We start from the raw sequence: 57671 nt of genomic DNA, 5'->3' as shown, positions 1-57671 counted from the left end.
GGCTGCTGCTGGAGAGGAAAATTCCTCACAATTTGCTTAATGCTAAACCGGAAAATGTGGAGCGGGAATCAGAAATTATCGCTCAAGCCGGACGCAAAGGCGCTGTGACGATCGCCACAAACATGGCGGGACGCGGTACAGATATTATTTTGGGCGGTAATTCTGAGTACATGGCGCGCCTCAAGTTGCGGGAGTATTTTATGCCCCGCATCGTGCAACCCGAGGATGATGACGGGTTTTCGGTGGTGCAAGTGCCGGGTATTGGTGGCCGCCCCGCACCTCAAGGTTTTGATCCGACTAAGAAAAAGGTAAAGTCTTGGAAAGCTTCGGCGCAGATTTTCCCGACGCAGCTATCGAAAAATGCCGAACAAATGCTCGTGGCGGCGGTGGAATTGGCGGTGAAGGAGTACGGCGCGCGATCGCTCACGGAATTGCAAGCCGATGATATCGTGGCTATAGCTTCGGAAAAAGCGCCGACAAAAGACCCGGTAATTCAAAAATTGCGGGAAGCTTACAATTTAACTCGCAAGGAGTACGATGCTTTTACCAGCACCGAACACGATGAAGTCGTGCAGTTGGGAGGCTTGCACGTCATCGGTACCGAACGCCACGAATCGCGCCGGATCGACAATCAGTTGCGCGGCCGGGCGGGACGCCAAGGAGACCCCGGTTCAACGCGGTTTTTCTTGAGTTTGGAAGACAATTTGCTCAGGATTTTCGGCGGCGAACGGGTGGCCGGTTTGATGAAGGCTTTCGGTGTTGAGGAAGATATGCCGATCGAATCTGGAATGCTGACTCGTTCCCTCGAAGGCGCTCAGAAAAAAGTCGAAACCTACTATTACGATATCCGCAAGCAGGTATTTGAATACGACGAAGTGATGAACAATCAGCGTCGAGCAATCTATGCGGAACGTCGCCGAGTATTGGAAGGTTTGGACTCCAAAGAACAGGTAATTAGGTATGCCGAACAGACGATGGATGACATCGTGGGAGCATACATCAATCCCGATTTACCTTCGGAAGAATGGGAACTCGACAAACTTGTGAGCAAGGTGAAGGAATTTGTTTATCTGCTCGCTGACATGACACCGGATCAGCTAGAAGATTTGTCCGTTGAGGAAATTAAAACATTCTTGCACGAACAAGTCCGCAATGCTTACGACATTAAAGAAGCGGAAGTTAATGCAATCCGAGCTGAATTGATGCGAGATGCGGAACGATTCTTTATTTTGCAGCAAATTGATACTTTGTGGCGGGAACACTTGCAACAAATGGATGCTTTGCGCGAGTCTGTAGGGCTGCGTGGTTACGGGCAGAAAGACCCGTTAATCGAGTACAAAACTGAAGGTTACGAGCTGTTCTTGGACATGATGACGGATATCCGCCGCAATGTGGTTTATTCGCTGTTCCAGTTCCAGCCGCAGCCGGCAATGCAAGTTTCGCCAGAGATGGTTTGAAAATAGTTAACTGTTGACTGTTGACTGTTGACAGTTGACAGTTGACTGTTAACAGTTGACTGTTGACTGTTGCTTCCAGGCTCTTCCGGGAAGTTGATTTTACACCACCCGTGTCATGGAAGAAGAATATAAGAAGACCAAATACAGATAGTTGCATTGAAATATTGTATAACCTGGAATTATGCCAACAATTGTCAGGAACAGGCAAGATGCCTGTTCCACAAAAGATAAATTTTCTTGTGGAACAGGCATCTTGCCTGTTCCTAAAAAGCTAATTGAGAATGGTGCAATATCTCAGTATCTCAGTTTTTACCGACTTTACTTTTACAGCCATGAACCAAATGAACCACCTCATGTTCATATTGACAGAGACAAATCATCGGTTAAATTTTGGTTGGAGCCAGTCAATCGATTTTAGATTTTAGATTTTAGATTTTAGATTGAAGCCTTGACCCCACGGATAAATACGTTCGGCAAGTTTCATCGGATACACGTTTTTTATTTCTGGATGGATGAATCACGTGGCGGGTATCCTGGATGCTTTCGGTCAGTTTAGGAAACAACCTTGGTTTTAGTGCTAAAGAACTTCATAAAATACAGTCGGTAGTACAAGAAAATAAACAAACGCTATTGCAGGCTTGGTATGGGTATTTTGGCGATTCGAGCGGACGAGAGAGTTAAGCACATTCATTTTACAGAAGAAACCATTAGTGTTGATTTGATGGATGGACGAATCATTACCGTGCCTTTAATTTGGTATCCAAGATTGTTTCATGCAACGCCCGATCAAAGGGAAAAATGGGAAGTATGTGGAGGAGGCTATGGCATTCACTGGGAAGAAATTGATGAAGACCTCAGTACAGAAGGAATGCTGCGAGGTGCACCGGCTCCGAGGCCTAAAATTACTCATTAATTTCCATCGCTAGTTCACTTCTAAGCTTTCGTAATATAGCCTTTCTCACGTAAGAGATAAAGGAGGGATTTAAGGTAGATTTGAGATTAAAGCCAATCTTCTTGATCGCTTTTTTGTCGCCTGTAAACCTCACCTGTAGCGTGAATTTTACGGGTTTTTTCGTAAAGACTTTCTTCGGTATGATTCCATTTTTGCAGGACTTTTTTTAAGTCTGATTGGATATCTCTAGCGCCGGGAAAGCCTCGGTAGCGAATTATTAATCTTGCTAATTCCGATAAATTGTATTCGGTTGCTTCTCCTGCTAATAAAGTATTGACACTGGCTCGATCGCGCTTGTATTGCGGATGCTGCTGATCTTGAGTTTTTTCTACTGAATCCATACTCTTTTATATTTTTCAATCATCTGAAAATGTTGCTACAAGCAACTGCTACCCAAAAGCGCGGACATAAATAACTATCATGAATAGAGTCTTAAATCCGCGCTTCATAAACGGTTTGATTCGGGTTTCATAACAGTCAACAGTCAACTGTCAACTGTCAACTGTCAACTGTTCAGTCATCCCCAGAAATTTTTGTGTTTGTTCAGTAATACCAAATAGTCGATCGCCGTGACAAAAAATTTCCCAGGCGCGAATTCCCATAAAACCAATACCTGCAACCGCCAAGGGCATCGCTGCGGCACCTAAAAGCGCGGCAATGGGGGGAAATATCATGCACAGTGTTAACAGAATGCCAGTAATAACACCGCCAGCAATGCCAGCTTTGGCGGTGGCGGTGGCGACTTGTTCGACTAACTCTGACTGGGTAATTTTGCCTTCCACGCACAATAGCGAGTTTTCTAAGATAGAAAATATTAACTCAATTACTGCAGCGGCGATCGCCCCTTTCATTGCAGCCCCAACGATTTCCGCAACTGCTGCTTTAAACGCTGCATCCGCTAAAACTTGCTTAGCGACTGCTAATTCTGCGGCAGTCATGTCTACACCACCGCGAGCACGATTCACCCAAAAATATTCAAAAATCCCGTTAGTAGCTTCGCTTCCGCCTCCATTGACGTGCGCTTGGATGTGACTCCAATCTTTATCTTGACAGAAGTTGCGAATTGCTTCTGGGCCTTGGGCACGAATTTGGGCGGGTATGGATTCAAATACTTTTGCTGCTTCTTGAATATCTCGCATTCCGTCACGCACCCCAGCCCTAGCAAATTTGGATTGCAGATTTCTTGGCAGGTTCTCAAAACGGATGTTATGTGCTATTTTAAAAGCTTCTTGAGTGGTGATCGCCCCGGCACTAACCATTGAACTTGGCGCTGATTGTACCCACGCCGTTAATACAGTTGCACTTTCCTCAACTTTAGCAGCGATTTCGTTGGCTAAGTTTTGGGTATCGGCAACAGTTTCTCGTACTTTAGCCGTTAGCAATTCCAGCGGATTCGGGTTAATTTCCATGTCGATCCAGCTTGCATCGTGAATGATTGAATTATTCCGACTATAACATTCCTCTTCAGTAAGTGTTATTTTTTACTGAATTGCTTCTTGCTTCTAACTCCGGCTGTAAATTTAGAGCTTTTTTTTGATAAAATAAACCTTCATTGATTCGACCTTGCTCTTCCAAACTTTTGCCTAAATTCCAATAAGCGACGGCTAAATCTGGTTGAAGAGCAATAGATTTTTGATAATAAGTTATGGCGTCATCGAGCTGACCTTGTTTGTAAAACATACTGCCCAAATTAACATATGCTTCGACAAATTTAGGGTCGAATTCTATCGCCTTGGAGTAGGCGCGAATCGCCGCGTCTATTTTGCCTTGGGCTTGCAGGATATTCCCTATAGTTTTGTAGGCGGCGGCGAAATTGGGTTGCTGGCGAAGTGCTTGGTAACAGGAGGCGATCGCCTCTACATATTTCTGTTGCGTATAATAAATTTCTGCTATCTTGTTGAGTGCGATCGGACTATCCGGTTGAATGGCTAGTAATTTTTGATATTGAGCGATCGCCTCCTCAAGCTTTCCTGATTTCTGAAGGCTATCACCCGCTGACAAATACTGCTGTGCTAACTCCGAATTTGCGGTCATAGATTTTATTTTAACAGCCGAAACTACTTTACCACAAGTGTTAGTTAGCAACCGCCTTTTCTAGGGATATTCTGACTATTTGAGATTTTAAATTTGTTTTTGTACCAACATAGGACTTACGCAATCATTCCAGGTATGGGGGCAACCACGGGGGGTTTGCCCCTACAAAACACTATATCGGGCAACCACGGGGGGTTTGCCTACAAAACACTATATATTGAGGCTGTGCGTAAGTCCTGCAACTGTTCGGACAGTTTTTGATTACAAACCGTAGAATAGAGGTTTCAGGGAACCCCGATTAAAGCAAGTTGACACTCCCCAGCCTAAAGGCGTGGGGATTCTTAATTCATCGACTGACCTTTAAGCACCATGTCCTTGCGGCAGTCCTTAAACCTTTCAACAGTACAATAGTACAAATTGACGAGTCTAATTCACTGTTACCCCAGAGGGTCTATCTCCAAAAGCGTACTAGGATACAAGCAAGCGAGTTTGGGTATGCCCTACCCTACTTAACAAATCAAGAAATTGTTTGTTTTTACTGGTTTTTTGTTTTTACTGGTTTAAGGATGCGTTGATCCTTTAGCTGTTTTAAGAGTTTTCGCCGCTCTGCGTCCCCCGGTTTATACCTAAAAGTGTGTCTTAACTGTTTCACGAGGGTATTGCGAGTTTAACCTTGACTATTTTAGTATACTACAAATAGCAGCAATTCCTGATTTTTAGGAAGGGATTTAAGAAATTAAAGCCGCCCTAGAAGGACGGGGTTTTAAACCCAATTTCCTGATAAATTAGCTAAATGTTCGATCGCCCTAACTGTTCAAAAATTGATCGAACGGGCGATCGAAAAAATTAAGGAGACAGTCGCCACACCTTAATCGTGTCGTCAAAACTGCCACTGATCAGAGTTTTGTCTTGAGGATTAAAAGCCAAATCCACCCAGGTAGAATGACCCTTCAGCGTGCCCACCGTGTCGGCGGGACTCATCTGCCACCGCTCGCCAGGACTCATCCGCCACAGCTTAATAGTGCCGCTCAAATCGGCGCTGGCAAGCTTGTCTCCGTCGGGACTGAAAGCCAAGGACTTAACCTTGTCGGAATGGCCGATTAAAGTCCGTAGCAGAGAACCGTTGGGCTGCCCGGAGTGATTATTGGGGCTGATATCCCACAGCTTCACCGTCTTGTCCCAACTGCCGCTGGCGAGAGTTTGACCGTCCGGGCTGATGGCCAGAGACCAAACCGCCTCGGAATGACCCCAAAGAGTTTCTTTAAATTCCCCAGTCTGCCAGTTCCACAGGTTGATTTTACCGTCGCTGCTGCCGATCGCCAAAGTTTCTCGATCGGGACTGAAAGCCACCGACTGCACCTCGTCAAAAACCCCGTTGAGAGTTTCCAACTCGGCCCCGCCTTCGACTTGCCACAACTTCAAAGTTTTGTCCTTACCGACACTGGCCACGGCCTGGCTATCGGGACTGAAAACCACCGAGAACACGCCGTTTTGGTGTCCGTCCAAAGTCTGAATTAACCTGCCAGAATAGAAATTCCACAATTTAATCGTACCGTCAACGCCACCGCTGGCGATCGTCCTGCCGTCGGGACTGACTGCCACCGACCACACCGGCCCCAAATGCCCTGCTAAAACCTTTAGCAGCTTGCCGTGACGCTTGTGCAGCAGGTGAATTGTGCCGTCGTTATTCCCGCTGACGATCACGCGGCCCTGGGGAGCAACTGCTACCGCCCAAACCGGGTTTTTGTGTTGATCCGCCAGAGTCCGTACAGCAGGCCCTGACGGCGATGCCTCACCCCTGAAATTCTGCATCGGGGGCGGATTGAACCGAATTTCGGGAATGCTAGAAGCTGGCTCACCAGAAGTGAAAGCCTGCGGTGCAGGAGAGGGCAAGCGAACACCCAGCACTACGGAAAGCAGGGCAACCGTAGTTGCTCCCCACATGGCCAAAGTCCACTTGGGTTTGCTGAGAATCACGTCTACCGGTGCCGGGCCGTATTTCATGTCTGTGAGAATTGCCTCGGTCGATCGATAGCGTTTTGATGGTTCTCGCTGCACCATTTTATCCAGAATGCGGCCGAGTCGCGCCGAAACTGGTACTTTCAAATAATGTCTCCAAGTCCAACTTTCGGCTTTGATGTCAAACAAATCAAAGGGCGACATTCCCGTTAACAAGTGAATGCAAGTGACGCCCAAACTGTAGATATCGCTGCTCTTAATCGCTTTGCCTTTAATTTGTTCCGGGGCCGCGTATTCCGCAGAACCTGTCACCGTTTCGGTTTTGAGCGGCCCGCTGTTTGCCGGAATTGCCGCGCCGAAATCGACTAAAACTAGCCCAGAGGCACTTTCCTGAGACACGGAATGTAGATCCTCTTTCCCTGCCAAAGCTGGGGATGCTTGGGGAGTTTTCCGGTGAATAATATTCGACGGTTTGATATCTCCGTGAATCAGTTGATTTTCGTGAACAAATTGCAGGACTGGCAACAATTCGCTCAGCAGATACCAAATTTGAATTTCTTTAACAACACCTTTTTCTGAAAGCCGATCGGCTAAATTGCGGCCTTCGATGTATTCTTGCACTAAATACTGGCAGCCTTCGAGTTCAAAAGATGCCAGCAGTTTCGGTATTTGCGGATGTTTCCCCAACTCGTCGAGAACAGAGGCTGAGCCGCGAAATGTCCGGTTTAGGGGGTTTTGACCGTCCGCTGTGCCTGCGGGCGCGCAGAACTGTTGAATGACGCAACGGGGCTGCGAAGGTTGGTCTTCATCGACGGCTAAGAAGGTGCGGCAAGTGAGACTTTGACCGAGGGTGTGAAAGACTCGGTAGCGGCCTTTTAGCAGCAAGTTCGACTCGCAACTTTTGCAGACTGTCGCACGATCGAGATTTTGGGGATTCTGGCAATGGGGATTGATGCAGTAACTCATTTCTCTTTCCGCTGGAGACCCCCGTCCGACATTCTTGCTGGTGGGGGAGGAAAGCGGGGCGGTGCGTGCCGCTTCCTGTGGACAAATTAAATAATTGGAATCTTTGCTTGATCATAATTGTTTCCCAGATTTTCGCCACAATTGCTGCGGTCGATCGCGCGTAAATAATTGCTGACTTTCCTGCGAGCGAGGTTTAATAGGTCGAGCATACGGGCGGGATCTCCTGCCCAACCCCTACTCCCCACAAGAAAATCATTCTTTGTGGAACAGGCCGGAAAGCCTGTTCTTTAGAATGGTGCAATATCTCACTTGTTACCGAATTAAGCTATACTGTCATTGCGAATACTTGCATTGCGATCGCACCAAATCAATCGCGAGAGCTTGCCAAATCTCGGCGATTCTTTGTTCTAGGGAGTGAATCTAAAAGTTCAAATTTCCCAGGTAAAATCGACTAACCGATTAAAACTTAGGCACATTTTGCCCAACTAACTACTAACTTTTAACTATTACTTATGCCGTTAATTCGCGTTCCCAAACCTTGGGAAATTCTCGAACCCCAAATTACCCCAGAAACAGCCTTTCTCAACCGCCGCCGGTTCATGACAAATTTAATTGGCGCCGGCGTGACAGCTTCGCTGCTGCCGCTGACCGGCTGCCAAAGCAATCCTAGCTCAAAAACTGCTCTGGATCAAAGCTCAACCCAAGCATATTCGGAATTGAGCCGGAATCCCGACTTTGCGAAAGTCGATCGAGCGATTACCGACCAAGCCTTAGCTACAAAATACAACAATTTTTACGAATACGGCGGCACAAAATCTATTTGGCAAGCCGCTCAAGCTTTGCCAACAGAAAACTGGAAAGTAGAAGTAGGCGGTTTAGTAAAAAATCCCCGCACTTATGATATTGACGACCTCTACAAAAAATTTCCTATCGAAGAACGAGTTTATCGATTTCGCTGCGTAGAAGCCTGGGCGATGGTAGTTCCTTGGGTCGGATTTCCCATGAAATTACTGATGGCTGATGTCGAACCGCAATCGAAGGCTAAATTCGTTCGCTTCACCTCATTTTACGACTCCAAAATTACTCCCGGCCCCGGTTTGATGTCGCAATTTTATCCTTGGCCTTATACCGAAGGTCTGCGAATTGAAGAAATGGCCAACGATTTAGCATTTTTCGCCACAGGCTTGTATGGCCGGCAGCTACCAAAACAAAATGGTGCGCCGCTGCGGCAAGTGATTCCTTGGAAATACGGTTTTAAGGGCGCAAAATCAATTGTAAAAATTGAATTTGTCGAACAACAGCCCGCCACTTTTTGGAATACAATCGGCCCCAACGAATACGCTTTTGAAGCAAATGTCGAACCCGACAAGCCGCACCCCAGATGGTCGCAGGCCAGCGAACGGATAGTCGGCCCCGGTAACAGTTGGTCGTGGGAAAGTCGCCCAACTTTGCCCTATAACGGTTACGGCGAATATGTAGCTAGTTTGTACAGTTAATTAAGTACGCGAGATGTAATGTGAGGAACAAGCCGAAAAGCCTGTTCCTCACATTATTAATGTCTCTCTTTTCTCTTTCTCTGCGCCCTCTGCGTTCTCTGCGGTTAATAAAAAAAAAATCTTTTTTTTTCGATTATAAAAAATGAAATACAGGACACGGGAGTGCCGTGTCCGTACCCGATACCTGCACTATGTTTGTAAATTTTACCTTGAATTTGCAGTCTATCGACTACAATAAAAATTGATGAAGCTACCAAGGAATTGTTAAATGGTAACAACAACATCAACTCCCGTCGATCAGCAAGTTACCCCAGCAGAAAACCGAGTTGTTTTAAAAGGTGTCAGTTGGTCAACTTTTAAGGCATTGCTGGCAGATGTTGGGGACGATAGAGCTTGGAGAATTGCTTACGATGGAGGAGTATTAGAAATCAGGATGCCACATCTCGAACATGAAGTTCCGAAAGGACTGATAGAAAGCTTTATTGAAGCTACAGCAGACGAGCTAGAAATCGAAGTGATGAAAGCTGGTTCTCTGACTCTGGAACGGGAAGATTTAACTCGTGCTGTCGAACCTGATACTTGTTTCTACATTCAAAATGAAGCCAGCGTCAGAGGTAAAAGAGATATCAACCTCCCAGAGGATTTGCCGCCTGATTTAGCAATAGAGTCGGATTACACGAATTCTTCAGTTAATAAAGATTCCATATATGCGGCTCTTGGTGTTCCCGAACTGTGGAGGTATCGCCGGGAATCTCTGCAAGTTTATCAACTTGTAGAGGGAAAATATGAAATGTGCGAGATCAGTTTAGCTTTTCCGTTTTTACCCGTTGCCGAAATCCCCAGTTTCATCGAACAAAGCAGAACCATCGGACAGCGTGCGGCGGTTCGTTTGTTTCGGCAAAGAATTAGAGAGATTTTACAGAGTCAAAGTTAACGCAAAAATCAGACTTAGTTTAGTTGAAGAACTAGCAAATTAATTTAACTTACATCAGCGTTAATCAGCCTTCATCTGCAGTTTAAAAAAGCTTTAATTTTGCTCTAAAATCATTTAAGAAATTGCTGCACTCTCTGCCAAACTCTTTCTAGCAAATCTGGTGCGCTAACATCAAACCATTCAATTTCAGGATAGGCCCGAAACCACGTCCCCTGTCTCTTCGCAAATTGCCGCGTGTGCAAAATGGTTAATTCTTTGGCTTCTTCCAGCTTAATGTCGCCAGCCAAATATTGTTTCATTTCCTGATAGCCCAGCGTGTTCAACAGTGGCAAGTCGCAGCCGTATTTTTTACACAAATATTCTACTTCCGCGATCCAACCGCGTTCTAGCATTTGTTCGGTGCGCTGTTTGATACGATCGACCAAAACATCGATCGCGCAATCCAACCCAATTTGTAAAATAGGATAATTGGGAGGATTTTCGCCCTGCTGTTCGGAAATAGGGCGACCGGTCGCATAAAATACTTCCAGTGCTCTTAAAGTTCTTACTGGGTCATTGAGGTGAATTTTCTCAGCGGCAGAGCGATCGACCTGCTGCAACATCGCGTAACATTGAGATTGTCCGAGTTCTGCTAGTTGCGATCGCAATTCGGGCATCGGCCCTACCCTCGGAATTTTTAAACCGCGCACGATCGATTTAATATATAAGCCCGTCCCTCCCACCAACAACAGAGGAGAATCAACAGCAGCTATTAAATTTTGAGCTTGCTGTTGGTAATCAGCTAATGTCAGAGTTTCGGTCGGATCGCAGATGTCAATTAAGTGATGCGGTACACAAGTGCGATCGACCGCCGTCGGTTTTGCCGTTCCGATGTCAAATTCGCGGTACACTTGACGAGAGTCCGCACTCAGGATCGAAGATTGCAGTCGCCCCGCCAAAGCCAATGCCACTCCCGACTTCCCCGTCGCCGTCGCCCCACAAATCGTAATTAATTTAGACATAGCTTACTTCCTTGCGGGCGATCGCACCCAAACTCCTCTAGCTGACAACAAACACTCCTCCCCGATCCAAGCCATCCATCCCCTCAATAAATTTCCCTTCAGAATGCCCTAGCATCGCCATTAACCGTTTTGTGTTATAACTTTAGAAGTTTTATCATTTTAAAAGCTTTTGGGGCTTTAGACCTCATTATTGGAGGTATTGTTGTATGACTGGCAGCTACAGCGCCGACCAAATTCAAGTTCTCGAAGACCACGAAGCAGTTCGGAAACGACCGGGAATGTACATCGGTTCGATCGGCCCGCGAGGACTGCACCATCTAGTTTACGAGGTTGCGGACAATTCGATCGACGAAGCGCTGGCCGGTTACTGCACTCGCATCGAAGTTGACCTCAACGCTGACGGTTCTGTTACCGTGACAGATAACGGCCGGGGAATTCCCACTGAGATTCATTCCAAAACTGGCAAATCATTCTTGGAAACAGTTTTCACAGTTATCCACTTTGCCGGCCGGCGCGACAGCCACGACGGCTACAAGGTTTCAGGAGGTCTCCACGGAGTTGGGGTAGCAATTGTCAATGCTTTGTCTCAATGGTTGCAGGTAACTGTTTGGCGCGAGGGGCAAATTTACAGCCAGCGTTTTGACAAAGGCGTCGCTGTTACGCCGCTGACAGCTAAACTGAGTCCCGAAAACCGCATGGGTACGTCGATTTGTTTCAAACCAGATGTGGAGATTTTTAAGAATGGCATTGAGTTCGATCGCGCCACTCTTGCCCTTCATCTGCGGCAGCTTGCTTATCTCAATCCCGGTTTGAAAATTATTTTGACTGACAACCGCTTGGAAATGCTAGGGAGCAGTTCTCCCTGCATCGAAACTTACTGCTTCCCCGGCGGCATCCGGGAATATGTCGCCTACCTGAACTCTGATGTCGAACCGCTGGACGAAGATATTATTTACATTCAGGGCGATCGGGACGGCGTACAAGTAGAAATAGCCTGTCAGTGGCACCTTCTAAATCAAGATAATTCCTACAGCCGACTGTTTGGTTTTACTAACTGCGTTCGGAATATCGATGGTGGCACTTACATTAACACCTTTCAATTGGCAGTGAGGCGGGTGGTAAGTGCGATCGGCCGCCAACTGGGCAAGCTCAAAGACACAGACCGAATTTTAGATTGGGATCAGGTTTTAGAGTGCGGCTTCACTGGCATCATTGCCGTTAAAGTACCGAATCCCGTTTTTGAAGGCCCGTTAAAAGGTCGGTTAGGCAATCCGGAGGTAAAAGAAATCGTTAAATCTTTGGTGGAAAACGGGTTGAGGGAGTATCTGAACGCCCGCCCCGAAGTAGCTGGGGCAATCGCGCAACAGGCGATCGAGGCCCGCGACGCAGTGGCGGCCGCACGCCAAGCGCTAGCAGTTCGGAGACACCAGAAGAGGTACAAAACAATTATTGGCAAGCGCCGACAACCGGGCGATCGCACTTCTCAACCTTCCGGCTAACAGCCCCGCCACCAAATGTCAATAGCTCCCCAAGTAAAACTACTATGCCGGGTACGTCCCCCCGATAAATTTCCCTTCAGAAAGCCCTAGCATCGCCTTTAACGGTTTTGTGCTATAATTTTAGGAGTTTTCCCATTTTTGAAGCTTTCGGGGCTTTAGGCCTCATTATTGGAGCTATTTTTGTATGACCAGCAGCTACAGCGCCGACCAGATTCAAGTTCTCGAAGGTCTCGAAGCAGTCCGCAAACGACCGGGGATGTACATCGGTACCACCGGCCCGCGAGGACTCCACCATCTAGTTTACGAGGTTGTGGACAATTCCATAGATGAGGCGCTGGCTGGCCACTGCACTCACATCGAGATTGACATCAACGCCGACGGTTCCGTTACCGTGACCGACGACGGCCGGGGTATTCCCACCGGCATCGTTGCCAAGACTGGCAAATCGGGAATAGAAACAGTAATGACTGTACTCCACGCCGGCGGTAAATTTGGCGGTGGTGGTTACAAGGTTTCTGGAGGATTGCACGGTGTAGGTATTTCTGTTGTTAACGCGCTGTCCGAGTGGGTAGAAGTGACCGTTTGGCGCGACCAAAAAGAACATTTACAGCGCTACGAAAGAGGCAATCCAGTTACTGAACTTACTGCCAAGCCCAACAAAGGCACTCGCACCGGCACTTCAGTTTCTTTCTTGCCTGATACTCAAATATTTAGCACTGGCATTGAATTTGATTACACTACACTCGCGGGGCGCTTGCGAGAATTGGGTTACTTGAATGCGGGCGTGAGAATTACGTTTAGCGACCACCGTTTGGAACTGCTCAAAAGTAGCGAACCTCGCATCGAAACATACTGTTACGAGGGCGGAATCAAGGAATATATCGCCTACATGAACCGCGAAAAGCAGCCTCTGCACGAAGAAGTGATCTACGTGCAAGGCGAACGCAACAACGTGCAGATAGAAGTGGCTTTGCAGTGGTGCGTCGATGCTTTTAGCGACAACGTTCTAGGTTTTGCTAACAACATTCGGACGATCGACGGTGGCACGCACTTAGAAGGTTTGAAGGCAGTTTTGACGCGGACGATGAATTCGATCGCCCGCAAGCGCAACAAAATCAAAGAAAACGAGCCCAACCTCGCCGGCGAAAACGTTCGCGAAGGTTTGACAGCCGTCATTTCTGTGAAAGTCCCAGACCCGGAATTTGAAGGCCAAACTAAAACTAAACTGGGCAATACCGAAGTCCGGGGAATTGTGGATTCCTTGGTAGGCGAAGTATTGACAGAATATTTGGAGTTTCGCCCCCAAGTAGCCGACGCTATTTTGGAAAAAGCAATTCAGGCATTTAAGGCCGCTGAAGCCGCCCGTCGTGCCCGCGATTTAGTGCGCCGAAAATCAGTCTTAGAATCGTCTCCTTTGCCTGGAAAATTAGCGGACTGTAGCTCCAGAGACCCCGCCCTGTCTGAGATATACCTGGTCGAGGGGGATTCCGCGGGGGGCTGTTTTTTTTCATTTCAGGAAATAAAATTAGCTGACGGCACCACAAAAACTATCAAACAGATAGTTGACGAACAAGCAGAAGGTAAAGAACACTTTTGCTACACCATTCGCGAGAGTGGAAACATCGGGTTTGAGCGAATAACTAATGCTCGGATGACTAAAGCAAATGCTGAAGTTGTCAAACTGACATTAGACAATGGGGAGACAATAACTTGCACTCCCGACCATCCATTCATGTTGCGGGATGGCACTTACAAAGCAGCCGCCATGCTGACACCGGAAGATTCATTAATGCCGTTCCACAGCAAGTTGTCGGAAAAAAACAAACAGGGTCAGGGACTTAACGGTTACGAAATGGTTTGGAATCCCAACAGTGATAAGTGGATTTACACCCATCTTTTAGCGGATTTTTACAACCTAAAACACGGTGTCTATCAAGCATCTGAGGGCAATCACCGCCATCACGTTGATTTCAATAAACTCAACAACAATCCGACAAATATTCAGCGAATGTCGGCTGAGGATCACTTGGCTTTACACCGCGCGAACCTTGAGAAAACCTTGCACAGGCCCGATGTCATTGAAAAGAGCCGTCAAGCTCACATGACCGATGAATTTCGGGCGATGATGAAAGAGCGGATGCGGCAGCCGGAAACGCGACAAATTCTTTCGGAACAGGCGAAAGCTCAGTGGGAAGATGAAGAGTATAAAGCTTACATGATGAGCAAGTGGCGGGAGTTTTACGATACTGATGAAACTTATCGCCAGCAGAATAATGAACTGCTGAACCAAGCCCAGCAAGAGTATTGGAGTTCCGAAGAAAACCGTTTGGCTCAGTCGGAACGGGTTCGCAATCATTTTGCTAACAATCCTGAAGCACGGGAGACTCATTCTCAACTTGCTCAAGAACAGTGGCAAGATGAGAATTTGTTGGAGTGGCGGCGCGAAAAAACTAAGGAACAGTGGACGCCGGAGTTTCGCCAGAAACGTAAAGAAGCTTTGAACGAAACTTATTACCGCAAAACTCTTGAAGCTTTGAAGGCTGTTGAGATGAAAATGGGCTGGATTGATGTTGATTATTACAATATCTACCGCCGCACGAAAAAAGATAAGTGTTTGTTGAAGTATGAGAGTTTTTGCGATCGCTACTTTAATGGTGATGCACTATATGCTCGCCAAGCGGTTCGGAATTACAACCACCGCGTTGTCAAGATCGAAGCTGTAGAGGAACGCTACGATGTTTACGACATCGAAGTGCCCAACAGTCACAACTTTGCATTAGGGGCGGGAATTTTTGTCCATAACAGTGCAAAACAAGGGCGCGATCGCCAATTCCAAGCAATCCTGCCTTTGCGCGGTAAAATTCTCAACATTGAGAAAACCGACGACGCCAAAATCTACAAAAATAACGAAATTCAATCGTTAATTACAGCCCTGGGTTTGGGCATCAAAGGCGAAGAATTCGATCCGGGTCAATTGCGGTATCACCACATCGTAATTATGACTGACGCTGACGTAGATGGTGCTCACATCCGCACGCTGTTGCTGACTTTCTTCTACCGCTATCAGCGTGCGCTTGTAGAACAAGGTTACATCTATATTGCTTGTCCTCCTCTCTATAAAGTGGAACGGGGACGCAATCATTACTACTGTTACAGCGATCGCGAAATGAACAATCTCATCCGCAATGAATTTCCGGCGAATGCTAATTACACCATTCAGCGGTTCAAAGGTTTGGGGGAAATGATGCCGACACAGTTGTGGGATACAACGATGAACCCAGAAACTCGGACGCTGAAACGGGTGGAAATTGAAGACGCTGCTGAGGCCGATCGCATCTTTACGATCTTAATGGGCGATCGTGTCGCCCCCCGCCGCGAATTCATCGAAACCTACGGCCCCAAACTCAACCTCCTCGACTTGGACATCTAAGTTAGTTGACAGTTGACAGTTGACAGTTGTTTGCTGGCGAGGATGAGTCATTAGTCATTAGTCATTAGTTAGTGGCTGATGACTGATGACTGATGACTACTGACTACTGCCAACTGCCAACTGACTACTGACGACTGACTACTGCCAACTTTTGTTATAAAAATTAATACAATCTCTCATCAAATCGATCTAAGGTAAACACTTAGGTAAATTTTAGATTTTTGGCGACTTGATCGACCCTCACAAAAATAGAAGGTTGGACAGTATAGCGTCAACGACCCAGGTCTAAAGAGATTGGGCTTCTAGCCTAAGACTTAAACCGCAGTTGACCAGACTCAGTACCTTGGTACTACGTTAACGGTAAGAGTTAAAGACCTACCAGGGAATGCGAAGCTAGTTCCTTGCCAAGCGAAATTTAGGATTAAACAGACTTATTGGGTTAAATCAGTGTCCTAGATATAGTACCGGCCGTTAACTAAGGCGCAAGCTAACATCACCCCGAAAGGGAGGCTCGAAAGAGCAAACATTATGCGATCGCGGGTTGCCAAATTTGAGAGGGTAATTTCGATGCACGCTCCCCTAGCTGAAGTGTCCCATCGAAATTACATTACATTCATTACACTCCCATCTAGCAATCCTCGTGTAATGCAAAGATTCACGGCGGTTTCAACCGCCGAGCCGTTTCCATCTCAGGTCTAAAGACGCTGAGTTTCCCACTTACCGAATTTTTTTATGAGCATCAATTTAGCGACCAAATTGCGTGAGGGAACGAAAAAGTCCCACACAATGGCAGAAAACGTCGGTTTTGTCAAGTGTTTTTTAAAAGGCGTTGTAGAAAAAACTTCTTACCGGAAGTTAGTAGGAAACCTCTACTTTGTCTACTCGGCAATGGAAGAGGAAATGGAACGCCAAAAGCAGCATCCGGTTGTTTCAAAAATTTACTTTTCTGAGTTGAATCGCAAACACAGCTTAGAGCAAGATTTATTTTACTACTACGGTGCGAATTGGCGCGAACAAGTAGCCCCCTCAGCCGCAGCTAAAGCTTATGTGGAGCGAATTCGCGAGATTTCGGCGACCGCACCGGAACTGTTAGTAGCTCACTCTTACACTCGCTACCTTGGCGATTTATCGGGCGGACAAATCCTGAAGGGAATTGCCCAGCGCGGGATGAATCTTTCCGAGGGAGAAGGCACTGCTTTCTATGAATTCCAGGATATTCCTGATGAAAAAGAATTCAAGGGTAACTACCGTCAGGCAATGAATGAACTGCCGATTGACGAAGCAACAGCAGAGCGAATTGTTGACGAAGCTAATGCAGCTTTTGGCATGAACATGAAGATGTTTATGGAGTTAGAAGGCAATTTGATTAAAGCTGTCGGTCAGATGCTTTTCAATACCCTGACACGGAAGCGCGGTGGTGCTAGTACCGAATTGGCTACTGCTGATTGAGTTAAAGCTCACAGCAGATAATTTGAGCCTCGTTTAAGAGGAAAAACTTAAATCCTGGGGGTTTGATGGCTGCTTTTACAGTCACCAACTCTCCGGGATTTTGAATTGTGTTCCTCTGCAAAATCAGTCCGCGCGAGCGGAGCTATCCCGAAGGGAATCATCCGCCAGTAACTCCTCAAATTTTTCCGCTGTATCTCCGGCTACACCCAGAATTTGACCTGTTAAGGGAAACATCGCCGGCAACAGTTCAATCAACGCCACCATTTCCACCATCCGCACAATTCCCAACGCTTTCGCCTCAGTTGGTAGCAGTGCAGGTGTGGGGTATTTCGCCTCCAGATTAACCAGAATTGCCAGCGACTCAACCAAAGTCAAATCTTCATCTATTCATACAGGAATGCGATGGAAAGGGTTGATTGCGGAGAATTCCGGCCCAAATTGGTCGCCATCTAGGTTAAGGGCGATCGGCTCAAAAGCAATCTGCTTTTCCAGCGCCACCCACAGGCGGCGATCGTTCAGAGAAATTGGAGTGTAGTACAACTTCAGCATCGGATTCACCACCCGCGACACTACCAGTTTAGCTCCCAAACATCTTGATTGATCAGGGGTTTACCGAATAGGTAATTAGTCATGTCACATACTTTTGGACAGGCTTGACTGCAAGTGCGATCGCCCCCTTGGGTTGTAGTACGCGAAGTCAAGCGCCACCCCGTCCAAACAGCAATTTGTGAGGCTGTAGCTCAATTGGGAGAGCGTCGCTCTGTCACAGCGAAGGTAGCGGGATCGAAACCCGTCAACCTCGTCTCCGTTTCCGGGAGTTACGAGTTTTAAAGTCCCATAGGCAAATTGGTTTAAGCCGTCTGCCCCTCAAGCAGAAGATTGCGAGTTCAAACCTCGTCGGGAATCCCAGGTTAGGTGGCCGATCAGAAGTATTTTTAGATTGGCAATTCTGAGATAGTTAAGTTAAACTTCTAAGTGTTAAATAAGAGTTTGTGTATTGCAGGCAATGAATAATTTTGTTCTTGAACCAACTCATGAAAATCTCGAACGCTATAAAAGAGTACAAGGTGAAGAGACTTATTGGCATACCGCAGATTTCTTTCTGTTTGACCCCAACATTAAAAATGAACTCTCGATCATTTTCGATTCTTATATGGAGGCATTTATGGAGTCTGATGAAGAGGACGAAGATGAGGCTAGTCGCAAAATTGCTTTTTCGCTTGGCAGAATGATCGTCAAAGCAGCTAGAGAGATTGGAGTCTCACCCAAAGACTTTCGAGATCAGTTTAATAACTACGCAACAGTGATTTGGACTCCCATTTGTATATGGCGGAAGGATAATTTAGGTGAAATCAGCTATTCCTTAATGAGTGGTTTACAATGCAGCTCAGAAAAAATTTTATTACCCCCTTTCTAAAACAAAAAATAGCGATCGCCTATATTACAGCACTTCCGGATGTTATGAGGTACAGTAGCAGCAATTAGTAAACCAGTTTTTGAGATGTTTCGGATTAATTAAGTCAAGAGCCACAGCAATTATCGTATCAACCATTTGAGTGGTGGTTGGCGAAAACTGTCGCAACAAAGATTTGAGTTGCGACCACCATAATTCAATTGGATTAAAATCAGGAGAGTATGGGGACAAACACAAGATAGAAGCACCCACCGCTTCAATCATGGGCTTAATTGAATCTACTTTATGCGCTGGTAAGTTATCAATTCACGTCTACTGCTCCCGACCACAATTGTGGCACTAAGCATTTGTCGATAAACACCTCAAATGCTTGGCTATCCATCGAGTTGTCTAGGGTCATTAATGCTACTACTTGCGTGAGACTAATTGCACCAATTACTGTGACTTTCTTACCTCGATAAAAAGGTTTGACCGCATAGGCTCTCGTCCCTCGTTGGGAACGCGCATGAGTTCTGGTTAAACCTAGCAATACTCCAGTTTCATCTAAAAAGACTAGATTTTTTGGGTCGATATGCTTGACTTTTTCCCAATACTCTAACCTTAATTTCATGACTCTTTCAGTGCCTGCTTGGCTACTCCTAACTGTTTTTTTTTACGATTTAATCCCAACTTGTGTAAGGCGTTACACATGGCTGTTCTACCCACCCAATTTCCCGTCTTCTGAGCAAATAACTCACACAATTCTAGTAAGGTTGCATCGGGATGTGCTGCCACTATTTCTCTCAAAGAAGCTGTGGAATTATTCAAATGACTATATCTCGGTTTTCCCCTGGGTTTCGGCTGTAAATTACCCTCTATTTTTTGTTGCTTGACCAGTTTTTGAACTAAACTTTTACTGACGGAAAATATCGCTGCTGTTTTTCTGATCGACAGCTTCTGATCTTGATGGGCTGCTACTATTTTTGTCCGCAAATCTACTGAATATGCTTTCATTGGTGTATTTTTTTAATCTATTCTTATTGTACCTCATAACACCCGGAAGTGCTGTATTAACCTTTCCAGGGCGATCGCTTTAGTTGTTATCGCTTTAGTTGTTGAGGTAATTGCCTCGTGATGACGATGGCTTAGTTTGCAAAAGCGGGAATTGAGCCTATCCCAAACCCAATTTTGATAGCTTCCATCCACTGTTGCACCAGATATTTCAAGGTTTCTTTGATGTCTGGCAGTGGTTCTCCTTCATACTCAGCTTGCTTATATATTTTCATCGCCTCGATATAGGCAAGAGCTAGAAAACCTGTGCAGAGAGCAGTAGTAACAGCAGCAATACATCTGAAAATGGGGAATCCACTTACTGGATTGAAGTTGTCCAACCCTGGTAACAAATCGATTAGTTGATCTTTGAAGGGTAGTGCATCTGTCATTCCGTTAAGCATAACACCAAATTGAGATAAAACGTCATGAACAGTTTGGATATTGTCATAATTAACTCCTGGCAAGTTGTTGAGAATTTGAGCCAGTTCAACCTCAATACCTGTTGTACCAATTACTGCACACAATTCTGAAAGAAGTTTCCCATCAAAATTGTAACCAAAGGTTTTGGAAATATCTGCAAGCATCCAAGATTGTAGAGTAGCTACTAGCGGTGTTTGCATCATTGGAACTGGCAACAATCGAGCGGTAAGTACCTTAGCGCATCCATCTATACACAAACCAAAAGATTTATCTGCCTTGGATTTCATCGCATTCAAAATTGCTTTTTTAGCAATCTCTTCTAGTAAATGTTCAGTGCCAAATAGTAAAGAGTCTAAACCGTAAGGTTTAATGTCGTAATGAGGTGTTTTTTCTCGCACTGCCATGACTGGGATCACTTTCTTAATTTCCGAAATGCCCCTGAGAAAAGGTTCTAACCAGCTTTTTTCCACTCCTGAAGCGCGAGTAATTACAGCAATAACTGGAAGTTCTTTCGCAATTGACGAAATCCAACGCCGATCGATTAGTGTTTCTCTTGTAACTTGAGAGTTTACACAGTACCAAATTGCATGGATTTGGTCTTCTGGTTCTTTGTATTTCTGTTGCTTGATGAACTTAGCAATTTGATCCTTGACCCTATCCTGCTGTTTTTTATTATTTTCAAGTCCCGGTGTATCATAGATTGCTATTGGTAGTCCTGGCTTTTGATATGGTGGGTTTGAAATGCTGTTTGTAACAGAGTCGCTAATGGGAAAATTCAACATTGAACTAATTAGTGTACTCTTCCCAGCCCCGGTACTGCCAATCACCAAAACGTTACATCTTTTAATCTGCTTGATAGCTGTTGGAAATCTATGACCAAAGCTTAAAACCATATCCAGCCACCGCTTTTTTATTTAAAGTTACGTCTATCAATGTATCAGTTTTCCCTACACTCCCGCATCCGATTTTTCTGAATAAGTATTTTTCTCTCAGCCTTCAAATGGTTGTGATTGCTTGAGACAGAGCTCATGATCGACGCCGGAAGGGTGATACCGCTGGCATTTCCCGACATTCGCGTTTCCGTTGAGAGACTTTTGGGGTGAGTCAGGGCGATCGCACTAAATTTGAAAAAGTATTGACAAAATCAATCAGCTATGTTATGAGCCTAGATGCGGGAGTATAGCTCAGTTGGTTAGAGCAGGTGACTCTTAATCTCAAGGTCGAAGGTTCAAGTTGACAGTAGGGTGCGTCGCTATCAGATTTTTTAGGTTTCTCAGTAGATGGCTGATGGCGACGCACCCTACGGCTATAATTTTTAAATCCAAAATCCAAAATTTAAAATCCAAAATTCAAAATAATTCACCTTCCCACGCCGCGATCAGGAGGCTCCTCGTCCGGGACAGGCAAAGAACTGGGTCTTACCTGCCGCTCCAAATACTTGCTCAAAGCGTAAGCGATATCCCCACGAGTCATCGGCTTCAAAGGATTAATCTTATTAGTTGCGATATCAACATTGACAAACCCTTCATAAAGTGCAGTAGCCAAAGACTTTCTAGCCCAATTAGGAATTTCGCCTGCATCTGGATACTTAGCTAAAATTTCGGAAATGCTGGGATCGGGAAACTGAAAAACCCCGTAAGCCTGAGCAAAAATCGCCAAAGCTTCAGCGCGAGTCACCCTTTGATTTGGGAAAAACATTCCGTCGCGATATCCACTCATCGTTCCCGTTTTCAAAGCAGTTTGAATCGCACTGTAAGCCCAGTAACTCTTCGGTACGTCCGGCAATTCCCTATCCGGTTTCTGAGCGGTTTTCCGGCGTTCCAAACCAAAAGTTTTCACTAAAATCACCGCCAAATCGGCGCGACTGACAAGGCCATCAGCATTAAAATTGCCACTGGCATCTTTATTCATCAATCCAGCACTCACAACCCGATCGATCGGGTCAATTATTTGTTGAGATTGAACCGCCATTGGGACTCCTTGCATTAGCGCGATCGCCAAAAAAATACTCACTAACTTTTTCACGATTTTAATCCTTTCTGTCGCTAAAACCATCATGAAAACAGCAGTAATATTTTTTCTGGTTCCATCAGTATTATTCTATGGTTTCGGCGGTGCGCTAGATTTGGGGATTATATATTAAAATCAAACATTTGCTTCTGGCAAAGCGCCCTGCATTTTACCCAACCAATCAATCAAATTATCCAATTGCTTTTGGGCCGTCAAAACCGCCATACCCCGAATAGTAACCTTCCCCTTGCTGTAGACAAAACGAGAGCGCAAATGTTCCGGCAAATTAGCCTTGAGTAAATTCCAAGCAGGCTCTTCCATAGCGGTTTCCAAAACTATGTTCTGCTTATTCTCCGGCTTAATCCGAGAAAAACCGATTTTTTTAGCAATTTGTTTGAGTTCGACCACACGGATAAGTTGCTGGGCTGGCAGAGGAATTGGCCCATAACGATCGCACCAATCAGCCTGAATCTGCTGTAACTCTTCTGAGTTATTAGCAGAAGCCACAGACCGATAAGCGCTCATCTTTTGATCCAAATCTGCGATGTAATCAGCAGGAATAAACGCCGTCAAAGTGAGGTCAATTTGCGCGTCCTCCACTTTCGGAATTTCCTGACCCTTAATTTCCCGAATAGCCTCCTCTAACATTTCAGCATACAAATCAAAACCGATCGCCTCCATTTGACCAGATTGTTCAGTACCCAAAACATCACCCGAACCGCGAATTTCCATATCTCGGACAGCCAACTGATAGCCCGAACCCAACTGCGCGAACTCTTGAATTGCCCGCAGCCTCTGCCTTGCAGCATCAGACAGTTGGTTCTGTTTGGGGTAAAACAGCCAAGCATGAGCTTGAATCCCCGCGCGTCCCACCCGTCCCCGCAACTGGTAAAGCTGACCCAAACCAAACTTCTGCGCGTCTTCAATTAAAATGGTATTGACTCGCGGAATATCCAAACCCGACTCAATAATCGTCGTGCACACCAAAATATCAAACTCCGCCGCACTGAAAGTCAGCATGATTGATTCTAGTTCCGACGCCTCCATTTGACCGTGGGCGATCGCAATTCTGGCAGACGGTACCATCTCCTGCAACTGAACGGCCAACTCATCAATCCCCTCAATCCGCGGCACCACGTAAAAAACCTGACCGCCCCTATCCAATTCTTGACGAATTGCCGATCGCACCACTTCCGGGTTATAGGGAGCCAAATGCGTCTGAATCGGGCGCCTGGAGGGAGGCGGAGTCGAAATCAAACTCATCTCGCGAATCCCCGACAGCGACATATACAAAGTCCGGGGAATCGGCGTTGCTGTCAAAGTCAGAACATCTACCTCTGTTTTGAGAGATTTAATTGCTTCCTTTTGCTTAACCCCAAACCGCTGTTCTTCATCCACCACCAACAAGCCCAAATCCCGAAATTTAATCGCTTTGCTCAAAACAGCTTGAGTACCGACAATCACATCTAATTCCCCAGTCGCCAAACGCTTGTGAATCTCCCGGCGCTCGGTTTCAGTGCGAAAGCGATTGAGCAAACCAACTTCGATCGGATAAGGGGAAAAACGCTCCGAGAGCGTGTGATAGTGCTGTTGGGTCAAAATCGTCGTCGGCGCGAGCAAAGCCACCTGCTTGCCCGCCGTAACCGCCTTAAAAATCGCTCTCAGAGCAACTTCTGTCTTGCCAAAACCGACATCGCCGCAGACCAAGCGATCCATCGGTCGATCGCCCTCCATATCGCGTTTGACATCCTGAGTTGCCTTCAACTGATCCGGGGTTGGCTGGTAAGGAAAAGAATCCTCCAATTCTTGTTGCCAAGGCATATCAGGAGGAAAAGCGTAACCTGTTTGTTTAGCTCTTTTAGCATAAAGATTCAGCAAATCCACTGCCAATTTCTTAACAGCTTTGCGAACCTTAGTTTTAGTTTTTTCCCAAGTTTGACCTGTCAGCTTGTTTAGATCCGGTACTTTATCGCCTACAGTCCGAAACCTGGACAAAGCGCCTAATTGATCTGCCGCCACCCTCAGAGTACCGTCAGCGTATTGAATCAATAAATATTCGCGAGTTTCCCGATCGATCGTCAAACGTTCCAACTTGATAAATTTGCCCACTCCGTGCTGGCGGTGAACTACATAATCACCAGGGCTTAATTTATTCGGGTCTACTTGCTTAGAAGCAGCGCGACGGCGCTTGCGGACGTAGCTAAAAGTAGCGAGAGAATGCTGACCGTAAAATTCCCGATCGGTAATTAAAACAATCCGAAAAGTCGGCAGAATAAAACCTTCCAATTCTGCCAGCCCGCTGTACTTCAAAGCAACCGGAACGTGCTGCAATTGCAACTTGTCGATCGCCAAATAATCGCGCGGATTCACCACAAACTGAGCCGGACAGTCGTGTTCCGACAGCAAAGAAACAGAACGACTCGGTTGAGCAGAAACTAGAAAAATGGTAAAACCCCGATCGCGCTCTTCCCTGAGCATTTGAGACAACTTAGCAAATTGGTGAGGCATCACCGGCACAGGTCTAGAAGCCAAATTAATCGCAGACGGTAGCTGGTCGCCCTCCGCAGAGCTTTGAAGTTTTTTAGCTGTAGAATCTTCGGCCAATTCAGAAAGTTCTAGCCTCTCGAAAGCTGCGACATCTGCCATAGATTCAGCAAAAGTGCGGTGAATTTTCGGAACTTTCAAATTAGCAATTGGCAATTTTTCTGTGGCCTCACCAGCAACAACAGATTCCCGATTGCAATTATTCCACTGTTCCTGTGCATTCTCATACCAGCGGTCGCTGTGAGCTTCGCACCCTTGGGGTTCGTCAACAACAACTAAAGTATTTTCTGGCAAATAATCCAACAAAGATGCAGGTTGCTCGAACGCTAAACCCAACAACCTGCGGACAAATTTTTCCGCTTCATTTTCGGGTTCATTTTCTGTGTCAACAGAGCCTATGTGGTTGATTTCGTCAACCTTTTTTTCAGATAAAACTGCTTTAATAATTGTGTTAAAATTAGTAGGAGTTAACACCAACCGATCGACCTTATCGAGCGATCGCTGCGAAGACGGGTCAAACTCCCGAATTTGCTCCAAATCATCCCCAAACCATTCCAGCCGCACTGGAAACTCAGCCGCCACCGGAAATACATCGACAATATCGCCCCGGCGACTCCACTGGCCCTCCATTTCTACCAGAGTCACTCGATCGTACCCCATCGACACCAGTTGGCGGTCAAGTATCTTCGAGTCTTGAACCGCACCTCGCTTCAGCGTCAGACAGTAGGGTTCAAAAGCAGCAGGTGGCGGCAAGTGAGACTGGAGAGCTCTTTCGGTAGCTACAATCGCGATCGGCTTAGAATTAGCGTTTGTTTCTCGTTTCTCGACCAAATCCGCCAGCACCTGCATTTGTCCCCAAGTCATTTCGTTCTCGTCGGAGTAAGATAGCTCGTAGGGCGAAGCCTCCGAAGTTGGGTAAAAATGCACAGTCTGCCAGCCCATAGCCTCCAGCCCTGCCACCCAGCGGCCCGCTTCTTCTAGAGTGGCCGTCACTACCAGTAAACTCCGCCCTTCTTGTTGTGCGAGGGCGGAAGCTACTAAACCTTTGGGCAACCGGGCGATGCCGTTGAGTTGCAAGCAGCGATGGCGCTTGAGCTTGTTGAGGAGTTCTGTGGCTAGGGGCGATCGCCCCAGGGTACGAATTATTGAAGAGAAAGTCATGCGCTTTTAATTTTAATCCCTGATCGGCGAAGGCTCTTTCCCTTGGCCTGTTAAGGAGATTGTACGACAAACATTCATGATTGTGCCGCTCTGCTGTTGACGCCTTGGAACTTAACTGGAGATAGATTTCTGCTTTAATATGTCGATCCTGCGATCGCGATCGAGCCAGTTCCGTTAATCTAGTGACAGGTTTAGAAAAAATTTCGATTTTGCGATCGAGATTTGCAGCTTCCAGACCTCTCCTGTCAGAAACCTCAGCCTAAAGGCGTGAGGCTTGAAAGAGAAATCTAACAGGCCATTCTGACCAGACTAAGCTTTAAATAGCTACGTTATTTAGGTCACGACACCCGCTTGATGCGAAGCTAGTCCCTTGCTCTGTCGCTAGTGGTTAAACAGTCTTAAGGTCACGCTCGACAGTGCTGCTAGCCGGCGCAAGCCTTTATAACTTTGTCGAAGCTAACTTTACCCCAGAAATGGGAGTTTGGGGCAACCATTCCCCAAAAATCGGAGAGGTTGCATAAAATTCCCTCTCCGACCCCGAAAGGGGATTTAATTCAATGTAAAGCCGTCCTATAAGGACGGGGCTTCAGACCCAGTTTTTTGGTGACTGCACCCAAAGACGGATACCCTGCCACGTACTCAAGTTGTGAAGATCGAAGAATTTTAGACATTAGGGAAATCCCCCAGATACTGGCGGCGTCGTCAATCTAAAATCTAAAATCTAAAATCTAAAATCGACTAACCGGGCACAGCGCTTCGCCGTTACTACCGAAAATTTTAGAAATGTCCCCAAGTACCGATATTCTGATTGTTCTCCTGCTAATTTTCCTCAATGGCTTGTTTGTGATGTCAGAGATGGCCATCATCTCTGTACGGAAGGTGAGACTGCAACAGATGGCCAACCAAGGTTCAGCCAATGCCCGCGTAGCCTTGGATCTGGCTAATGCCCCCAATCAGTTCTTGCCGACAGTTCAAATCGGGATTACGATGCTGGCCATTCTGTCGGGCGCTTTCGGAGAAACGACGATTTCTAGAAGAGTAGAGCCTTTGTTGCGCCTGATCCCTGCCCTCGCGCCCTATTCTCAGACGATCGCCTCAGTAGTAGCAGTTTTAACCATCACTTATCTGACCTTAATTATCGGCGAACTTGTGCCGAAGCGGCTAGCGCTCAACAACCCGGAGCCGATCGCCTCAAGCGTAGCAATTCCCATGCGAATGCTCTCAAAAATTGGCGCTCCTGCGGTTTATTTGTTAAGTCATTCCACTGACTTAGTGATGCGGCTGATGAGGATATCGCCCTCGACAGAACCGCAAGTTACAGAAGAGGAAATTAAAGTTTTAATCGAGCAAGGAACCGAAGCCGGAACCTTTGAAGAAGCCGAACAAGACATGGTAGAAAGAGTCTTTCGTTTGGGCGATCGGCGAGTCAGCGCCTTAATGACCCCGCGTCCCGATCTTACCTGGCTCGACCTCGACGACTCAGTGGAAGAAAACCGCCAAAAAATGCTCGGCAGCGGTCATTCTCGGTTTCCCGTGTGTCAGGGAGGGCTCGACAACGTTGTCGGTTTAGTACACGTTACTGATATGCTGTCTCGGACTTTAACTGGTCAACCCCTAGATTTAAGCGCTTCTTTACGACGACCGTTATTTGTACCAGAAAGCACGCGGGGTTTAAAAGTATTAGAACTTTTCAAACAATCTAGCAATCAAATTGCCTTGGTAGTAGACGAATACGGCGTCATTCAAGGATTGGTTACAGTCAACGACATTTTAGTCGAACTCGTTGGCGACTTTCCCTCGATTGAAGATGCTGACGAGCCGGAAGCCGTGCAGCGCGAAGACGGTTCTTGGCTGTTAGACGGAATGCTAGCAGTCGAAGATTTTTTTGAGATATTTGGAATCGAAGAATTGTCAGCAGAACACAAAGGAAGTTACCACACAATGGGCGGTTTTGTGATTACAAATTTGGGCAAAATTCCCACAGCAGCCGAGCATTTTGAGTGGAACGGTTTGCGCGTGGAAGTAGTCGATATGGACGGGAACCGAGTTGATAAAGTCTTGGTAATGCCGATCGACTCAGCGGGCGATCGCTCCCCCAGCCAGCCAAAAACCCAAAACTAAAAACCATGTAATTTTAATCCATCGACATAATACCCGTAGGGGCGGGTTCACCAACCCTCATCGCCGGAAACAAACAATCTCAAAAACCCGCCCCCACCCAACGATAAATCATCACCTACATTTAGGAATTAAATATAAATATCAGGTTGATGTGAATTATTGGTGAGTGGGGCGGGTTTTTATATATTGTTGGTTATCGTTATATATTGGCAGGTTTACCCGCTCCTACGAGTTCGCAAATTGTACAATAACGAATCAACCAGACATAATATCAATTCTTCTTTTTTCTTTCCTCCTTCCGCAAAGCTTCCAGAATAGAACGGCCCACATAATCACTAAAAATTACTTCCCCAGCTTTATTGTAATGACAGCAGCTATCTACATAAACAGCATCTTTAGTCCCATCAAATACATTTACACCATTCAATATATTAATATTATTTTTTTCCAAATTAGGAAACTTTTTGAAAAGAGCCGGATATCCAATTTCTACAGATTTAGCATAAGGAGTCTCCTTGTTAAAAGCAATCTTCTTTTCGGCTTCACCAAACACCCTTTTCGTCTGATAATATTGATTAGGCTGAAGAACATGAAAATAAGGCACATTACTAGCTGACAGCACTTTGTGCATAAAAATTGAACTTTTTGCCCAATTCCATGCCATTTTTTCAAAAGCTACTGAATCCGGTAAAACCGCCTTATTAGTATTGATATAAATAACGCTGCTACTGTCATCTTTTTGTTGTTTAGTCTGTTCTTCTTCAAACTTAAGAACATCTGCTTTATAGTTATTTACTAGATGTTGAACGTAAACAGAAGTCAAAGCATCGCACGCAGCTAAAGAGCAGTTTTGTAAACGTTCCAAACCCTGATTAATCCTAGTTTTATTTTCTTGAATTCTGAGAGTTGCTTCCATAGCCTTAGTAGAAAGGCTATTATTCGCGAAGTTAGCCAGTGGCAAAATATGCTGAATGCTTGGCATCGCCAAATCGACGTGATTTTTATTGTTTAAGTTAGAAAGTGCTACTTCATTAAAGCCATCTATATTGACGACCATATCTAATTCTTGACCTAAAGCCAAAAAGTAGTTTAAAATTAATAATTGCTGCGGCTGTTTGTAGCCTCCCGTTGCAAAAGACAAAATTACAAATTCTTTATCTTTTAAACCGGGCAACTGTTTGAGGTATTTAGGTAAAATTTGATTCTGAACTTGAAATATTGCATAATCAGAAGCCACAGAACCGCCAAAAACTCCTATAAAAAACTGATTATTTTTAGTTTTTTTGAGAGGGTAATCGTAAGGAGAAATAAACCCATAATTATTGACTTTAAAACCCGGTCGAAAATCGCGGCTGGGTTTTTGAATAAACCCAAAAAAAGGATGAAATCTTTCCACAATAGACTGATTCAGCCGCACTCCTTCTAAATTTATTCCTAAATCCGACTTATCTTGCACTTTTTCTCTAGTATAGAAAAATTGCTTGTGCTTGACAAAATACCATCCCAAGGAACCGAGTTCCAGGAAAACCAGTAAAAGCGCTAAGTTAATCAAAGTTATCTTGAGAACTTCTTGTCCGTTTTTGAGGAATTTTAAATCTTTCATAAACTTTTATTTCGACTCTCTTACTACTTTAATAATTGAACTAGAAACATAGTTTGCCAATACTTCGTCTCCGACTGAATTATAGTGGCAGCAGGCATCTTTGTAAACCGTCTCTTTTGTATTATCTAAAATATTCACTGCGCTAAAAACATTAACCCCAGCTTTTTGCAAATCATCGACTTTAGACAACAATACCGGATAACCTTTTTTCACCCCTTCAATGTAGGGACTCTCTGTGTTAATCGCGATTTCCTTTTCCTTGGCGGTAAACGCTCGCTTAGTAGGATAATACTGGTTGGGCTGGATAAAGTGAAAATACTTAATCTTTCTACTTGATAAAATTTGATTCATCCCGATCGACGATTGGTACCACATTGATGCCATTTTGTCAAAAGCAGCGGCATCCTGCAAAACAGAGTCAGCTTTGGGAATGTACACTATACTGCTATTTGCCGTGTCTGGGTTGGATGGTTTAACTTGCGAATCGTACTTGAGCACTGCTTGCTGGTAATTGTTGACTAATTGTTTCACCTGTAGCGAGGTGACAGCGTGACACAAAGCAAGTTGACAAGTTTGCAATTTGTCAATACCTGCTTTCAATTGTTTTTTTGTTTCGTTAATTTTCACTATGGAACTCATCACTTCTGGCGACAAGTTATTGCTCGCTAAACCTGTTAACGGCTGTATGTGCTGAACGCTGGGCATTCCTATTTCAACTTGGGCTTTGTTGTTTAAATTTGACAGTGCTACTTCGTTAAAACCGTCAATATTGATGACTATATCTAACTCTTGACCCAAAGCCAAAAAGTAATTTAAAATTAACAATTGTTGCGGCTGTTTGTAGCCTCCGTTGCCAAAATTTAAAACAATAATTTCCTTGTTGGCAAATTCTCGATAAGTCTTCAATTTGTTAGACAATCGACGATTTACGTATTCAGCAACGGCAAAATTATTCGCAACTGAACCGCCAAAAACTCCGATGATAACTTGATTTTTATTGGTTTTCACAACCGGATATTCGTAGAGGGAAAAAAAACCCTGTTTGTTGACTTTTAACTTTAATTTTTCATTAGTGAAAGCACCTTGTTTTAGCACATACCCAAAAAGGGGGTGCAGTCTTTCTACGATAGATTCATCAAGTCTAATGCCGATCCTTTCAATATCTTCTACTACTTTTTCTTTGGCTTTAGTTCGGGTATAAAAAAACTGCTTTTGGTTGATAAAATAAAAAGCTAGCGACAAAGCTTCCAGACAAATAAAGGCGATCGCCAAATTAACCGCGATTATAATTAATATGTTTTTGCTTTTTTTTAGCGCCGTTGAATCTTTCATGAAATTTGACTGATTACGGTTGTTTTTTGGGTACTTGAGACTGCTTCAAATTTTCGCACAAATTTCGGTTAATCAGGATACTAGCCAGCCGATGTCCGAGTTCATTCCAGTGACCTCCACAGGGTACAGAATTCTCAAAACCGTGGGCGCAGACTTGATATTTTTCAGTGTAACCTTGGATCTGTTCGGATAAATTCAGTACCCGAAAACCCTCGCGCGCGCCCAATTTTTCCAGCCGCCTATCGGGATAAAACAAATCCTGAATGTTGTTCTTTGTCATAAAATCTTTTCGCACCGGGGCCTCCGGTCTAACTTGCGTCGGATCGCCGATCGTCACAAGCAAGAAATCAGCATTTTTCTGCACGACTTCATTCCGCATCGTCACAATCAAACCCTCTGTCACCCTCCAAGCCTCTTGCCAAGCTGCATTCTGAGGTTCCTTGAGGTTTTGGGTACTTAAATTGGTAAAATCCTCAGATAACTCGCGCTTTTTCCTTTCTAAGTCTACTTTTTTAATAACCTGCAAAATGCGCGAATTGTTGACTAGCCAACTTGGCATCCTGTCTACGAAGGAAACTGCTCTTTCGTTGCGATCGATCGGCGGCAGATTGCGAAAAGACATATCCGGTACTAACTTGCCACTAGAATCATAAGCAAAAAATGGTCGGTAGCGATCGTATTCCAGTTTCGGAGAATTATTTATCACATCATTGCCAATAAAAAAAGCAAGAATTACAATATCAGGATTGTAATCCCACACTTTTTTTCGCAGCATAATTAATTCTTGAGCAGTACCGTAGCCCTGCACCCCGAAATTAATTACCTCAACATTTTTGCGTCCCTTAACAGCTTCGCAGTTGCCTAACTTTCGTTCCAATTTTGACCAGAAAGTTTGTTCGACAGGTACGTGAATTGCTTCGGTGAAAGAATCGCCCAAAACCGCAACGCGCAAAGTATTTGGAGGTTTTGCTTTTGTATGTTCCCGATCGCGCAAACCCTCGCTATTCACCTGCACAAAACTCGCACCTTCCCCATTCCACTCGCCCGACACACCAGGTTTCAGCTTCCAGCCCAAATTCGGATCGGAAGTGTGAAAACGAGTTGGCGCAGAGTCTGCGAAATCTCCTATTTTTGGATAGCCCTCAACTTTAGCCACTCGCAATCCAATTTCACCAATTACCACCCCCATCAATAAACCGCCGAGTGTCAAACCCAAATTGACACCCAAATCTTTCAACTTGCTCATTATTTCAAAACAGGGTGTAAATAAACGGAGCAATCACAGAACCCTGACTCAATACAATCAAAGCTCCCAAAAAGACTAAAGTCACAATCAGGGGCAACAGCCAATACTTTTGGCGTTCTTTCATAAACGCCCACAAATCTTTGATAAAATCTAAAGTTGCTTCAAACACTTAAAAAGGACGCTCCATACTAACTTTGGTTCTTGCTTTACTTGGGACGCGGTAAGTATCCATTTTAGGATTGAGTTTGCGCCGCATTGCATCTTCGCCCAACAGGCTTTTAATAACTCCCATCGGCCAAACTATCAGGTAAAAAACTATCCCTAGGACGATCGGCGTTTCGATTTTGTTAAGAATAATTCCAAAGCGCATCCACCCGTGATAAACGGGATTAAGCGATTTCGGCGCCACCAATGCTAGCAGCACCATCACCCCGCAGATTGCCCAAGGCCACCAAGGTAGAGAATGCCGCCGCAGTAAAGGTACTGCTAAACCGAACAGCACTGCAATCAAGCCGCCAATTAGCAGCCCGAAATCGCGCAAGCCTTTTTTGTCTAGTTTTTTAATTTCGTCGCTCATTAGAAATGGGGAATGGGGAATGGGGAATGGGGAATGGGGAATGGGGAATGGGGAATGGGGAATGGGGAATTAGTTATTAGTTATTCGTTCCAACTAATAACTAATGACTAATGACTAATGACTAATGACTAATGACTAATCTAGTTCAAATTCATTTTTCCAAGCATCATCTTGTTTCCAAGGAATTTGTTCGGACTTGGGAAGCAAGTAATTTTCCAAAACCAGATAGTCCATTTCGGTTCGCATGAAACAGCGGTAAGCATCCTCTGGAGTGCAAACAATGGGTTCGCCTCGGACGTTGAAAGAAGTATTTACCACAATAGAACAGCCCGATCGCTTTTCAAAATGGCTGATTAAGTCATAGTAGCGAGGATTGGTTTCTTTGTGAACAGTTTGGATGCGAGCCGAGTAATCGACGTGGGTGACAGCCGGAATCTCGGAACGCGGAATGTTGAGCTTTTCAATGCCAAACAACTGCTCTTGTTCCGCAGTCATGGGAATGCGGAGACTGGATTTGACAGGTGCTACTAATAGCATATAAGGGCTGGAATGGTCAATCTCGAAATAATCCGCAACTCGTTCGGCTAAGATTGACGGCGCAAAAGGTCGAAATGATTCCCGATATTTAATTTTCAGGTTCATCACGGACTGCATTTTAGCACTGCGGGGATCGCCAATGATCGATCGACCGCCCAGAGCCCGCGGCCCAAATTCCATCCGCCCCTGGAACCATCCCACCACATTTCCCTGTTCCAAAATTTCCGCCAACTGCGGCATTAATTCGGCATCCTCCAATCGGTGATAGCTGGCTTTGACAGCATCCAAATATTCGAGAATTTCTGCGTCAGTAAACCTCGGCCCCAAATATGAGCCCCGCATTTTGTCGTGACAAGTTAAATGAGCAACAGACTTCGCCACAGTTGCCACCGCTTGGTTTGCAGTGAGAACTTCAGTCCTCTCCTCAACCGCTGCGTTTGTAGTGATAAGTTCAGTTTTGAGGGATTCTATACTATTTGCTGTCGAGTTCGCGCTCACAGTGCGAGTTTGTTCGTAATACTGATACCAAATCGCCAAAGCCGCACCCAAAGCACCGCCAGCATCTCCCGCTGCAGGCTGAATCCAAATATCTTTGAAAATACCTTCCCGCAAGAGTCTGCCGTTAGCAACACAGTTGAGAGCAACGCCGCCGGCAAGACAAAGATAATCCACATCCAATTCTTTTTTAACTGTTCTGCAAAGCCGCAAAACAACTTCTTCGGTAACAACTTGAATGGAAGCTGCAATGTCCATTTCTCGCTGAGTCAATTTTCCTTCAGCTTGACGTGGCGGCCCTTCAAACAGTTCGTCAAACTTCTTGTTTGTCATGGTTAAGCCAACTGTATAGTTGAAATAATCCATGTTCAAACGGAAAGTTCCGTCATCTTTGAGGTCGATTAAATAGTTGAGAATCTTGTCTACATACTTGGGTTCGCCATAAGGAGCTAAACCCATGAGTTTGTATTCACCAGAGTTGACTTTGAAGCCGGTGTAATAGGTGAAAGCTGAATAAAGCAAACCCAAGGAGTGGGGAAAATCGATTTCCCACTGAGGTGTAAGTTGGTTCCCGTCTCCCAACCAAACTGAGGTTGTGGCCCACTCGCCCACGCCGTCGAGGCACAAAACGGCTGCTTTTTGAAACGGGCTGGGGAAAAATGCCGATGCTGCGTGGGATTGGTGGTGTTCGGTAAATAGCAGAGATGGCAGTTTATTTGTTTTGCAGTTTGCTATTGCTGCCAGATCTCTTTTGAGCATGGTTTTGAGGTAAAGCTTTTCTTTGAGCCATATCGGCATGGCTGCTAGGAAAGAGCGAAAACCTTGGGGTGCGTAGGCTAAATAGGTTTCGAGAAGGCGCTCGAATTTGACTAAAGGTTTGTCGTAAAAAACTATTCGATCGACTTCCCGCAAATCTATTTTTGCTTCTTTCAAGCAATAAGCGATCGCATTCTTAGGGAATCTGGCGTCATGCTTTTTGCGGGAAAATCTTTCTTCCTGCGCTGCTGCTATAATTTCTCCGTCGCGAATTAAGGCTGCGGCGCTGTCGTGATAGTACGCCGAGATTCCAAGTATGTTCATCGCTCTCCTCACAAATCGCAATGCGTTTGCTTTTGACTATTTAGAATAGCTAACGATTATAGCTGCTTCAGTGCTGATTGGGAATTGAATTTTGCGATCGCCTCTAATTTTACCTGGATCGATGTCGGTGCAAAGTCCGAGGACGATCGGCTGTTAGAGAGCATTTAAGCTAGCGCCGGCTTATCCTGCGCCCCCAAGCTCTGAAGTAAGTTACTACCGGGAATTGATAAAATTCACCTATCAACCACAGCACGATTCCTAAATGGGACAAAAAAGCTAAGCCTGTCCAAGCTAGGGGCAGCCACGACAACCGGCTGCCGGGAACCGGGGGAAAATAGTAAGCTGAAAGTCCCAGCAAGGTAGTGGGAAGGAATATTAGACCCAAAGCCGCTGCCAAGTAGGGCCATCCGAATTCTACGCCTTCGAGGTGGGCTCCTATCCACTGTTTGCCGTTCCAGTGCCAAGTTACGGGCGGTTGGCGATCGGCCATTTGGAGCGATTGTCTTTCAACGCTGGCGGTATAAATGTGCTGGCAGAAGTTGCAAGCTAGGGCGTCCATCAGTGCTAGGGTGGAAATTTGACCGGTGCGGCACACGGGACAGGGATATGTATCTTGAGGGTTGAAAGGTCGGGTTGATTTTTTGAAAATCTGCATAGATTAGGCTGTTTGTCAAGATATTGAGCGATCTTAACAAAGTACAGAGATTATGGGTTGGGTAAGGTGGGTTTTGCCTGTAAAATAGCATCCTGTAGGGGCGGGTTTTACGAATAATATTTAATGACCGCAAACCATCTATATAAACCCGCCCCCACACAACTAATAACCCAGATCAACCTTTCTTTCGCTCGAAGCATAAAAATGTAAATTGCGATTTATCGCCTTGTGGGGGCGGGTTTATGAGATTATTGATTTTAGGCAAATATTGTTGGTAAAACCCGCCCCTACAGATTAATGATTAATGGTCGATGATTCGGATTAATTGCGGTGATTGTTGCTGTACCGAATTCGGGCTCCTGCCCAGTGAAGTTTTTCCCTCAAAGTGTTGAAATAAGAATAGTTTTCCCGCAAAATGATAAACTTGGCTTCGCAGTCCGCCTTCCGCACGTCTACGCGCTGTCCTGGCCAAATTGCAGTACCCAAAATGCCGTCTGTCCAGAGTTTGGTACTGAGTTCGTAATCTGCTAAAGGCCAAATGCTGACGACTGAACCGGGCGGCAGGACGATCGCCCGACTGGATAAACTCAAAGGGCAAATCGGAGTAACTGCGATCGCCTCCATTCCCGAGTGCATTATCGGCCCGTTGGCAGATGCGGTGTAGCAAGTCGAACCGGTGGGAGTTGCCACAATTAAACCGTCGCCTTGATATTGATCGACTACTTCGCCGTCAACTTCCATTTCTAGAATACAGCTCGGCATTCGATCGGCTGAAGCAGGTTTGACACACATTTCATTGAGTGCCAAAAATCGATCGCTTTGGGGTTCGAGATTGCTTCTGTTTCCCTCAAAAACTGTTGCCTGCAACATCATCCGCGTCTGCACAGCATACCTGTCTTCCGAAAGTCTGTCCCAAATCTCCTCAGTATTTTGGAAATCATCAAAAGACTCGGTTAAAAAACCCAGATGTCCCCCCACATTCGCTGCCAAAATCGGGATGCCGTCAGCAGCCAAATTCCGCGCCGCAGCTAGGGCAGTACCGTCGCCGCCGAGCACCACCGCTAAATCTATTGGGCTGTTACTAGAAGCTAAAAACACCGGATACGGGTTATCTTTGGGGCCACTCGGCCCCATTAAAACCTGACACCCGCGACTTTCTAATTGGCGGGCACACTGTTCTGCCCACCGCTGGCTGAGGGTATCTCTGGCTTTGTGGGCGATAATTACTTGTTTTAGTTGCACAACCTATCGATTTTAGATTTTAGATTTTGGATTTTGGATTGTTAGATTTTAGAGTGAGCTCACAATCTATCGATATTTGGATTTTTGATTGTTAGATCTTAGGCTGAGTGAAATATCTTAAAATGTTCGATCGCAGAAATTGGTTTTGGACATCAGGTTAGATTTTAAACTATTTTTGAGCATTGCGAGGCAGAGCCTGTGGATCTGCGTTACCAGGATTTGCCTGGTAAAAAGAAAGCCGGGAATAAGAAATATTATTATGACTGCATTTCCACATCTTCCGACTTCCCTCGGACTGACATCCGTTACATCCGTTACATCCGTTACATCCGTTACATCCGTTACAGAATCCGTTGCCGAACTTCCTTCACCCGTCGCTGCGGCTGGATTTGGGCCGTGGCCAGATAATGCTGGAATCGGCAGCGAGTAGGCTAGAAACTGCGCTGGCCCCAAAGCGGTTGAGGTGGCTGGGGTCAACAAAATAGTCATTGCGGCCCGGCCACCGCTGCGAAAAGTCGCGGAAAGCGAAGCCTTTTTGCCGCGAGAGTTGCTGCATTCGCTGTCGAAACTGCTGTTCTGCCCGCAGGCGAGTTCCGTCTAAGTAGTCGTCGGTGAGGGGCAAATTGACGAAAATTAGGGGAATTTTGCGAGCTTTGGTAAATGCTACAACTGAATTAAAGGCTGTTGCTTGTTTGCCTCCGAGGTTGAAGTTTTCGTAGTCGCGATCGTACTGGCCTGAAACGTAAGCGCGTTCTCGATAATAAGTGTTGGGATTGTACTTGCCCGACATAGCCATGAATCCGTTGGAGTCGATCGAATCTGCCAATTGGTTGAGTTGTCGGATGGCTACTGTTGTGCGTCGCGAGACTGGAATCAATTGTGCTTTTTGGGTTGCTGCATCTGCTGCGATCGGTTTTAAGTCATATCTTGCAGCCTTCTCAGCAACGGGCAAGATGCCCGTTCCACTTGACAGGAATTTGATTGGGGGGAGTAGGGGTTGGGTGTTAGCAACGGGCAAGATGCCGGTTCCACTTGACAGGAATTTGATTTTGGGGAGTAGGGGTTGGGTGTTAGCAACGGGCAAGATGCCGGTTCCACTAGAGAGGGATTTGATTGTGAGGAGTAGGGGTTGGGTGTTAGCAACGGGCAAGATGCCCGTTCCACTAGATAGGAATTTGATTGTGGGGAGTAGGGGGTGCGCGTCTTGCCCGCCCGTGAAAGGTCGATCGACAGATGCCCATGCTTTGCGGAAAGTATTTTTAGCGCAGGGCTGCGGGAATCTGTAACACTGGGGAATCACATTCGGTTCATCCAACTCCAGTTCGGGGCGAACGCCTGCGGCTATAAGTTGGCTGCCTTCAGAATCGAGGATCGAATTAAAAGTGCGATCGTCCCGGCCGCTGTTAAATGCGCGCACACCATCCGCCCAGACAATCATTTGAGGCAAATGATCCGGCTTCAAAAGCCGCCGCAGTTGAAAGTCAACTACTTGTGCAGTTGCACCGTTGACTGAAAAGTTAAATACTTTTAAGCCCGGACGGCCCCTTTGGGCCAAAGATTGTTTTAGCTGTTTGGGATCTACGCCCTGCAATGCGCGGGAACTGCCGACAATCAAAACATCTGGTGGCCCGACGGCAGCAACGTAGGATAGGTAAAGTTCGAGTTGTTCGTTGAGTAAATCGCTGCTGAAGCTGACTGTACTGGCTTGCGATCCGTTTGCGCCCGCTTGCTGTTGGGAATAAACCAGGTTTCTCATGTACTCCACCACTTTTTTCTCCGCAAAAGCCCGCCTGGGACTGCCGGGGGGAACGGCTTGCATCCAGGCGACGGCCTGCACCCACAGGGCGGCTACTTCGTCCCAGTCTTCTTTTGAATTGGCTGATTGAGCCAAATTAGAAGCTTGGGTGGCAAAGTTAACTGACTCCGTGAAGGCATCGTTTTGGGGGCATGAGGGAACGCTGAGGGATTTTCTGGTTTTGTTGGGGTTTTGAGCTAACAGAGACGTTGGCGACTGCGCTAGGACTGTGGATTCGATCGAACCCGATGGCCCTGCGGTGTTGGGTGGCTTCGTTGACGAACATCCCAAAGTTACGGCTAATACAGCGGCTGCGGCGCAGGTACGTTTGAGGATGCTGGTGCTGATGCTAGCAATGTAGCGGCGAATCATAAAGCTTTCAGCGATCGCGAAACATTACTAGATATTACTCATTATTCGGCGGATCGAGCAATTAGCTCAAACAGATGTTTTAACCATTCAATAAAAATTAAGGCGATCGGGCAATCGCACCTGAGCACCTGCGCTGTTATTGCTTGTCCCATCGGCATTGCAGGCGTTTTCTGCCATGCCAGCCAAGTGTGGATTAGCGCTTTGGGATGATGAGTTAAAGTGTAGCGGTTAAGTCCGGCTTGTTCGATCTCTTGTAAAATTGCTTCTGCTTTCGGATGCAGGGTGTCGCCAGGAGGGATGAGATAGGCGACAAAATCTTCTAACATTCCAGGAAGTTGATTGTTTGGCATCAACCAAACTCCGACGCGAGGCAAGTATGGATCTGAAGGTGTGCAAACCCAGCCTTCGGGAGGGGGAGATTGGGGGATGTCTCGATAGCCGATCGAACTGAGTTTATCTTTAAGAGATTGCCACCGCCCACTTAAATTGCGATCGGCATCTACCACAATTCCCAAGGTGCGTAAATTCTCTGCTTTCAATCTTTCTGGCAAGCCATTTAGCAGCGCTTCAACTCCTTCTGTACTTCCTTCTCTACCTTCTTCTTGCGGTACTTCGACGGAAAATGTTTCTGGCAGTTGATATTGCTGGCACAAAGCCCAGATTACGTGTCGGTCATTCTTACCTTCTACCAATAACTGTTGAGGTTTTGATTGAGGAGGTTTTCGTGCTTTTGGCATCAGCGCACCTCGATACTTTGGCGCACTGCAACGGACAATTCATCGGGAGTGTATTCAACTGCACGAATATCCTCGCCGCGCCGGCTCAAGCGAAATAATTTGCCAACCGAACTATCTTCTGACTGTTCTAAGGCTTCTTGAAATGCGGCTATGCAGTCCCAACTGTGGGTAGTTGCAAAGACTTGAACGTTCAATCGCTGTGCTGTTTCAAATATCAATCGCCACATATCAGTTTGGGTTTGATAGTAAAGACCTGTATCAATTTCATCAACCAACAAAAACCCATTCTCTGATGAGACGGCTGCCATTGCTATACTAAGAATTCGTTGCATACCATCTCCCATACTGCCTAGAGGAATTGGGTTATTCTGTCCTCTAATTTTAATCAAAATACCACTGTTATTAGTGGGATTACTGGTAAAACTAATACGTTCTACATCTGGTTCTAAGATTTGCAGTGCTGCTACTACGCTTTCTTCTTTTGGTGTCAGTGTAATAGCATCCCAAAACACAGCCATTTCGTTAAAAGTTATTGCCGTAGTTTTGAGAAAATTAAAATTATCTTGACTGGAACCAACAAGCGATAAATAGTTATTTTTTCTATCGGTCAATTTAGAAGAAACTAAATGAGCAATAGAAGCATCGCGTAGCAGTGAAATTTTGACTGTGGCAGTCTGATTGTAGCAAACAATTAATTCTACTGCTAAAAACCTTGTTTCTACTTCTTCAGCTACCGGAATTAATACCTGTTGGTTTGTAGGGTTTGCTTGAATTTTGAGTGAGAGTAGTTCTTCTTTCTGAGATTGAATGTAAATGTTTTTATCGGGAGTTAGTTGATGTCCGTAAAAAATATGTTCAAATTGATACTTGCTCCGGTTTACTGCTTGATCCGATGCCAGTTGAGTTTTTATGTTGCTCATTTCGCCACGACCATTTAGTACATCAAACAAAGCTTGAATACTCTGTTGTTGGACTAATAAATAAATGGCTTCCAAAAAAGTAGTTTTACCGCTATTGTTCTGACCAACTATCAGATTAACCCTAGCTAACTCGTCGATATGAAAATCTTTAAAACAGCGATAATTTTGGATGGTGAGATCGCGCAACATGGATTCCTCGCATATTAACTAAATTCTATCATTTCTCCGTTCAGACTAGAAACCAGTATGGGATTCGATGACTGCTTCGGCTTGCAGGGCGATCGACCTCAATTTATCCAATGTATCCTGGTTCGCACTCTGCCACAACCCCCGCTGACGAGCTTCTAGCAATCTTTCCGCCATATCTCGCAGTGCCCAAGGATTGTTTTCTTGAATAAATGCCTGCACTTTTTCATCAAAAATGTAAGCCTCTGCGATTCCTTCATACATAAAATCCTCTACACAATTTGCCGTAGCATCGTAAGCAAACAAAAAATCAACAGTTGCTGCAATTTCAAACGCACCTTTATAACCGTGTCGCATCGCACCTTCTATCCATTTGGGATTCACAGCCCTACTGCGATAAACCCGCGCAATTTCTTCTCGCAGTTGCCGCACTTTGGGATTCTCAGGAATGGAATTATCTCCGAAATAGGTTTCAGGATTTTTGCCTTGCAAATTGCGGATTGCGGCCGTCATCCCGCCTTGGAATTGATAATAATCGTCGGAGTCGAGGATGTCGTGTTCGCGGTTGTCTTGGTTTTGCAGAACTATTTGCATTTGGCCGAGGCGTTGTTCAAATGCTTCGGGTGCAGAACATCCCCATTCACCCCCCCTAACCCCCCCTTGTAAAGGGGGGGGACAAGAGTTGGATTTGGCCTCAGAACTTAATTCACCCCCCCTAGCCCCCCCTTGTAAAGGGGGGGGACAAGAGTTGGATTTAGCCCCCCCTTGGTAAGGGGGGGTTGGGGGGGTATCCCCTGGTTGTAAAGGAGAGGAAGTAGATTGAGCCCCCCCTTGATAAGGGGGGGTTGGGGGGGTATTCTCTGGTTGTAAAGGAGAGGAATTAGATTTAGCCGCCCCTTGATAAGGGGGGGTTGGGGGGGTACTTGTATAGGCGTAACTACTCCAATTAATGTAAGCTTTTGCTAAATCGCTGTCATCTGTCCAGTTTTGAGCTTCAATTATGCCTTGAAGTCCTGCGCCGTAAGCACCTGGTTTTGAGCCAAACACTCGAAATTGCGATCGCCCTTGCGCCTCTTCCTGACTCAAACCTGTAGATTCCCAATACAAAATCTCTTCCTTAACTTGTGCTGCTAAAGGGTTGTCTTCTGCTGATTCGTCTAAATCTGCCACAGCTTTTACCGCACTATCAAACAAATCAATTAAATTAAAAAAAGCATCGCGGAAAAAGCCAGAAATTCGCAAAGTAACATCAACCCGCGGCCGCCCCAAAACAGAAACGGGCAAGATTTCAAAATCTACAACCCGGCGCGAAGGGCCATCCCAAACTGGTTGAACTCCTATCAATGCTAGGGCTTCGGCGATGTCGTCTCCCCCTGTCCGCATGGTGGATGTTCCCCACACTGACAAACCCAAAGTTTTCGGATATTCGCCGTTTTCTTGGGTGTATCTTTCGATTAAAGTTTCAGCAGCAACTCTGCCAACTCTCCAGGCGGTTTCTGTGGGAATCGCGCGGATATCTACTGAGTAAAAATTCCGACCTGTGGGCAATACATCTGGTCGGCCACGAGTGGGCGCGCCGGATGCGCCGCTGGGTATGTGCCGCCCATCTAGTCCGCGCAAAAGGTTGGTAATTTCTTGGTCTGTTTGGAGGAGTGAAGGTAAAAGATAGTTATTTATCCAGTTTAATTCTTGTTGGGTCGCTTCTCCAATTTGCGGATTTGTAACCGCAGATGAACGCGGATTGACGCGGATGTTTTCGATTAAGTTATCTACTAATTCAGCGGCTTTTTCTTCGAGTTCTGCTGTTAAATCGCCTGCTGTGCGGTGCTGAATTATCGACATTGGATCGCAGGTTAAGGGGTCGAAATCGTAGCCTGAGTCTTCTGCTAGGGCGCGGGTTAAGCCCGATCGCCCGTTGGTGGGATGGCGGGCGATCGCAATTATCAAATCTCTCAACTGTCTACCTTCGGGACACTGCCCGAAAATGTGCAATCCGTCACGAATCTGGGATTCTTTGAGTTCGCAAAGATAGCCATCTGTGCGGGTGATAAATTCTGTAAATTCTGATTTATTTAGTTGTATTCCTAAGTCTTTATCTAAGTTTTCTTTGTTGGTGAGGGCGAGAATGCGATCGCGAATCATGGGCAATCTGGACGGATCTAAACTTTGGGCTTCGCAATACTCGTCGATTAAGGTTTCCAACTGTTGCAAAGGCCCGTAGAGTTCGGCGCGAGTCATCGGCGGCGTCAGGTGGTCGATAATCACAGCTTGCGATCGTCTTTTTGCCTGGGAACCTTCCCCCGGATCGTTGACAATGAAGGGATAAAAATTCGGCATCGCGCCTAATGCTACTTCTGGATAACATTTGTTAGACAATGCTATACTTTTACCGGGAAGCCATTCTAAGTTGCCGTGTTTTCCAGCATGAATTATAGCGTCAATTCCCAATTTTTCTCGCAACCAATAATAGTAAGCTAGATAATTGTGAGTTGGTTCTAAGTCTGGGGCATGATAATTTAACGCGGGGTCAAGTTCGTATCCCCGCGATGGTTGAATTCCTACAAATACATTACCGAAATGAATTCCCGGAATCGGAAAAGACCTATTGTTACTTATAAAATCTTGTGCATAGCTTCCCGGAAGCCCCCATCTTTTACAAATTCCATCTTGCACTTCCTGCGGCAAACTAGCAAAATATTCTTCATATTCTGCCAAATCCAAAGATTGATGAACAGGCCGCAATTCGCGTCCTTCGGGGTCATTTGTCACGCCGGAAGTCAGGAGTTCAATTAACTCGTTGCCACTAGCCGGGATGTTTTCAATTTGATAGCCAGCTTGCTGCATAGCTTTGAGGATTTCGACACAGCTAGCGGGGGTATCTAAGCCGACCCCGTTGGCTAAGCGGGCGTTGCGAGTGGGGTAATTTGCCAGAATTATGGCGATGCGTCTGTTGGCGGCTGGGGTTTGTTTCATTTTCACCCAATTCGCGGTTAAATCTGCTACAAATGAAATGCGATCGCCCGCTGCTACATAGCCTACTACATCTGTTTCTAATTCGCTGTTCCAAGTCTGTACGGCTTTAAAAGAAACAGCCCTAGTAATGATTTTTCCGTCTACTTCTGGCAATGCTACATTCATCGCCACATCGCGGGGCGAAAGTCCCTGAAGTTCCGTTTCCCACTGTTCCAAACCGCCACCGCTGAAGATTGCTTGCAATACGGGAACGTCTAAGGATTTTAAGCTGTTTTGTTCCGGTTCTTGATTGCTGAAACCGGAGACTGCAAAACTTGTGGTGTTGAGCAATAATTGAATTGGTTCTGATTCCTTAGGTTGGAAATATTCCAGCAATTCTATTTGCAAATCTGGTTCCCGCAAAGAAGACACAAAGACGGGAACGGGGACTAAGTTTCGCTCAGATAGAGCTTGACAAAGTGCATCAATTGGTGCTAAGTTTCCTGATAAGTAATGAGCTCTATAAAATAATATTCCGACCGTAGGGGCGGTGCCCCCGTGCCCGCCCTCGCCGTACCCTTTAGGGAGTGTTTCCAAACCCGGAGATCCCCCCCAGCCCCCCTTAATAAGGGGGGGGCAAGAAGTTGTCAAAGTCCCCCTTGTTAAGGGGGATTTAGGGGGCTCTGAATCTGGTGGTAAACCCGGAGATCCCCCCCTGCCCCCCTTAATAAGGGGGGGGCAAGAAGCGGTCAAAGTCCCCCTTATTAAGGGGGATTTAGGGGGATCTGAATCTGGTGGTAAAGTTTCAAAACACTCCTCCCCGCGCCCGATCCAATCATAAATTCCGACGCGGGAGACTGTTTGAGGTAGCGGTGGATTATAAGCAGTTTTCAGGCAAGTATCGGCGGCAAATTTGAGTGCGTTAACAAAGTTTTGGACTCCGCCTTCTGTGAAGTAGCGCCACAGTTTATTGACTGCTGACAGCGATACATTGGAATGGCTGATTAAATCGGGATCGGGACTGTCTTCTCCCGGCATTACAATCAGTGCTGCGTTAGTTTTCTGCACTGTTTCCCGCAGAATCTCTAAGCCGTAAGACCAATAAGAACGCCCTCCTAACAGTCTTAAGATTATGACCTCGGCGCGTTCTAAAACTTCCTCTGCATAAGTATCAATTGTTAGTTGTTGCTGCAACTGAAGCAGATTTACTGCGCGCACTTTGGGAAAATTTGCCGGCATTTTGGATGCGGCGGCTGCGAGAGTTTGAATGTCGGTGTCAGCAGCACTAATAAATACTATTGGTGCTGGGGTTTGCTGAATAAAAATTACTCCTTCTGATTGAGGGTTCCAACCTCCGGGCGTGGCTGCTATTTTGTGCATTAATTTTTTTTATCTTAATAAATAGTGAGAGAAAGTGCGATCGCCTTGAGTATAACATGACTTATACATAAATAGAGGCTAGGGCGTGTTTCCCACCAGGACATTCCCGCCCAACCGAGAGAGGGCGGACACGGGGAGTAGCGGTCGCACCGCCCCTACATTGGGGGGGAGAATGAGCGTCAAAGTCCCGGAAATCTCAACCTATAAACTGATAAATAAAACTCCCAAAATCATGATTCCGGCCCCTAATAATCTTTGTTGAATATCTTTTTCCTTAAAAATGAAATGACCGAACAATACACCCATTAACACGCTAGTACGCTTAATCGCGATCACTTGCACTACGAAAGTTAATGTCAAAGCTTGCATTTGAAAAAGCACTCCAATAGCATTTAAAGACCCCATAGCAGCTAGCATTGGTAATTGTTGGAGAATTTTTCGCCCTGAATTTGGGGTTTTGTGCAATAAAACTGGCAGTAACAAGACACTGATTGTACCAAACAAAGAGAATACCCAAAAAATAGGGGATGAATTTGTAACTCCTATTTTGTCAAAATTTGAGGCAATACTCCATAGTAATGCGACGATTAACATCAATTTTGGCCCGGGTTCATCCAGCAGTGCTGTGAATGGGGCTAAATATCCTTTATATTTCTCTTTTATATTTAATAAATAAGAGCCTGCTACGATTAGTAAAATGCCAATATAATCAAAAAGTTTTGGATATTCACCGACAATTAACGGTGAAGTTACCAACATGAATAATGGTGTCAAAGCTACCAGCGGGAGTGTTAGGGATAAATCTGATACTTTGATGGCTTTGATGTAGAGGAGGGATGTGACAGCGTTGATGCTACCTCCGATTAATAGGGCGAGCCAAAATTGAGAGTTTAATGTCGGAATTCCTGTATAAACTACCCAGGGAATCAAAAAGATGACTGAAAAAAATGAGAGAGACCAAGCGACGACATATTCGTCACTTTTTTTGAGGTTTTGTTTGCCAAAAACGTCTTTGACGGCTTCAAAAAAAGCGGTCAAGAGTCCTAAAATTAACCAAGTCATCCTAAATATGCGCTCCTGACTCGCTCGTCGTTTAGCAAATCTGCTCCAATACCTGTGAGAGTAATGTTACCAGCTTCTAGTACGTAACCCCGATCGGCAATTTGCAGTGCTAAACTGGCGTTTTGTTCGACTAAAAGGATTGTAACGCCTGTGGAACGCAGGTTTTGAATAATTCCGAAAATTTCTTTGACGATCGCAGGTGCTAAACCTAAACTGGGCTCGTCTAATAATAGCAGCTTCGGGCGGCTCATCAGAGCACGGGCGATCGCCAGCATTTGCTGTTCCCCGCCGCTGAGGGTTCCTGCTAGCTGGCGACGCCTTTCTGCTAGGCGCGGAAATATCTCAAATTGGCGCTCTAAATCGGCTTTTACTGCCGCCGAGTCCGATCGAATATAGGCCCCTAATTCTAAGTTAGTTAACACCGTTTGCTGCGCCAAAACCCGCCGCCCTTCTGGGCTATGGGCGATTCCCAATTTCACAACTTCGTGAGCTTGGCGGCGGCTAATGTCGCGCCCGCTATAAATAATTTGTCCTTGTCGCAAATTAACTATTTTAGAAATCGCTCTCAATGTGGTACTTTTGCCCGCACCGTTGGCACCGATGAGACTGACAACCTCGCCTGCATTAATCGTGAGATTAATATTTTGTATGGCTTGAATGCCACCATAATTTACAGAAATATTCTTGAGTTCTAAGAGGATATTTTGAGATATTTTGGGTGGGCTATCGTGCATTTTCTGTGACTTTGAGTTTGAGGTACATTGCGATTTAATGTTGGGTGGGGGCGGGTTTATGAGATTGTTATTTTTAGGCAATTATTGTCGGTGAACCCGCCCCTACAGAATGTGTAATAATGGTGCAATATGTGATTTTTTAATATTACTCTTAGTCCGCGTAGGCGGACATTGTTTGTGTAGACGCGATTTCCAATCGCCGGGTTTCCTTAGTTATTTTTCATCTCCCAAATAAGCCTCAATCACAGCCGGGTCATTCCTCACAACAGCAGGCTCGCCCAAGGCAATAAGCTGACCGAAATGCAAGACGGCAATGCGATCGCACAATCCCATAACTAGCGGTACATGATGCTCGATCAATATTACAGTTAAATTGAATTGTTGGCGCACTTCGCGGATAAATTCGCTTAATTTGTGCTTTTCATTGGGATTCATCCCCGCTGCTGGTTCATCTAACAGCAATATTTGCGGTTCTAGGGCTAAAGCGCGGGCAATTTCTAAGCGCCTCTGGTCGCCGTAGGGCAAGTTTTTGGCTTGTTCGCCCGCGCGATCGCCCAATCCGACTAAATCCAACAATTCTAAGGCTTTTCGCTGGGTTTTGCGTTCCATTGCGTTAGATGCTGGCAAGCCGAAAATCCCCGCCAGCACCGATAAAACTGGATTGCCCGATCGACTATGGATGTGTCGGGCGATCGCCACATTTTCCACAGCAGAAAGTTCCCCAAATAACCGGATATTTTGAAAAGTTCTGGCAATACCTTTATTGGCAATTTGATAAGGCTTCAATTGGGAAATATTTTCATTTTGATAAATCAGGTTGCCACTAGAAGCAGGTATCAGTCCAGTCATTAGATTAAATAGAGTTGTCTTGCCCGCGCCGTTAGGGCCGATTAATCCAAAAATTTCGTGTTTTTGAACTGTGAAAGATACGTCGTTTACCGCAATTAAACCACCAAAACGACGAGTTAATCCTTTGGCTGCTAAAACAGGATTGCTTGTTGAGAGGGTAAGGGGTTCGGAAATCATAAACACATCATAGAACGAATATAAGATATCTCATTATGCCTTAGACTGCCGAATGTTCTTAAAGTCCCCCTTTTTAAGCAGTATTTAGGGCGATTTCACCACGGACAAGCACAAATTTAGATGCCCCGGAGTCCTGAAACAGTTTGATGAGAATGTATACACAATTATTCCAATGGCTGAGACGGCTCATCAAACACAAGGATTCTAGCCCATGACGAAGCACTGCCGACAAAGATTAGCTGCCGTAATTGCCCTCTCGTTTCTATCTTTCACATCGCCTTTGCTGTTGACTCGCAATGCTGCGGCTGAAATTGGGGACGAACCCACAGCTAATCCCAAACAGATTGCCTCCCTCACCGACAAGTTAAAGACTAACGATGAAACGGCACTTGATGCAGCTATTAAGCTGTTACGAAAAAGAGGTGAACCCGCCATCCCTGATAGGATGGAAGCTTTGCAGGATCAGAATTTGTCAGTCGGCCAGAGTGCTGCTGAGGTTCTAAGACAAATTGCTCTTCCTGCTATTCCTGCCTTTGTCAAAACCTTGAAAGACTCAGATGTGTCGGTGGGTGCAGAAGCTAAAACTGCTGTGCCGCAGCTAATTCTGTTGCTGAAAGACTCCGATCCCACTGTGCGTAGCCGTGCAGACTATGCTTTGGGAAGGATGGGTGCAGAAGCTAAAACTGCTGTGCCGCAGCTAATTCTGTTGCTGAAAGACTCCGATGCCACTGTGCGTAGCCGTGCAGCCAATGCTTTGGGAAGTATCGGTGCAGAAGCTAAAACTGTTGTGCCGCAGCTAATTCTGTTGCTGAAAGACTCCGATGCAACTGTGCGTAGCCGTGCAGACTATGCTTTGGCAAGGATGCGTGCAGAAGTTAAAACTGCTGTGCCACAGCTAATTTCCCTGCTTCAAGACTCAGATGCAACTGTGCGTAGTAGTGCAGCCAATGCTTTGGGAAGTATCGGTGCAGAAGCTAAAACTGCACTGCCGCAGCTAATTGTCTTGCTGAAAGACTCCCATCCAAATGTGCGTAGTAGTACAGCCTCTGCTTTGAATAAAATCCGTGCAAAAGCTTAAACTGCACTGCGGCAGCTAATTGTCTTGCTGAAAGACTCCAATCCAAATGTGCGTAGGTAGTGCAGCCTCTGCTTTGAGGAGGATTGGTGCAGAAGCTAAAACTGTTGTGCCGCAGCTAGTTCCGCTGCTGAAAGACTCCGATGCAAATGTGCGTAGCCCTGCGGCCCCTGTCTTGCTAAGTATTGCTCTTCACCTTCGAGAAAAAGCAAAGACGCTAACTTCACCGGAGTTAAATCAGGCTGTATCAAACCTAGAATCAGCCTTAAAAATTTTGGATGAACCTAAAGCTAATTTGTCACAAACAACGATCGCAAATATCCGTGTATATAGCGGTTCTCAAGCGTGGTGAGGTATGCCCTATGCCCTATGCCCTATACCCACGGAGGCCTATGCCCTATGCCCATGAGTACCTCATATGAGAGCTCGAAAGGCTATACATCAATGCTCTCAAAGCTGAACAAAGCAATCCCCCCTTCATCAAATCACTTCCCAAAAATGCCTACATCTGGGGAATTTACATATTTGTCCTCTGGAGAAACTTTGCCATCAACCCACTGTGGCTGCTCAAAATCTACGAAACCTTAAAACCGAAATAGCCGGCGGCAGAAACATCACCGTTTTGCTAGCAAAACTCTATGCCGACCAACTCATTGCCAAGAAATAAGGCACAACAGACGGCAATTTACCGGATAATATTTTGGCGTTAATGCTGCACTATTTAAACCAAATAAACCGCAGCGGAACAGAGGATAAAGTCAGCGATTACACCGCTAGATATTAACGGCAAAGATGAGAGTTAATGGCAATATGTCTTGAAGGTAGCCGACTCCCAAAATTCATCAGAAGCGATCGCCGGGTTTTTGTTAGGAGTAAAAAATTGCTATCTCGATAAAATTCCCGGTGCAGAAGATACCGAGTTTCTGCAGGAAGAGATCGCATCGCGCTATAATATTACAATTACCGTAGCGCCTGAATCTCCTGAACATCTCGCAGGGATAATTGTATAACAATGTACATACCAGATTCGCAATCTTCCCCAAGAAAAGTGCTGCCGACGATGTACGATCTACCCAGTGAAGACCCGGAGGAGCCTGGTTTGCCTGACGAATATCACCGGTGGCAAGCACAACTTTTGTGCGATAGCTGCCTGCCCTCTAATTATCCACCCGATCGCCTCTTCTCGGCCAGCGATCTCAATCTATACTACGACTCCAACCATCCCAATTGGTACAAAAGACCCGATTGGTATTTAGTTGTGGGGGTTTCGAGATTTTACCAAGACAGAGACTTGCGCCAAAGTTACGTGATTTGGGACGAAGCCGTAACTCCTTTAATTGCGATCGAATTTCTGTCACCTGGTACGGAAGATGAAGATTTAGGACTGACAGAATCAGAACTAAACAAACCGCCGACTAAGTGGCAGGTTTACGAAATAATTTTGAAGATTCCTTATTACTTTGTTTTTAGCAAATACAACAACCAATTGAGGGTATTTCGGTTAATTGGCAACCGTTACCGCGAACAAGTGTTAACAGGTTCTCGATTTTGGATACCGGAAATACAGTTAAGTTTGGGTTTGTGGGAAGGTGCTTTCCTGCAAAATCAAAGGTTGTGGTTGCGCTGGTATGATATTAATGGCAATTTGATTCTGACTCCAGAAGAATTTGAAAGACAGCGAGCTCAATTGGAAAGCCAACGAGCCGAGTTTGAAAGGCAGCAAGCTGAAATTGAAAGACAGCAAGCTGAATCAGAAAGGCAACGAGCCGAGTTTGAAAGGCAACGAGCTGAATCAGAAAGAGAGCGAGCAAATCGTTTAGCCGATCGACTGCGAGCAATGGGCATTAATCCAGATGAGCTGTAAAATTAAATAGCAGCATGAAATTGTGCAAGCTGCAAGCGCTGTCGATAAAAACTTATTAACTAAAAATAACTTATGCCTGAATCTACCTCATTGCGCGATCGCTACCTAGCACTAATCGACAAAATTGTCGAAATCACCCTCAAAGGTCAAATTCGCTCCAAAGAACAAGTTTATCAAATGCTGGTGCAAGACATTAGCACCGGTACTGGCGAAATATTTGAACGCTGTTTCGGCGAACGCCTTGATGCCGCCGAAAATCAACTCAGAAATGAAAAAGACGAAATCAAACAAGCAAAGGCAAATCGCAGCCTCCGAGCGCTCAAAACCATCCAAGGAGAATGGGAACGCTGGCAGAAAGATAACCGCGTCGATCGCGCAATTGCATCCTCAATCCAACAAATCGTTACCGCCGAATCTAACGCCCGCCTCCTGGCATTATTACAAGTAATCGATCCGAATAAAGAACATCCGCTGACTCTCGCTCAATTGCAGCAATTGGCAAAATCTCTGCACCAACAAATGCTGCAAACTTCTAATCCCGAAACCGAACAAGATTTGCAGCAAATCACCGTCGGCATCGCTAAAGGTTTAGAATCTTGGCAGCGTTTGGAACCGGAACTTGTGGGCTGGATTTATCAGCCGCAGCAGCTAGGATTTGCCGGTAGTCCCGAAGAAAATGGGCCTTGGGCTTTTTGGGCAAAAAAAGTTAACAGTCCCTTTCCCCAGGCTCTTTTGAAGACTATTGCGCTCGGTGAATCTGTAGTTCAATTCGCAGCCCAGCAATCGAATTTAGATTTAGGCATATTGGTGGAAGTGGCGATTATTTTGCAGTGCTTGCAGCGGGCGTTGGCGACATGGTTTGACAAGCAAGTTTACGATTCCAAAGTGTCAACAAAAGCTTCAATTTCTACTTACATTACTTTTGCGGTAATTTGGAGTCAGCTAGCTAGTGGGTTTAATAATTCTACCAAGAGCGGCGAGCAGTTGGCAAATGCTTGTTTTCAAGTAACTTTGCAAATTTTGCGCGCTTTTTCTCAGCGAGAATACTTTCCACTTTACGGGGGGATTTTCGCTTCCTTTGATGGTAAAGCTCTGCGGCATACTTTGGATTATTTAGACGAACCGCTGCGCCGAGTTGAAGGCACTCAAGCAAAAGCTCGGATTCTGACGCTTTTGGGTTATTCGATGCAGGCGGCTGGGGCCTACGAGCGATCGATCTTGCTGCACAAGCAAGCGCTGGAAATTGCTCGTACCGAAGGAGACAAAGCTTGCGAAGTTGCCAATCTCAATCACATCAGCCGCAACTATGTGGCTCAAAAAAATTATCAGGAAGCGATTAATTACAGCCAGCGGGCTTTAATTATGGCACGACAAGCGGGAGAGCGACAAGGCGAGGCAAATGCTCTCGCTAATTTGGGTTACAGTGAAGTGTTTCAAGCGCGGCAGTTGGAGGAAGTGGAACCAGAGGTTTATGAGAGTGCGATCGGTTATTTGGAACAAGGTTTGTTGCTATCGGAAAGATTGGGAGACAGGCAAAGTCAAGCTTTTTGTTCCAGCAGTCTCGGTATTGCTAAAATCGCCCTGGAAAATGCTGAAGGTGCGATCGAATATTTGCTCAAAGGTTGGCAAGCGGCTCAATTCTCAGGGGATTTATATTTGCAAGGTCTGAATTTGGCTTACTTGGCTCAAGCTTATTACAGAATCAACTCACTAGAAAAAGCGATATTTGCGGGCAGTTTGGGGATGTATACTTTGGAGCAAATTGGTGCGATGGAGTGGCGTCAATCGGCTGGTTTGTTGACAATTTTGCGGGGTCAAATGGGGGCGGAATCTTTTAAACAAGCTTTGGCGAAAAGTCGAGGGAATATCATTCCGGCGATCGGTGTTGATGGCTACGATTACATCCCGGAGTTGCTGGAAAAATATCAGCAATCTATTTAATATTATGTCCGATCGATTAACCATAATATCCCGGCCGGGCGGGTTTTTGAGATTGTCAATTATTGGCAGATATTGTTGGTGAACCCGCCCCTACCTGATTTCGGGCGAAGCGAAGCGGAGGGAATCGACCGGACATGATATAACTCTTTGTTGTGGAACAGGCCGGAAAGCCTGTTGCTGAGAGGGGTGCAAAATGTAAGTTTTAACTCACCCAATAGCTGCATTATCAATTAGTCTTTCATGGGCGGGATCTCCTGCCCAACCCCTACTCCCCACAAGAAAATTGAATTTTTGTGGAACAGGCATCTTGCCTGTATTGAATTTTTGTGGAACAGGCATCTTGCCTGTTCCTGGATATTTTGATGCACCCCAACCTCGAAATAATTAATGCTCAACAATCACCGGTGTGCCAACTGCGACTTTCTCAAATAAAGCCTGTGCGTCTTTGTCAAACATTCTGACACAGCCGTGAGAAGCCGCCCCCCCGATCGACTCTGGATTCGGAGTACCATGAAAACCAATCACATTCTTGCCATCCGTCCAAAACCCCATCCACCTACTCCCTAATGGATTGTCTGGCCCAGCAGGAATAAGTTCTCCTGTCCAAGGATTTTGCCAAACGGGATCTTTGATCATTTGCATAACTTTAAAATTGCCGGTAGGAGTTTCCCACCCGCCTTTTCCCACAGCAACCGGGAAACTGGTTTGCACCTTATTTTGTCGGTAAACATAGACGCGGCGTTCTCGCAATTTCAGCACTAAACGCACTTCCTCAATAGGATTTACCGCAGGATTTGGTTCCTGGGGAAGATAACGAAATGGTTCTCCCAAGGGCGGCAGTTCTGGGGCTCCGAGATTCGGCAATTGTGTCTCGGATGTGGGCCGCTGCGCTGCGATCGCACTATTACTTGAATTAGCCACAACTTCGGCCGTCGCCTGCTGCTGTATGCCCACCGACAGCGCGGCTGCACTCAAGCTAAGCACAACTAGCTTATTAAATAAAAATTTGCTGTTCACCATTTTTTTGTTCGCTAAACTCCTAACCAGCAGTTCCTACAAAGTTCCTATCTAATTATCCGCCAACCGCACCCGATCCGAAAAATTTTGATATGGCTTTTTGACCAAGAATTTCAAAGGTGGTACCCGCCACGTGATTTATCCGTGGAATCAATCCCAAATCCAAAATCCTTGCATCCTCAAGCCCCCGGATTTATCCGTGGTGTCAATCTAAAATCTAAAATTTAAAATCTAAAATCGAATGACGGCAACTGCGCTGCACAGTTTTTAGTTGAAATTCCACCACCGATCACTTGTAACTCAACACAAAGCTTAGGCAATAATACCAAAACAACAAGGTTTTTATAAGCTGCTCAGTCGAGTTCCGCAATAGAATGTCGTTACAAAACCCGGTTTAGGCGTACATCTTGCCAGAAAATGATTAAATTTTACCTCCGACTAATTTGATTTTTTAGCAATGACCAGCGGGCGATCGAGTATTCAAACTATGGCGCTGCAGTATCCGGCAAGCACAATCTGTCTTTGGGTAGAGTTCCTCCCAGCAACAGTTAGGTCTGCGGAAAAAAACTGCTACGGTCGCTCGAATAAACTCAATATATCACGGCAACACTCTAGAGATGCAAACCGCTGAACTTGTTGTAAATCGGGAACTTATGATGTAAAATTTAGTCTTTCAATACTTGTTCGATAATCTTTTTTTGAGATTGTCATAAATTTCCTACTCTGGGGATTAAACTGGATTAGGTATAGAAGTTGGGACTTTCGTGCAGCGGAAGCAAACCCAACCCTGAATAGCAGTTAATGTGAGGTTTCAATGCGTCTTCAGAACATCAAATTATTGACAGGTGCAACACTGTCGGTGCTAATTTCGGCGGTCTCAGTACATCCTGCGATGGCTAACCCTGCAAATCAAATAGCCCAAACGCAGACCACCACCACAGCAAACACTACAACCATTGTCGGTTTTGTCAAAGATATTGTCGGCGATGTAGTAACTATTCGCGAAGAAAACGCGCCGTACAGGACTCTCAGGATTCAAAGATGCGTCCTGAGAATTATTGGCCTAGTACCGGGAATGAAAGTCAGAGCCACCGTCGCCGGATCTCAGATACAAAATATCGCGGTGATCCCCGATTATAAGGTCGTAGCCACAACGGTTGCTCGTCCCGCAACCCCAGCACCAGCACCGCGTCCGGCTCCAGAACCGCCACCGCGTCCGGCTCCTCGTCCGGCTCCTCGTCCGGCTCCGATGCCGGCTCCCCGTCCAATTCCGGCTCCGGCTCCTCGTCCGGCTCCTGTGAGAGGACTTTGGTAGAGCTAGGCTATACTATTTTCGGTTTTTGATTTTGGATTTTCGATTGGGAATTGGCAATGACAATCAAGCAATTTGATCCGGGGCCCCCGGATTCATTCGTGGGGTCGCGTTCTTCAATCTAAAATCTAAAATCTAAAATCTAAAATCTAAAATCGATTGACTGATCGAGCTCAAGGTTTGGATCGCTGGCCTACAATTGCATTGTTTTGTACAACTGGTATCAGTAAATAAAATTAAGCCACCGCCTGCGCGGTGGCTTAGCTGTTTAATAGCAGTTAGAATAATAGAATTGTCCAGCAATTGTGGAGAAATCGCTGCTATGTATTACCTGCATTTCTTGCTGCTAATTCTGCTGTTGCCGATGATTGCGTGCGATCGAGCTACAGATGCGATCGCCCCTGCTGTGGGCGACAACGGCGCCGTGTCGCAAATTCCCTCCCGTGCACCGGTGACAAATGTTGGGACAAATCAAATTGTACCGACCAAACCGCTGTCGCCGCAGCCAATCCGTATTTTTGCAACTGCTTTGCCGCAGCCAGGAGCCAGCGAAAGCGCCTCAAAACCTCCTCAAGTAATACCAATTCCCGCATCGCCAGTGCTGCGAGTGCCTCCTGGCTTTGTCGTCAACGTTTTTGCTGACAATTTAGACGCTCCCCGATGGCTAGCTGTGACGCCTACAGGCGATGTTTTGGTAACAGAAACCCGGCAGAATCGGATTACGCTGTTGCGAGATGCCAACGGCGACGGGGTTGCTGAGGTTCGCAAGACTTTTGCAAGTGCCCAAAACGGGTTAAATATTCCCTTTGGCATGGCTTTTGCCGATCGCTATTTTTTCCTCGGAAATACCGCTGAAGTCCGCCGATTTCCCTACACAAAAGGGCAGGAACAATTGACAGGTACTGGTCAAAAAATTGCCGATTTACCGGGCGGTGGATACAACCAACACTGGACGCGAAATGTTGTCGTTTCCCCCGACAATAGCAAGCTTTTCGTCTCAGTTGGATCGCAGTCTAATGCCGATGTCGAACCGCTGCCGAGGGCGTCTGTTCAAGTCATGAATTTGGACGGCAAGAACCAGCAAATTTTTGCTTCTGGGTTGCGAAACCCGGTAGGATTGGATTTTCACCCAAAAACCAATCAACTCTACACGACTGTCAACGAACGCGACGGTTTGGGAGATGATTTGGTGCCGGATTACTTGACAAGAATTCGTCAAGGTGAGTTTTACGGCTGGCCTTACACTTATTTTAAGCCGAATTTGCTCGACCCGCGCCACGCCAGAAATGGCAATAGCGATCGACCTGATTTAGCTGCTAAAACATTAATGCCAGACGTGCTGTTTCAGGCGCACTCGGCCGCTTTGGGGCTTCAGTTTTACGACGGCAAAACGTTTCCCAAAAGATTTCTCAACGGCGCATTTGTGGCGTTTCGCGGCAGTTGGAATCGGAACGCTGGAACTGGTTATAAAATCGTGTTTGTACCTTTTAATGCGGGGAACGGACGCCCTCAAGGTTATTATGAGGATTTTCTGACTGGTTTTCTCACAGATCCGTCGGGCCCGAAAACTTGGGGGAGGCCGGTTGGTTTGCTGGTTTTACCTGACGGGAGTTTGCTGTTTACTGAGGAAGCGAATAACCGGATTTATCGGGTGCAGTATCGCCGCTGAGGATTGGGCGATCGATAAATTCTTCACCCTCGTATACTTTTTGTTGAATCAAGAATTTATCTTCTTTTCTAATTTCATATCATGTCCGATCGATTAACCATAATATCCCGGTCGGGGCGGGTTTTTGAGATGGTCAATTATTGGCAGGTATTGTTGGTGAACCCGCCCCTACCAAAATCGGGGTCGCTCGACCGGACATAATTTCACTATTCAATTTGAGATTCGCTGGGTTGCGGCGGGTTTTGTAAAGAGATGGCTGTTGGTTCTGATTGCGCGCTAAAACCGCCTCTACAAGTCTCGAATATATCAGAACGATCGAGGTTTTGCGATCGCGCTTTAAAATCCCGAACCGGGTTGTTTGAGAAACTCGGCTTCTTCGGGAGTTGTTTCGCGGCCGAGAATTTGATTGCGGTGGGGAAATCTCCCAAAACGCTGGATTATTTCTAAATGCTTCATCGCGTATTCAATGAGTGAATCGCTGTCAGGTTCGCCGCTAAGTTGGCTAAATAGTTCGACAGATTTTTGCTGGTTTTCTAAGTTTTCGCTGTGTTCAAAAGGGAGATAAATAAACCCTTTTTGTACAGTAAGCAATTCGCGATCGAATTTATTATTAACAGCGTATTCGGCGGTGGCTAAAGCTTTGTTGTCTGTGGCGAATGCTTGAGGTGTTCCGCGAAACATATTGCGCGGAAATTGATCGAGCAGTATAATTAATGCTAGGCAGTTGTCGGGGGAATCTTGCCATGAGTCGAGTTTACCGGAGGCGGCTAGTTCGTATTGTGGCAGAAAGCGCCATCGCACTTGGGCATCAAAATCCGCATCTTTTTCAAACCATTTCTTGTGGACTTTGCCAAACTCAGGAGAGTGCGATCGACCAAACCAAAAATCTAAAACTTCATTCATCTGTATTCCCCCTTGGAGACTCCCACTGTACCTGTAGTCAGGTCAGTGGCGAGAGGAAAAGGGGGGCAAGGTTTAGGCCG

48 protein-coding genes and 2 tRNA genes (1 of these 50 running past the window's edge) are annotated in these 57671 nt (G+C 45.9%); 20 read left to right on the top strand and 30 right to left on the bottom strand.

Annotated features, from left to right (window positions below; translation table 11 throughout):
- From secA to QUB12_RS17785, 4 genes are all read left to right on the top strand, one after another.
- Positions 1-1457, top strand: partial view of a preprotein translocase subunit SecA gene (gene secA, locus QUB12_RS17800; protein ID WP_333145444.1) — the 3' portion only. Its footprint begins 1360 nt before the window's first position; the window shows 1457 of its 2817 coding nt (coding positions 1361-2817); its start codon lies off the left edge, out of view; it ends in the stop codon at positions 1455-1457.
- A 181-nt stretch (positions 1458-1638) separates the two neighbouring features.
- Complete coding sequence (locus QUB12_RS17795) at positions 1639-1875, top strand: DUF4160 domain-containing protein (protein WP_333108090.1); 237 nt, start codon at positions 1639-1641, stop codon at positions 1873-1875.
- A gap of 119 nt (positions 1876-1994) precedes the next feature.
- Positions 1995-2138, top strand: a complete 144-nt coding sequence (locus tag QUB12_RS17790; protein WP_333307844.1) for a DUF4160 domain-containing protein — start codon at positions 1995-1997, stop codon at positions 2136-2138.
- Positions 2101-2370, top strand: coding sequence for a DUF2442 domain-containing protein (locus QUB12_RS17785; protein WP_333108088.1), 270 nt, complete (start codon positions 2101-2103; stop codon positions 2368-2370). The genes QUB12_RS17790 and QUB12_RS17785 overlap by 38 nt, the downstream gene beginning before the upstream one ends.
- Before the next feature lie 86 nt (positions 2371-2456).
- Here the strand turns inward: QUB12_RS17785 and QUB12_RS17780 are convergent, their stop codons facing one another.
- The 4 genes from QUB12_RS17780 to QUB12_RS17765 all read right to left on the bottom strand — a co-directional run bounded on the left by QUB12_RS17780 (position 2457) and on the right by QUB12_RS17765 (position 7368).
- The gene (locus QUB12_RS17780; protein WP_333307842.1) at positions 2457-2750 is read right to left on the bottom strand and encodes a DUF3288 family protein; all 294 of its coding nucleotides are present in this window, start codon (positions 2748-2750) and stop codon (positions 2457-2459) included.
- 150 nt (positions 2751-2900) lie between these two features.
- Positions 2901-3818, bottom strand: a complete 918-nt coding sequence (locus tag QUB12_RS17775; RefSeq protein ID WP_333307840.1) for a hypothetical protein — start codon at positions 3816-3818, stop codon at positions 2901-2903.
- A 55-nt stretch (positions 3819-3873) separates the two neighbouring features.
- The gene (locus QUB12_RS17770) at positions 3874-4443 is read right to left on the bottom strand and encodes a tetratricopeptide repeat protein (RefSeq protein ID WP_333145459.1); all 570 of its coding nucleotides are present in this window, start codon (positions 4441-4443) and stop codon (positions 3874-3876) included.
- Positions 4444-5289: 846 nt separating this feature from the next.
- A complete protein-coding gene (locus QUB12_RS17765; protein ID WP_333307838.1) occupies positions 5290-7368 on the bottom strand; it encodes a serine/threonine-protein kinase in 2079 nt (692 codons plus the stop codon).
- 512 nt (positions 7369-7880) lie between these two features.
- On the opposite strand from QUB12_RS17765, the gene msrP reads away from it, so the two are divergent.
- Both msrP and QUB12_RS17755 read left to right on the top strand, forming a co-directional pair.
- The gene (msrP, locus tag QUB12_RS17760; RefSeq protein ID WP_333307836.1) at positions 7881-8864 is read left to right on the top strand and encodes a protein-methionine-sulfoxide reductase catalytic subunit MsrP; all 984 of its coding nucleotides are present in this window, start codon (positions 7881-7883) and stop codon (positions 8862-8864) included.
- Positions 8865-9132: 268 nt separating this feature from the next.
- Positions 9133-9798, top strand: a complete 666-nt coding sequence (locus QUB12_RS17755) for a Uma2 family endonuclease (RefSeq protein ID WP_333307833.1) — start codon at positions 9133-9135, stop codon at positions 9796-9798.
- A gap of 110 nt (positions 9799-9908) precedes the next feature.
- Here the strand turns inward: QUB12_RS17755 and miaA are convergent, their stop codons facing one another.
- Complete coding sequence (miaA, locus tag QUB12_RS17750) at positions 9909-10799, bottom strand: tRNA (adenosine(37)-N6)-dimethylallyltransferase MiaA (protein ID WP_333307831.1); 891 nt, start codon at positions 10797-10799, stop codon at positions 9909-9911.
- A gap of 206 nt (positions 10800-11005) precedes the next feature.
- Here miaA and QUB12_RS17745 point away from each other — a divergent pair, with 206 nt between their 5' ends.
- The 3 genes from QUB12_RS17745 (at position 11006) to QUB12_RS17735 (ending at position 17177) form a co-directional block, all read left to right on the top strand.
- A complete protein-coding gene (locus QUB12_RS17745) occupies positions 11006-12298 on the top strand; it encodes an ATP-binding protein (protein WP_333307829.1) in 1293 nt (430 codons plus the stop codon).
- 184 nt (positions 12299-12482) lie between these two features.
- Complete coding sequence (gyrB, locus tag QUB12_RS17740) at positions 12483-15728, top strand: DNA topoisomerase (ATP-hydrolyzing) subunit B (protein ID WP_333307827.1); 3246 nt, start codon at positions 12483-12485, stop codon at positions 15726-15728.
- 732 nt (positions 15729-16460) lie between these two features.
- Complete coding sequence (locus tag QUB12_RS17735) at positions 16461-17177, top strand: heme oxygenase (biliverdin-producing) (protein WP_333145482.1); 717 nt, start codon at positions 16461-16463, stop codon at positions 17175-17177.
- Between the two features lie 123 nt (positions 17178-17300).
- On the opposite strand, the gene QUB12_RS17730 is transcribed toward QUB12_RS17735, so the two are convergent.
- Positions 17301-17552 (bottom strand): hypothetical protein, encoded by a 252-nt coding sequence (locus QUB12_RS17730; protein WP_333145484.1) that lies wholly within the window; start codon positions 17550-17552, stop codon positions 17301-17303.
- Between the two features lie 12 nt (positions 17553-17564).
- Positions 17565-17765 (bottom strand): glutathione S-transferase family protein, encoded by a 201-nt coding sequence (locus QUB12_RS17725; RefSeq protein ID WP_333145486.1) that lies wholly within the window; start codon positions 17763-17765, stop codon positions 17565-17567.
- Positions 17766-17906: 141 nt separating this feature from the next.
- Here QUB12_RS17725 and QUB12_RS17720 point away from each other — a divergent pair.
- The 3 genes from QUB12_RS17720 to QUB12_RS17710 all read left to right on the top strand — a co-directional run bounded on the left by QUB12_RS17720 (position 17907) and on the right by QUB12_RS17710 (position 18594).
- Positions 17907-17979, top strand: a tRNA-Asp gene (locus QUB12_RS17720).
- A gap of 29 nt (positions 17980-18008) precedes the next feature.
- Positions 18009-18086, top strand: a tRNA-Glu gene (locus QUB12_RS17715).
- Positions 18087-18183: 97 nt separating this feature from the next.
- Positions 18184-18594 (top strand): hypothetical protein, encoded by a 411-nt coding sequence (locus QUB12_RS17710; protein ID WP_333145488.1) that lies wholly within the window; start codon positions 18184-18186, stop codon positions 18592-18594.
- A gap of 42 nt (positions 18595-18636) precedes the next feature.
- On the opposite strand, the gene QUB12_RS37605 is transcribed toward QUB12_RS17710, so the two are convergent.
- From QUB12_RS37605 to mfd, 6 genes are all read right to left on the bottom strand, one after another.
- On the bottom strand, positions 18637-18897 hold the full coding sequence (locus tag QUB12_RS37605; protein ID WP_445252130.1) for a transposase: 261 nt from the start codon (positions 18895-18897) through the stop codon (positions 18637-18639).
- Entirely contained in the window at positions 18893-19201 is a 309-nt protein-coding gene (locus tag QUB12_RS17705) for a transposase (protein WP_333145493.1), read from the bottom strand. The genes QUB12_RS37605 and QUB12_RS17705 overlap by 5 nt, the downstream gene beginning before the upstream one ends.
- A complete protein-coding gene (locus QUB12_RS17700) occupies positions 19198-19584 on the bottom strand; it encodes an IS630 transposase-related protein (protein WP_333307826.1) in 387 nt (128 codons plus the stop codon). The genes QUB12_RS17705 and QUB12_RS17700 overlap by 4 nt, the downstream gene beginning before the upstream one ends.
- Before the next feature lie 131 nt (positions 19585-19715).
- Positions 19716-20936 carry a GTPase domain-containing protein gene (locus QUB12_RS17695; RefSeq protein WP_333307824.1) on the bottom strand — a complete coding sequence of 407 codons (1221 nt, stop codon included), beginning with the start codon at positions 20934-20936 and terminating at the stop codon, positions 19716-19718.
- Between the two features lie 466 nt (positions 20937-21402).
- Positions 21403-22056, bottom strand: a complete 654-nt coding sequence (locus QUB12_RS17690) for an S-layer homology domain-containing protein (RefSeq protein ID WP_333288219.1) — start codon at positions 22054-22056, stop codon at positions 21403-21405.
- 132 nt (positions 22057-22188) lie between these two features.
- Complete coding sequence (mfd, locus tag QUB12_RS17685; protein ID WP_333307822.1) at positions 22189-25758, bottom strand: transcription-repair coupling factor; 3570 nt, start codon at positions 25756-25758, stop codon at positions 22189-22191.
- Positions 25759-26541: 783 nt separating this feature from the next.
- Between mfd and QUB12_RS17680 the strand changes: the two genes are divergently transcribed.
- Entirely contained in the window at positions 26542-27879 is a 1338-nt protein-coding gene (locus QUB12_RS17680) for a hemolysin family protein (RefSeq protein WP_333146644.1), read from the top strand.
- Positions 27880-28150: 271 nt separating this feature from the next.
- Here QUB12_RS17680 and QUB12_RS17675 read toward each other — a convergent pair whose 3' ends face one another.
- The 15 genes from QUB12_RS17675 to QUB12_RS17605 form a co-directional block, all read right to left on the bottom strand.
- Positions 28151-29482, bottom strand: a complete 1332-nt coding sequence (locus tag QUB12_RS17675) for a hypothetical protein (RefSeq protein WP_333146642.1) — start codon at positions 29480-29482, stop codon at positions 28151-28153.
- Between the two features lie 6 nt (positions 29483-29488).
- A complete protein-coding gene (locus tag QUB12_RS17670) occupies positions 29489-30814 on the bottom strand; it encodes a hypothetical protein (protein WP_333307820.1) in 1326 nt (441 codons plus the stop codon).
- Between the two features lie 13 nt (positions 30815-30827).
- On the bottom strand, positions 30828-32060 hold the full coding sequence (locus QUB12_RS17665; RefSeq protein WP_333307818.1) for an SGNH/GDSL hydrolase family protein: 1233 nt from the start codon (positions 32058-32060) through the stop codon (positions 30828-30830).
- Positions 32061-32064: 4 nt separating this feature from the next.
- Positions 32065-32229, bottom strand: a complete 165-nt coding sequence (locus QUB12_RS17660; protein WP_333127910.1) for a DUF5989 family protein — start codon at positions 32227-32229, stop codon at positions 32065-32067.
- Complete coding sequence (locus QUB12_RS17655; protein WP_333146636.1) at positions 32230-32637, bottom strand: SxtJ family membrane protein; 408 nt, start codon at positions 32635-32637, stop codon at positions 32230-32232. It abuts the gene before it with no gap.
- A gap of 135 nt (positions 32638-32772) precedes the next feature.
- The gene (locus QUB12_RS17650) at positions 32773-34749 is read right to left on the bottom strand and encodes a carbamoyltransferase (RefSeq protein WP_333146634.1); all 1977 of its coding nucleotides are present in this window, start codon (positions 34747-34749) and stop codon (positions 32773-32775) included.
- A gap of 169 nt (positions 34750-34918) precedes the next feature.
- Complete coding sequence (locus QUB12_RS17645) at positions 34919-35404, bottom strand: hypothetical protein (RefSeq protein WP_333146632.1); 486 nt, start codon at positions 35402-35404, stop codon at positions 34919-34921.
- Positions 35405-35725: 321 nt separating this feature from the next.
- Complete coding sequence (locus tag QUB12_RS17640) at positions 35726-36646, bottom strand: NAD(+) kinase (protein ID WP_333146630.1); 921 nt, start codon at positions 36644-36646, stop codon at positions 35726-35728.
- Between the two features lie 367 nt (positions 36647-37013).
- Positions 37014-38813: a hypothetical protein gene (locus tag QUB12_RS17635; protein ID WP_333307816.1), complete on the bottom strand. Its 1800-nt coding sequence runs from the start codon at positions 38811-38813 to the stop codon at positions 37014-37016.
- Between the two features lie 41 nt (positions 38814-38854).
- Entirely contained in the window at positions 38855-39550 is a 696-nt protein-coding gene (locus tag QUB12_RS17630) for a DUF3226 domain-containing protein (RefSeq protein ID WP_333307814.1), read from the bottom strand.
- Positions 39550-40659 carry an AAA family ATPase gene (locus QUB12_RS17625; RefSeq protein WP_333307812.1) on the bottom strand — a complete coding sequence of 370 codons (1110 nt, stop codon included), beginning with the start codon at positions 40657-40659 and terminating at the stop codon, positions 39550-39552. The genes QUB12_RS17630 and QUB12_RS17625 overlap by 1 nt, the downstream gene beginning before the upstream one ends.
- Before the next feature lie 45 nt (positions 40660-40704).
- On the bottom strand, positions 40705-44988 hold the full coding sequence (cobN, locus tag QUB12_RS17620) for a cobaltochelatase subunit CobN (RefSeq protein WP_333307810.1): 4284 nt from the start codon (positions 44986-44988) through the stop codon (positions 40705-40707).
- Between the two features lie 201 nt (positions 44989-45189).
- A complete protein-coding gene (locus tag QUB12_RS17615) occupies positions 45190-46050 on the bottom strand; it encodes an EamA family transporter (RefSeq protein WP_333307807.1) in 861 nt (286 codons plus the stop codon).
- Positions 46047-46784: an ABC transporter ATP-binding protein gene (locus QUB12_RS17610; protein ID WP_333307805.1), complete on the bottom strand. Its 738-nt coding sequence runs from the start codon at positions 46782-46784 to the stop codon at positions 46047-46049. Before QUB12_RS17610 ends, QUB12_RS17615 begins: the two co-directional genes overlap by 4 nt.
- 213 nt (positions 46785-46997) lie before the next feature.
- Positions 46998-47810, bottom strand: coding sequence for an ABC transporter ATP-binding protein (locus QUB12_RS17605; protein ID WP_333307804.1), 813 nt, complete (start codon positions 47808-47810; stop codon positions 46998-47000).
- 211 nt (positions 47811-48021) lie between these two features.
- Between QUB12_RS17605 and QUB12_RS17600 the strand changes: the two genes are divergently transcribed.
- The 5 genes from QUB12_RS17600 (at position 48022) to QUB12_RS17580 (ending at position 52690) form a co-directional block, all read left to right on the top strand.
- Positions 48022-48888, top strand: coding sequence for a HEAT repeat domain-containing protein (locus QUB12_RS17600; RefSeq protein ID WP_333307802.1), 867 nt, complete (start codon positions 48022-48024; stop codon positions 48886-48888).
- A gap of 46 nt (positions 48889-48934) precedes the next feature.
- A complete protein-coding gene (locus tag QUB12_RS17595) occupies positions 48935-49237 on the top strand; it encodes a hypothetical protein (protein WP_333286666.1) in 303 nt (100 codons plus the stop codon).
- Between the two features lie 463 nt (positions 49238-49700).
- Positions 49701-49895: a hypothetical protein gene (locus QUB12_RS17590; RefSeq protein ID WP_333307800.1), complete on the top strand. Its 195-nt coding sequence runs from the start codon at positions 49701-49703 to the stop codon at positions 49893-49895.
- A 2-nt stretch (positions 49896-49897) separates the two neighbouring features.
- Positions 49898-50749 (top strand): Uma2 family endonuclease, encoded by an 852-nt coding sequence (locus tag QUB12_RS17585; protein WP_333307798.1) that lies wholly within the window; start codon positions 49898-49900, stop codon positions 50747-50749.
- Between the two features lie 72 nt (positions 50750-50821).
- Positions 50822-52690, top strand: coding sequence for a tetratricopeptide repeat protein (locus tag QUB12_RS17580; protein ID WP_333147468.1), 1869 nt, complete (start codon positions 50822-50824; stop codon positions 52688-52690).
- Between the two features lie 384 nt (positions 52691-53074).
- Here QUB12_RS17580 and QUB12_RS17575 read toward each other — a convergent pair whose 3' ends face one another.
- Positions 53075-53710: a L,D-transpeptidase gene (locus tag QUB12_RS17575; protein ID WP_333147472.1), complete on the bottom strand. Its 636-nt coding sequence runs from the start codon at positions 53708-53710 to the stop codon at positions 53075-53077.
- 811 nt (positions 53711-54521) lie between these two features.
- On the opposite strand from QUB12_RS17575, the gene QUB12_RS17570 reads away from it, so the two are divergent.
- Positions 54522-55022: an autotransporter gene (locus tag QUB12_RS17570; RefSeq protein WP_333147474.1), complete on the top strand. Its 501-nt coding sequence runs from the start codon at positions 54522-54524 to the stop codon at positions 55020-55022.
- 319 nt (positions 55023-55341) lie between these two features.
- Positions 55342-56688, top strand: coding sequence for a PQQ-dependent sugar dehydrogenase (locus tag QUB12_RS17565; protein WP_333147476.1), 1347 nt, complete (start codon positions 55342-55344; stop codon positions 56686-56688).
- 336 nt (positions 56689-57024) lie between these two features.
- Here QUB12_RS17565 and QUB12_RS17560 read toward each other — a convergent pair whose 3' ends face one another.
- A complete protein-coding gene (locus QUB12_RS17560; protein WP_333307796.1) occupies positions 57025-57591 on the bottom strand; it encodes a DUF924 family protein in 567 nt (188 codons plus the stop codon).
- Between the last annotated feature and the right edge of the window lie 80 nt (positions 57592-57671).

It is taken from the genome of Microcoleus sp. B7-D4 (genome assembly GCF_036705125.1).
In the GTDB taxonomy this organism is placed as follows: domain Bacteria; phylum Cyanobacteriota; class Cyanobacteriia; order Cyanobacteriales; family Microcoleaceae; genus Microcoleus.
This window is presented reverse-complemented; position numbering and strand designations above follow the sequence as displayed.

Coding starts and splice junctions, on each gene's coding strand:
- miaA (WP_333307831.1), bottom strand. CDS start 10,799: ATGTCTAAATTAATTACGATTTGTGGGGCGACGGCGACGGGGAAGTCG.
- QUB12_RS17775 (WP_333307840.1), bottom strand. CDS start 3,818: ATGGAAATTAACCCGAATCCGCTGGAATTGCTAACGGCTAAAGTACGA.
- QUB12_RS17695 (WP_333307824.1), bottom strand. CDS start 20,936: ATGGTTTTAAGCTTTGGTCATAGATTTCCAACAGCTATCAAGCAGATT.
- QUB12_RS17655 (WP_333146636.1), bottom strand. CDS start 32,637: ATGAGCGACGAAATTAAAAAACTAGACAAAAAAGGCTTGCGCGATTTC.
- QUB12_RS17635 (WP_333307816.1), bottom strand. CDS start 38,813: ATGATTCGCCGCTACATTGCTAGCATCAGCACCAGCATCCTCAAACGT.
- msrP (WP_333307836.1), top strand. CDS start 7,881: ATGCCGTTAATTCGCGTTCCCAAACCTTGGGAAATTCTCGAACCCCAA.
- mfd (WP_333307822.1), bottom strand. CDS start 25,758: ATGACTTTCTCTTCAATAATTCGTACCCTGGGGCGATCGCCCCTAGCC.
- QUB12_RS17780 (WP_333307842.1), bottom strand. CDS start 2,750: ATGGATTCAGTAGAAAAAACTCAAGATCAGCAGCATCCGCAATACAAG.
- QUB12_RS17670 (WP_333307820.1), bottom strand. CDS start 30,814: ATGAAAGATTCAACGGCGCTAAAAAAAAGCAAAAACATATTAATTATA.
- QUB12_RS17580 (WP_333147468.1), top strand. CDS start 50,822: ATGCCTGAATCTACCTCATTGCGCGATCGCTACCTAGCACTAATCGAC.
- QUB12_RS17565 (WP_333147476.1), top strand. CDS start 55,342: ATGTATTACCTGCATTTCTTGCTGCTAATTCTGCTGTTGCCGATGATT.
- QUB12_RS17575 (WP_333147472.1), bottom strand. CDS start 53,710: ATGGTGAACAGCAAATTTTTATTTAATAAGCTAGTTGTGCTTAGCTTG.
- QUB12_RS17570 (WP_333147474.1), top strand. CDS start 54,522: ATGCGTCTTCAGAACATCAAATTATTGACAGGTGCAACACTGTCGGTG.
- QUB12_RS17765 (WP_333307838.1), bottom strand. CDS start 7,368: ATGAGTTACTGCATCAATCCCCATTGCCAGAATCCCCAAAATCTCGAT.
- QUB12_RS17795 (WP_333108090.1), top strand. CDS start 1,639: ATGCCAACAATTGTCAGGAACAGGCAAGATGCCTGTTCCACAAAAGAT.
- QUB12_RS17585 (WP_333307798.1), top strand. CDS start 49,898: ATGTACATACCAGATTCGCAATCTTCCCCAAGAAAAGTGCTGCCGACG.
- QUB12_RS17560 (WP_333307796.1), bottom strand. CDS start 57,591: ATGAATGAAGTTTTAGATTTTTGGTTTGGTCGATCGCACTCTCCTGAG.
- QUB12_RS17645 (WP_333146632.1), bottom strand. CDS start 35,404: ATGCAGATTTTCAAAAAATCAACCCGACCTTTCAACCCTCAAGATACA.
- QUB12_RS17710 (WP_333145488.1), top strand. CDS start 18,184: ATGAATAATTTTGTTCTTGAACCAACTCATGAAAATCTCGAACGCTAT.
- QUB12_RS17595 (WP_333286666.1), top strand. CDS start 48,935: ATGTGCGTAGGTAGTGCAGCCTCTGCTTTGAGGAGGATTGGTGCAGAA.
- QUB12_RS17665 (WP_333307818.1), bottom strand. CDS start 32,060: ATGAGCAAGTTGAAAGATTTGGGTGTCAATTTGGGTTTGACACTCGGC.
- QUB12_RS17610 (WP_333307805.1), bottom strand. CDS start 46,784: ATGCACGATAGCCCACCCAAAATATCTCAAAATATCCTCTTAGAACTC.
- QUB12_RS17785 (WP_333108088.1), top strand. CDS start 2,101: ATGGGTATTTTGGCGATTCGAGCGGACGAGAGAGTTAAGCACATTCAT.
- QUB12_RS17735 (WP_333145482.1), top strand. CDS start 16,461: ATGAGCATCAATTTAGCGACCAAATTGCGTGAGGGAACGAAAAAGTCC.
- QUB12_RS17605 (WP_333307804.1), bottom strand. CDS start 47,810: ATGATTTCCGAACCCCTTACCCTCTCAACAAGCAATCCTGTTTTAGCA.
- QUB12_RS17680 (WP_333146644.1), top strand. CDS start 26,542: ATGTCCCCAAGTACCGATATTCTGATTGTTCTCCTGCTAATTTTCCTC.
- QUB12_RS17650 (WP_333146634.1), bottom strand. CDS start 34,749: ATGAACATACTTGGAATCTCGGCGTACTATCACGACAGCGCCGCAGCC.
- QUB12_RS17770 (WP_333145459.1), bottom strand. CDS start 4,443: ATGACCGCAAATTCGGAGTTAGCACAGCAGTATTTGTCAGCGGGTGAT.
- QUB12_RS17675 (WP_333146642.1), bottom strand. CDS start 29,482: ATGAAAGATTTAAAATTCCTCAAAAACGGACAAGAAGTTCTCAAGATA.
- QUB12_RS17745 (WP_333307829.1), top strand. CDS start 11,006: ATGACTGGCAGCTACAGCGCCGACCAAATTCAAGTTCTCGAAGACCAC.
- QUB12_RS17705 (WP_333145493.1), bottom strand. CDS start 19,201: ATGAAATTAAGGTTAGAGTATTGGGAAAAAGTCAAGCATATCGACCCA.
- cobN (WP_333307810.1), bottom strand. CDS start 44,988: ATGCACAAAATAGCAGCCACGCCCGGAGGTTGGAACCCTCAATCAGAA.
- QUB12_RS17615 (WP_333307807.1), bottom strand. CDS start 46,050: ATGACTTGGTTAATTTTAGGACTCTTGACCGCTTTTTTTGAAGCCGTC.
- gyrB (WP_333307827.1), top strand. CDS start 12,483: ATGACCAGCAGCTACAGCGCCGACCAGATTCAAGTTCTCGAAGGTCTC.
- QUB12_RS17700 (WP_333307826.1), bottom strand. CDS start 19,584: ATGAAAGCATATTCAGTAGATTTGCGGACAAAAATAGTAGCAGCCCAT.
- QUB12_RS17790 (WP_333307844.1), top strand. CDS start 1,995: ATGCTTTCGGTCAGTTTAGGAAACAACCTTGGTTTTAGTGCTAAAGAA.
- QUB12_RS17630 (WP_333307814.1), bottom strand. CDS start 39,550: ATGCCAAAAGCACGAAAACCTCCTCAATCAAAACCTCAACAGTTATTG.
- QUB12_RS17600 (WP_333307802.1), top strand. CDS start 48,022: ATGACGAAGCACTGCCGACAAAGATTAGCTGCCGTAATTGCCCTCTCG.
- QUB12_RS17625 (WP_333307812.1), bottom strand. CDS start 40,659: ATGTTGCGCGATCTCACCATCCAAAATTATCGCTGTTTTAAAGATTTT.
- QUB12_RS17755 (WP_333307833.1), top strand. CDS start 9,133: ATGGTAACAACAACATCAACTCCCGTCGATCAGCAAGTTACCCCAGCA.